Annotated in this window: 61 protein-coding genes and 1 pseudogene (2 of these 62 cut by a window edge); 30 read left to right on the top strand and 32 right to left on the bottom strand. The window is 62.9% G+C overall.

The window, feature by feature from the left end; all coding sequences use genetic code 11:
- Both B597_RS45100 and B597_RS45095 read left to right on the top strand, forming a co-directional pair.
- Window positions 1-128: the final stretch of an RNA methyltransferase gene (locus B597_RS45100; RefSeq protein WP_003292186.1), read on the top strand. It extends 340 nt beyond the left edge of the window; only the last 128 of its 468 coding nucleotides appear in the window; the start codon falls outside the window, past its left edge; its stop codon occupies window positions 126-128.
- Window positions 129-251: 123 nt separating this feature from the next.
- The gene (locus B597_RS45095; RefSeq protein ID WP_003292188.1) at window positions 252-674 is read left to right on the top strand and encodes a DUF2141 domain-containing protein; all 423 of its coding nucleotides are present in this window, start codon (window positions 252-254) and stop codon (window positions 672-674) included.
- Between the two features lie 244 nt (window positions 675-918).
- On the opposite strand, the gene B597_RS45090 is transcribed toward B597_RS45095, so the two are convergent.
- From B597_RS45090 to B597_RS45085, 3 genes are all read right to left on the bottom strand, one after another.
- Entirely contained in the window at window positions 919-1,167 is a 249-nt protein-coding gene (locus tag B597_RS45090) for an FmdB family zinc ribbon protein (protein ID WP_003292189.1), read from the bottom strand.
- Between the two features lie 331 nt (window positions 1,168-1,498).
- On the bottom strand, window positions 1,499-1,648 hold the full coding sequence (locus tag B597_RS47465; protein WP_003292191.1) for a hypothetical protein: 150 nt from the start codon (window positions 1,646-1,648) through the stop codon (window positions 1,499-1,501).
- A 185-nt stretch (window positions 1,649-1,833) separates the two neighbouring features.
- Window positions 1,834-2,235: a MerR family transcriptional regulator gene (locus B597_RS45085; RefSeq protein WP_003292192.1), complete on the bottom strand. Its 402-nt coding sequence runs from the start codon at window positions 2,233-2,235 to the stop codon at window positions 1,834-1,836.
- A 63-nt stretch (window positions 2,236-2,298) separates the two neighbouring features.
- On the opposite strand from B597_RS45085, the gene B597_RS45080 reads away from it, so the two are divergent.
- Window positions 2,299-2,946 carry a cation efflux transmembrane domain-containing protein gene (locus B597_RS45080; protein WP_024162545.1) on the top strand — a complete coding sequence of 216 codons (648 nt, stop codon included), beginning with the start codon at window positions 2,299-2,301 and terminating at the stop codon, window positions 2,944-2,946.
- Window positions 2,947-3,033: 87 nt separating this feature from the next.
- Here the strand turns inward: B597_RS45080 and B597_RS45075 are convergent, their stop codons facing one another.
- Together B597_RS45075 and B597_RS45070 are read right to left on the bottom strand one after the other, a co-directional pair.
- A complete protein-coding gene (locus tag B597_RS45075; RefSeq protein ID WP_003292194.1) occupies window positions 3,034-5,025 on the bottom strand; it encodes a metallophosphoesterase family protein in 1,992 nt (663 codons plus the stop codon).
- Window positions 5,026-5,047: 22 nt separating this feature from the next.
- Window positions 5,048-5,473 carry a transcriptional regulator gene (locus B597_RS45070; RefSeq protein WP_003292195.1) on the bottom strand — a complete coding sequence of 142 codons (426 nt, stop codon included), beginning with the start codon at window positions 5,471-5,473 and terminating at the stop codon, window positions 5,048-5,050.
- 265 nt (window positions 5,474-5,738) lie between these two features.
- Between B597_RS45070 and B597_RS45065 the strand changes: the two genes are divergently transcribed.
- Window positions 5,739-6,227 carry a hypothetical protein gene (locus B597_RS45065; protein ID WP_003292196.1) on the top strand — a complete coding sequence of 163 codons (489 nt, stop codon included), beginning with the start codon at window positions 5,739-5,741 and terminating at the stop codon, window positions 6,225-6,227.
- Between the two features lie 64 nt (window positions 6,228-6,291).
- Here the strand turns inward: B597_RS45065 and B597_RS45060 are convergent, their stop codons facing one another.
- The gene (locus tag B597_RS45060; RefSeq protein WP_003292197.1) at window positions 6,292-7,128 is read right to left on the bottom strand and encodes a CAP domain-containing protein; all 837 of its coding nucleotides are present in this window, start codon (window positions 7,126-7,128) and stop codon (window positions 6,292-6,294) included.
- Window positions 7,129-7,279: 151 nt separating this feature from the next.
- On the opposite strand from B597_RS45060, the gene B597_RS45055 reads away from it, so the two are divergent.
- The 10 genes from B597_RS45055 to glpK all read left to right on the top strand — a co-directional run bounded on the left by B597_RS45055 (window position 7,280) and on the right by glpK (window position 20,449).
- Entirely contained in the window at window positions 7,280-7,687 is a 408-nt protein-coding gene (locus tag B597_RS45055; RefSeq protein ID WP_003292198.1) for a hypothetical protein, read from the top strand.
- Window positions 7,688-7,911: 224 nt separating this feature from the next.
- Window positions 7,912-9,966 carry a TonB-dependent receptor domain-containing protein gene (locus B597_RS45050; RefSeq protein WP_003292199.1) on the top strand — a complete coding sequence of 685 codons (2,055 nt, stop codon included), beginning with the start codon at window positions 7,912-7,914 and terminating at the stop codon, window positions 9,964-9,966.
- A gap of 134 nt (window positions 9,967-10,100) precedes the next feature.
- Window positions 10,101-10,403 (top strand): hypothetical protein, encoded by a 303-nt coding sequence (locus B597_RS45045; protein ID WP_003292200.1) that lies wholly within the window; start codon window positions 10,101-10,103, stop codon window positions 10,401-10,403.
- A complete protein-coding gene (locus B597_RS45040) occupies window positions 10,400-11,965 on the top strand; it encodes a PepSY-associated TM helix domain-containing protein (RefSeq protein ID WP_024162544.1) in 1,566 nt (521 codons plus the stop codon). The genes B597_RS45045 and B597_RS45040 overlap by 4 nt, the downstream gene beginning before the upstream one ends.
- Complete coding sequence (locus tag B597_RS45035) at window positions 11,962-12,297, top strand: DUF3325 domain-containing protein (RefSeq protein WP_003292201.1); 336 nt, start codon at window positions 11,962-11,964, stop codon at window positions 12,295-12,297. Before B597_RS45040 ends, B597_RS45035 begins: the two co-directional genes overlap by 4 nt.
- 191 nt (window positions 12,298-12,488) lie before the next feature.
- Window positions 12,489-14,489, top strand: coding sequence for a peptidase U32 family protein (locus tag B597_RS45030; RefSeq protein ID WP_024162543.1), 2,001 nt, complete (start codon window positions 12,489-12,491; stop codon window positions 14,487-14,489).
- Window positions 14,490-14,652: 163 nt separating this feature from the next.
- Complete coding sequence (locus B597_RS45025; protein WP_003292203.1) at window positions 14,653-15,249, top strand: hypothetical protein; 597 nt, start codon at window positions 14,653-14,655, stop codon at window positions 15,247-15,249.
- Between the two features lie 400 nt (window positions 15,250-15,649).
- Window positions 15,650-16,438 carry an ion transporter gene (locus B597_RS45020; RefSeq protein ID WP_003292204.1) on the top strand — a complete coding sequence of 263 codons (789 nt, stop codon included), beginning with the start codon at window positions 15,650-15,652 and terminating at the stop codon, window positions 16,436-16,438.
- A gap of 98 nt (window positions 16,439-16,536) precedes the next feature.
- A complete protein-coding gene (locus tag B597_RS45015) occupies window positions 16,537-18,897 on the top strand; it encodes a helicase-related protein (RefSeq protein WP_003292205.1) in 2,361 nt (786 codons plus the stop codon).
- Window positions 18,898-18,940: 43 nt separating this feature from the next.
- Window positions 18,941-20,449, top strand: coding sequence for a glycerol kinase GlpK (gene glpK / locus B597_RS45010; RefSeq protein ID WP_003292206.1), 1,509 nt, complete (start codon window positions 18,941-18,943; stop codon window positions 20,447-20,449).
- Between the two features lie 35 nt (window positions 20,450-20,484).
- Here the strand turns inward: glpK and B597_RS45005 are convergent, their stop codons facing one another.
- Both B597_RS45005 and B597_RS45000 read right to left on the bottom strand, forming a co-directional pair.
- Window positions 20,485-20,775 (bottom strand): cell division protein ZapA, encoded by a 291-nt coding sequence (locus B597_RS45005; protein ID WP_003292207.1) that lies wholly within the window; start codon window positions 20,773-20,775, stop codon window positions 20,485-20,487.
- Complete coding sequence (locus B597_RS45000) at window positions 20,772-20,999, bottom strand: hypothetical protein (RefSeq protein ID WP_003292208.1); 228 nt, start codon at window positions 20,997-20,999, stop codon at window positions 20,772-20,774. The genes B597_RS45005 and B597_RS45000 overlap by 4 nt, the downstream gene beginning before the upstream one ends.
- On the opposite strand from B597_RS45000, the gene B597_RS44995 reads away from it, so the two are divergent.
- The 3 genes from B597_RS44995 (at window position 20,962) to B597_RS44985 (ending at window position 22,500) form a co-directional block, all read left to right on the top strand.
- Entirely contained in the window at window positions 20,962-21,447 is a 486-nt protein-coding gene (locus tag B597_RS44995) for a peptidylprolyl isomerase (RefSeq protein ID WP_330216726.1), read from the top strand. The two genes, B597_RS45000 and B597_RS44995, sit on opposite strands and share 38 nt — an antisense overlap.
- A 123-nt stretch (window positions 21,448-21,570) precedes the next feature.
- Complete coding sequence (locus tag B597_RS44990) at window positions 21,571-21,939, top strand: SpoIIAA family protein (RefSeq protein WP_024162542.1); 369 nt, start codon at window positions 21,571-21,573, stop codon at window positions 21,937-21,939.
- A gap of 96 nt (window positions 21,940-22,035) precedes the next feature.
- Window positions 22,036-22,500 (top strand): DUF3597 domain-containing protein, encoded by a 465-nt coding sequence (locus B597_RS44985; RefSeq protein ID WP_003292212.1) that lies wholly within the window; start codon window positions 22,036-22,038, stop codon window positions 22,498-22,500.
- A 43-nt stretch (window positions 22,501-22,543) separates the two neighbouring features.
- Here the strand turns inward: B597_RS44985 and B597_RS44980 are convergent, their stop codons facing one another.
- The 4 genes from B597_RS44980 to B597_RS44965 all read right to left on the bottom strand — a co-directional run bounded on the left by B597_RS44980 (window position 22,544) and on the right by B597_RS44965 (window position 25,029).
- Window positions 22,544-22,957, bottom strand: a complete 414-nt coding sequence (locus B597_RS44980; RefSeq protein WP_024162541.1) for an HPF/RaiA family ribosome-associated protein — start codon at window positions 22,955-22,957, stop codon at window positions 22,544-22,546.
- Between the two features lie 303 nt (window positions 22,958-23,260).
- On the bottom strand, window positions 23,261-23,521 hold the full coding sequence (locus B597_RS44975) for a hypothetical protein (protein ID WP_003292214.1): 261 nt from the start codon (window positions 23,519-23,521) through the stop codon (window positions 23,261-23,263).
- 192 nt (window positions 23,522-23,713) lie between these two features.
- Complete coding sequence (locus B597_RS44970) at window positions 23,714-24,532, bottom strand: inositol monophosphatase family protein (RefSeq protein WP_003292215.1); 819 nt, start codon at window positions 24,530-24,532, stop codon at window positions 23,714-23,716.
- Between the two features lie 260 nt (window positions 24,533-24,792).
- Window positions 24,793-25,029: a DUF2789 domain-containing protein gene (locus tag B597_RS44965; protein WP_003292216.1), complete on the bottom strand. Its 237-nt coding sequence runs from the start codon at window positions 25,027-25,029 to the stop codon at window positions 24,793-24,795.
- A gap of 122 nt (window positions 25,030-25,151) precedes the next feature.
- Here B597_RS44965 and B597_RS44960 point away from each other — a divergent pair, with 122 nt between their 5' ends.
- Complete coding sequence (locus B597_RS44960) at window positions 25,152-26,084, top strand: 2-hydroxyacid dehydrogenase (RefSeq protein ID WP_003292218.1); 933 nt, start codon at window positions 25,152-25,154, stop codon at window positions 26,082-26,084.
- A 33-nt stretch (window positions 26,085-26,117) separates the two neighbouring features.
- Here the strand turns inward: B597_RS44960 and B597_RS44955 are convergent, their stop codons facing one another.
- Both B597_RS44955 and dgt read right to left on the bottom strand, forming a co-directional pair.
- Complete coding sequence (locus tag B597_RS44955; protein WP_024162539.1) at window positions 26,118-27,326, bottom strand: ammonium transporter; 1,209 nt, start codon at window positions 27,324-27,326, stop codon at window positions 26,118-26,120.
- 280 nt (window positions 27,327-27,606) lie between these two features.
- Window positions 27,607-29,103, bottom strand: a complete 1,497-nt coding sequence (gene dgt, locus B597_RS44950; RefSeq protein WP_003292220.1) for a dGTPase — start codon at window positions 29,101-29,103, stop codon at window positions 27,607-27,609.
- An 86-nt stretch (window positions 29,104-29,189) separates the two neighbouring features.
- On the opposite strand from dgt, the gene B597_RS44945 reads away from it, so the two are divergent.
- From B597_RS44945 to B597_RS47880, 3 genes and pseudogenes are all read left to right on the top strand, one after another.
- A complete protein-coding gene (locus B597_RS44945; RefSeq protein WP_003292221.1) occupies window positions 29,190-29,387 on the top strand; it encodes a hypothetical protein in 198 nt (65 codons plus the stop codon).
- 8 nt (window positions 29,388-29,395) lie between these two features.
- A pseudogene (locus B597_RS47950) lies at window positions 29,396-30,086 on the top strand (MOSC domain-containing protein).
- 166 nt (window positions 30,087-30,252) lie between these two features.
- Window positions 30,253-30,387 (top strand): hypothetical protein, encoded by a 135-nt coding sequence (locus B597_RS47880; RefSeq protein WP_256380753.1) that lies wholly within the window; start codon window positions 30,253-30,255, stop codon window positions 30,385-30,387.
- 40 nt (window positions 30,388-30,427) lie between these two features.
- On the opposite strand, the gene B597_RS44935 is transcribed toward B597_RS47880, so the two are convergent.
- A complete protein-coding gene (locus tag B597_RS44935) occupies window positions 30,428-31,312 on the bottom strand; it encodes an O-acetylserine/cysteine exporter (protein WP_003292224.1) in 885 nt (294 codons plus the stop codon).
- Window positions 31,313-31,521: 209 nt separating this feature from the next.
- On the opposite strand from B597_RS44935, the gene B597_RS44930 reads away from it, so the two are divergent.
- Complete coding sequence (locus tag B597_RS44930; protein ID WP_003292225.1) at window positions 31,522-32,220, top strand: YebC/PmpR family DNA-binding transcriptional regulator; 699 nt, start codon at window positions 31,522-31,524, stop codon at window positions 32,218-32,220.
- Between the two features lie 46 nt (window positions 32,221-32,266).
- Window positions 32,267-32,611, top strand: coding sequence for a YajD family HNH nuclease (locus B597_RS44925; protein ID WP_003292226.1), 345 nt, complete (start codon window positions 32,267-32,269; stop codon window positions 32,609-32,611).
- A gap of 18 nt (window positions 32,612-32,629) precedes the next feature.
- On the opposite strand, the gene B597_RS44920 is transcribed toward B597_RS44925, so the two are convergent.
- The gene (locus tag B597_RS44920; RefSeq protein ID WP_003292227.1) at window positions 32,630-33,061 is read right to left on the bottom strand and encodes a universal stress protein; all 432 of its coding nucleotides are present in this window, start codon (window positions 33,059-33,061) and stop codon (window positions 32,630-32,632) included.
- Window positions 33,062-33,197: 136 nt separating this feature from the next.
- Between B597_RS44920 and B597_RS44915 the strand changes: the two genes are divergently transcribed.
- Complete coding sequence (locus tag B597_RS44915; protein ID WP_003292228.1) at window positions 33,198-33,638, top strand: group II truncated hemoglobin; 441 nt, start codon at window positions 33,198-33,200, stop codon at window positions 33,636-33,638.
- A gap of 370 nt (window positions 33,639-34,008) precedes the next feature.
- Here B597_RS44915 and B597_RS44910 read toward each other — a convergent pair whose 3' ends face one another.
- Both B597_RS44910 and B597_RS44905 read right to left on the bottom strand, forming a co-directional pair.
- Window positions 34,009-34,524, bottom strand: coding sequence for a hypothetical protein (locus B597_RS44910; protein WP_031323816.1), 516 nt, complete (start codon window positions 34,522-34,524; stop codon window positions 34,009-34,011).
- 260 nt (window positions 34,525-34,784) lie between these two features.
- Window positions 34,785-36,722 (bottom strand): sodium:solute symporter family protein, encoded by a 1,938-nt coding sequence (locus B597_RS44905; RefSeq protein WP_003292230.1) that lies wholly within the window; start codon window positions 36,720-36,722, stop codon window positions 34,785-34,787.
- Window positions 36,723-36,877: 155 nt separating this feature from the next.
- On the opposite strand from B597_RS44905, the gene B597_RS44900 reads away from it, so the two are divergent.
- Window positions 36,878-37,714: a GNAT family N-acetyltransferase gene (locus tag B597_RS44900; protein WP_003292231.1), complete on the top strand. Its 837-nt coding sequence runs from the start codon at window positions 36,878-36,880 to the stop codon at window positions 37,712-37,714.
- An 18-nt stretch (window positions 37,715-37,732) separates the two neighbouring features.
- Here B597_RS44900 and B597_RS47460 read toward each other — a convergent pair whose 3' ends face one another.
- The 8 genes from B597_RS47460 to ispF form a co-directional block, all read right to left on the bottom strand.
- Entirely contained in the window at window positions 37,733-37,870 is a 138-nt protein-coding gene (locus B597_RS47460; protein ID WP_024162535.1) for a hypothetical protein, read from the bottom strand.
- A gap of 550 nt (window positions 37,871-38,420) precedes the next feature.
- Window positions 38,421-39,416: an RNA polymerase sigma factor RpoS gene (gene rpoS, locus B597_RS44895; protein ID WP_003292232.1), complete on the bottom strand. Its 996-nt coding sequence runs from the start codon at window positions 39,414-39,416 to the stop codon at window positions 38,421-38,423.
- Window positions 39,417-39,514: 98 nt separating this feature from the next.
- The gene (locus B597_RS44890; protein ID WP_024162534.1) at window positions 39,515-40,327 is read right to left on the bottom strand and encodes a peptidoglycan DD-metalloendopeptidase family protein; all 813 of its coding nucleotides are present in this window, start codon (window positions 40,325-40,327) and stop codon (window positions 39,515-39,517) included.
- 67 nt (window positions 40,328-40,394) lie between these two features.
- Window positions 40,395-41,330 carry a polyprenyl-phosphate transporter gene (locus B597_RS44885; RefSeq protein ID WP_003295048.1) on the bottom strand — a complete coding sequence of 312 codons (936 nt, stop codon included), beginning with the start codon at window positions 41,328-41,330 and terminating at the stop codon, window positions 40,395-40,397.
- A gap of 19 nt (window positions 41,331-41,349) precedes the next feature.
- Window positions 41,350-41,985, bottom strand: coding sequence for a protein-L-isoaspartate(D-aspartate) O-methyltransferase (locus B597_RS44880; RefSeq protein ID WP_024162532.1), 636 nt, complete (start codon window positions 41,983-41,985; stop codon window positions 41,350-41,352).
- 38 nt (window positions 41,986-42,023) lie between these two features.
- Window positions 42,024-42,773, bottom strand: a complete 750-nt coding sequence (gene surE / locus B597_RS44875) for a 5'/3'-nucleotidase SurE (RefSeq protein ID WP_003295046.1) — start codon at window positions 42,771-42,773, stop codon at window positions 42,024-42,026.
- Window positions 42,773-43,813 carry a tRNA pseudouridine(13) synthase TruD gene (truD, locus tag B597_RS44870; protein WP_003295045.1) on the bottom strand — a complete coding sequence of 347 codons (1,041 nt, stop codon included), beginning with the start codon at window positions 43,811-43,813 and terminating at the stop codon, window positions 42,773-42,775. Before truD ends, surE begins: the two co-directional genes overlap by 1 nt.
- Window positions 43,810-44,283, bottom strand: a complete 474-nt coding sequence (gene ispF / locus B597_RS44865) for a 2-C-methyl-D-erythritol 2,4-cyclodiphosphate synthase (protein WP_003295043.1) — start codon at window positions 44,281-44,283, stop codon at window positions 43,810-43,812. Before ispF ends, truD begins: the two co-directional genes overlap by 4 nt.
- 185 nt (window positions 44,284-44,468) lie before the next feature.
- On the opposite strand from ispF, the gene B597_RS44860 reads away from it, so the two are divergent.
- Window positions 44,469-44,771: an ArsR/SmtB family transcription factor gene (locus tag B597_RS44860; protein WP_003295042.1), complete on the top strand. Its 303-nt coding sequence runs from the start codon at window positions 44,469-44,471 to the stop codon at window positions 44,769-44,771.
- 37 nt (window positions 44,772-44,808) lie between these two features.
- Window positions 44,809-45,858: an alkene reductase gene (locus B597_RS44855; protein ID WP_003295040.1), complete on the top strand. Its 1,050-nt coding sequence runs from the start codon at window positions 44,809-44,811 to the stop codon at window positions 45,856-45,858.
- Window positions 45,859-46,190: 332 nt separating this feature from the next.
- Here the strand turns inward: B597_RS44855 and fghA are convergent, their stop codons facing one another.
- Together fghA and B597_RS44845 are read right to left on the bottom strand one after the other, a co-directional pair.
- Entirely contained in the window at window positions 46,191-47,030 is an 840-nt protein-coding gene (fghA, locus tag B597_RS44850; RefSeq protein WP_003295039.1) for an S-formylglutathione hydrolase, read from the bottom strand.
- Window positions 47,031-47,116: 86 nt separating this feature from the next.
- Window positions 47,117-48,232, bottom strand: coding sequence for an S-(hydroxymethyl)glutathione dehydrogenase/class III alcohol dehydrogenase (locus B597_RS44845; protein WP_031323812.1), 1,116 nt, complete (start codon window positions 48,230-48,232; stop codon window positions 47,117-47,119).
- Window positions 48,233-48,412: 180 nt separating this feature from the next.
- On the opposite strand from B597_RS44845, the gene B597_RS44840 reads away from it, so the two are divergent.
- The 3 genes from B597_RS44840 to B597_RS44830 all read left to right on the top strand — a co-directional run bounded on the left by B597_RS44840 (window position 48,413) and on the right by B597_RS44830 (window position 51,004).
- Window positions 48,413-49,312, top strand: a complete 900-nt coding sequence (locus B597_RS44840) for a LysR family transcriptional regulator (RefSeq protein ID WP_003295038.1) — start codon at window positions 48,413-48,415, stop codon at window positions 49,310-49,312.
- Between the two features lie 133 nt (window positions 49,313-49,445).
- A complete protein-coding gene (locus tag B597_RS44835; protein ID WP_003295037.1) occupies window positions 49,446-49,760 on the top strand; it encodes an HPF/RaiA family ribosome-associated protein in 315 nt (104 codons plus the stop codon).
- 77 nt (window positions 49,761-49,837) lie between these two features.
- Window positions 49,838-51,004, top strand: coding sequence for a baeRF3 domain-containing protein (locus B597_RS44830; RefSeq protein ID WP_003295035.1), 1,167 nt, complete (start codon window positions 49,838-49,840; stop codon window positions 51,002-51,004).
- 34 nt (window positions 51,005-51,038) lie between these two features.
- Here B597_RS44830 and ispD read toward each other — a convergent pair whose 3' ends face one another.
- The 4 genes from ispD to kdsA all read right to left on the bottom strand — a co-directional run.
- A complete protein-coding gene (ispD, locus tag B597_RS44825) occupies window positions 51,039-51,755 on the bottom strand; it encodes a 2-C-methyl-D-erythritol 4-phosphate cytidylyltransferase (RefSeq protein ID WP_003295034.1) in 717 nt (238 codons plus the stop codon).
- A complete protein-coding gene (gene ftsB / locus B597_RS44820; RefSeq protein WP_003295033.1) occupies window positions 51,752-52,030 on the bottom strand; it encodes a cell division protein FtsB in 279 nt (92 codons plus the stop codon). Before ftsB ends, ispD begins: the two co-directional genes overlap by 4 nt.
- A 137-nt stretch (window positions 52,031-52,167) precedes the next feature.
- The gene (gene eno, locus B597_RS44815; protein ID WP_003295031.1) at window positions 52,168-53,457 is read right to left on the bottom strand and encodes a phosphopyruvate hydratase; all 1,290 of its coding nucleotides are present in this window, start codon (window positions 53,455-53,457) and stop codon (window positions 52,168-52,170) included.
- Window positions 53,458-53,490: 33 nt separating this feature from the next.
- Window positions 53,491-53,808, bottom strand: partial view of a 3-deoxy-8-phosphooctulonate synthase gene (gene kdsA, locus B597_RS44810; RefSeq protein ID WP_003295030.1) — the final stretch only. 528 nt of this gene lie beyond the right edge of the window; only the last 318 of its 846 coding nucleotides appear in the window; its start codon lies beyond the right edge, outside the window; it ends in the stop codon at window positions 53,491-53,493.

The following is a 53,808-nucleotide window of genomic DNA, read 5'->3' as shown; positions in this document are numbered from 1 at the left end:
GCGATTGGTGCGAAGACGTGGTCTACATCCCCACCAACGGCTGCATGAATCTCGCGGCGACGGTCAATGTGGTGCTCTACGACCGCCTGGCCAAGGGCAACAGGACCCGCTCCGGCCCGCAGTTCTGATCGCCTGGCAGGCGTGGACAACGCGTCGCGTACTGGCCGAACATGATCGTTACTTGCGTCGCTGGCGGCGAACGCGGACGAACCGCCTGGCGGCTTCTTCACCCTCGACATCGAGAGCACAGCATGAAAGCACTATCTGCGCTGGGCATCCCCCTCGCCCTGGCGGTACCCGCAGCCCATGCCCAGGAGCTGCAGATCACCCTTGCCGGGCTTGAGCATGACGACGGCCAGGTGGCCGTGGCTGTGTATGCCGATCCGAAAACCTTTCGCAAGGAGAACCAGGCCTTTGCCACGCAGAAGGCCAAGGCACGGAAGGGCGCGATGACGCTGGTGTTCAGCGAGCTGCCACCTGGGCGCTATGCGGTGCTGGCCTACCATGATGAAAACGGCAACGGCGAACTGGATCGACGCTTCGGCATGATTCCCACGGAAGGCTATGGGCTGTCCAACGATCCGAAGGTGATGGGCCCGCCGGCATTCGAGGACAGCGCCTTCGAGGTGAGCGCCGACACGCCTGCCAGAATCACGCTGCAGATGCATTACTAGCTGGTAGCCATGGGGGAAATGGGCTGGCCTTAGGCTCTGTACGAAAAGTGCCTGCGCTGGCTGATGCTTCGTTAAAAACGGGTTCGGAATGATCATTTACAGCATGTAAACTCCGCTTCCTCACCCGTTTTTGCCTCGCCTGACCTTCGCTCGACGACTTTTCGTGCAGAACCTAGCGCGTGGAAAAGGCTCCGCCGTTTTCCACGTAGCAGAAGCGCCCGTTGCGGATATCACCTGCGGTCAATCAGCGGCAATTGCCCGCGCAACCACTGCGTGCACAGGCCGGCGCCTCGGGGTTCTTCAGCACTCGACTGTTGACTACGCCGGCCGCGGTCAGCAACTGGGTCACCCGCGCCTCGTCCGGTATCGACGCATCTTCGCCCACCGCGCCAGCGGCGCGCAGTTCGCCCCAGGTCTTCGGGCGCAGCGCCATCGGGTGGCGCACTTCATAAACCTGGCCATTGGCTTCGCAACGGTAGTCGTAGGTCGGCATGCTATCTCCCTCAAGCGAACAGGTATTGGCAGCGCTGCTCCGAGCTACCGGACCGGCGCCCCTAGAGACCGGGCTTAAGGGCGACCAAAGCGAACCCGCAGACGATCCCCGCCAGGGCGATCACCCAGCCGATTCGATGCGCGCGGTTCTTTTCAGCCTGACGGACGGGGTCTACGGGCTTTTTCTTTCTCACGATTCGTCTGCCTCTGATGAAGAACACGCTGCTGCCGGCCGGCACTGTTGCCGACCGGTGCAGCGCGCCTTTTTAGGCTGGATGGATCGGATTGTCCAGTGGCTGTCTCGGCAAGCACGGCTGTATCCAGGCCGCGCGCTAGCCAAGCGGGCTCTCGCCCGCGTTCGGTGCGTCCCGGGGCTCGGGCCCTGGCTCGGCAGCATGTTCGGCCGAGTCCGGCACATCGCCGTATTCGTCGTAATCGGGTGGCGTCAGGCCATCCTCGAGCGGCTCGTCTGGGTCGGTCATGGCAGCGGTCCTCTGGCAGAAGCGAAGGTCATGGGTGACTCATCGCGTTGGAGCGCACTGGCGGGCAGGTCGTTCGTCGAAGCCTGCATCTCGCGACCGCTGGCTCAGGGCAGCAAGGCCCCGGTGATCCCGGATGGATGTGTCCATGGCAGAGGCAGCGCCGTTGTGCAGGAGCCGGGCAAGCGCTACTTGTGCCCGCCTGCCGTGAGGGCCTCGATGATCCGGCAGTCCCTGACCGAGGACTCGCTGCAGCCGGCCAGGCGCTGCAGTTCCGCTTCGAGACGCTGCAGGTCGGCGATGCGCTGGCGCACCTCGAGCAGATGGCTTTGCACCAGACGATCGACATCGGTGCAGGCATGCCCGGGCTGGTCGGCCAGTCCGACCAGGGTACGGATTTCGTCGAGGGAGAAGCCGAGCTCCCGCCCCCGCTTGATGAAGCGCAGACGCGCGGCATCCTGCTCACTGAAGGTGCGGTAGCCGGATGAGGTCCGTGACGGTGCGGCCAGCAGGCCGATGCGCTCGTAATAGCGAATGGTTTCCACGTTTACGGACGTGGCCTGGCTGAGTTTGCCAATGGTGAGCGGCATGGCTTGACCCTGTAGTTGCTACAGGGTTTAGCGTACCGCCATCGACATTCCGAGGCGATGCTCATGGCAGGAAATTGCTGCAACAGTGGTTGCGCCAGCGCAGTAGCGCGCGGGCGATATCGGCGCATTCTCTGGATCGCGCTGCTGATCAATCTGGCGATGTTCGCCGTTGAAATCGGCGCGGGCGTGCGCGCCGGGTCGGTGTCGCTGCTGGCCGACTCGCTGGACTTCTTCGGCGACGCGGCCAACTACGGCGTCAGCCTGTTCGTGCTCGGTCTCGGGGTCATGGCGCGGGCGCGGGCATCGCTGGCCAAGGCGTTGACCATGGGCCTGTTCGGCGTGTTCATCCTGGTGATCGCCGTTGGCAACTTCGTCGACGGCAGCGTGCCGCAGGCCTCGACAATGGGCGTCGTCGGCGTGATCGCACTACTGGCGAACATTGTCGTGGCCGCCATGCTCTATGCCTACCGTGAAGGCGACAGCAACATGCGCAGCGTCTGGCTGTGCAGCCGCAACGATGCGCTCGGCAACCTGGCTGTGATGCTCGCTGCGCTGGGGGTGTTCGGTACCGGCTCCGGCTGGCCGGATCTGATCGTGGCGACGATCATGGCGCTGCTCTCCATCAGCGCGGCAGTGCAGATCACCCGGCATGCAACCGCCGAACTGCGCGCCGAGCGCGTGGTGTCTGGCGACCCGGAGCGACAGGCGTGACCGCCATGGTCATGCTCGACTAGCGATCAGCCCGGGCCTAGGCGCTGTACGAAAAATGCCTGCGCTGGGTGATGCTTCGTACAGAACCTAAGTCCGCTCCGTAAGGAACGCCACCGGGCCCGACCCATCGGCATTCAGCTGCGTGATCTGCAGCGGCCTGCCCTGCTCGTCCAGCACCAGCAGACCTATCCCCGATCCGTTCCACAAGCGCTCGCCAGCCCGGCTGCGATCCGGTATGCGCGGCACCACCTCCAGGTGCCGGCGCTTGGTCAACCAGTTCAATGGCGACCAGGGCGCGTAGAGCCAGCGGTTGAGGCGGTCGAACCAGTCCAGCAGGCGCCGCGGGAATTCGTTCTTCAGGCCGCTGCTGGTGATCTGCCACAGTCTCGGCCCGCGGTCGCGCGAGCGGATATGCACCTCGTAGACGAAGGAGTAATGCACGTCGCCGGAGAGAATCACGTAGTTACCCGGGGTCCGCGAATGCCGGAAGATGTTCATCATCACGTGAGCGGCGCCACGGTGGGCCATCCAGTTCTCCGCATCCACCAGCAAGGGCTGGCCGGCCCAGCTGAACACGCGCTGCACCGCCTCGATCAGCTTGACGCCGAACATCGGTGCCGGCGAGACGATGAGCACCGATGGCTTGTCGAGAATGTTCTGCTGGAATTCGCTCAGCGCTTCCCAGTCCATCAAACCGGATGGGCGGCTGAGGTTGCGCTCGCTGCGCCAGCGTCGGGTGCGGGTGTCCAGCACCACCAGCGGCGGCTCGGTCGCCAGCTGGTAACCCCAGCCGTCGAGACGCATCAACTCGTCGATGAAACGGTTCTGTTCGGCACAATCGAGCCAGGCATCGCTCGCCGTAGCCAGCAGCCCCTGCATCTGCTCCAGCAGCCCGCCGAAGCGTTGCGGCTGGTTGCCCCAGGCCTGGCAGAGCAGGTAGGCGATCAGCGCATTGCCGATGATGCGCCGTGAAAGCGGATGGCCGTAAGCGACTTCCTCCCAGCGGGCGGAGAGGTTCCAGTCGTCGGTGATGTCGTGGTCATCGAAGATCATCAGCGACGGCACATGCGCCAGGGCCCGCGCCGCCTGTGCCAGCCCCTGACGGAAGGCCTGCAGGCAGGCCTCCTCGGCGCGGTAGCGCTCGGCGAGCTTCGGCTCGAGATCGGGACGGACCGGCGCGATCAGCGACCAGGGCGTCGGCGACCAGACGAGCAGATACATCGCCATGACTTCGGCCATGGTGATCAGGTGGTTCTGCCCGTTGGCGGTGGTGAATACCGGTTTGTCCACGCCGCCGAAAAAGCGCTCGCGCAGCGCCTCGTTGGACTTGAACGCCGGCAGGAGCTGCTCGCGGCGGTAATAGGTCGCCGGATGCGTCATCAGTGCTTCGCTGTCATCTACCACTGCGCCTTCGAGCCGCTCGCCATAAAGCCCCAGGCGCCGTACCAGGGCATGGATGGCCACCAGCATCGGCCCGGCGACATCGTCGGCATACACCTGGTCGCCGGTCATCAGCAGCAGCGCCGGGCGCTCTGCGGGATTGTCCAATGCGTTGCCCAGCAGCTCGTCCACGCACAACAGTCCATCAGTGGCGGCATGGTGCGGCTTGCGGCAGGAGCCGTGCAGCACGCGATCGAGCCGCGACTTGATGACAAAGCTCGGACGCGGCGCGCCATCGTAGAGCAGATGTGGCGCCCAGTCGGCGATGCCCTGCTCCGTTGCGCCGGCATGAATGCGCAGGTCGTATTCGATCAGGCAATCGGTGGGCAGCGCTTCGTCCGGCACGACGTCGATCAGGTGCAGCACCGCGTGCTCGCCGATGGCCAGCTGCAGACAGTTCAGCTCAGCGGGCGCCAGTCGCCGTTGCAGCCCGGCGTCCGCACTCTCGAGGACCAGCGACAGTTCCAGTGGTCGCGATCCGACCAGCCAGAACGCCAACCGGCCCGGCTCGATCCGACGTAGCAGCGGGCCGGCCAGGACCGGTGGCAGGGAATCGGCAGGAGTTTGGAAGTCGGTCAAAAATATGATTCGCAGTGAGAAACGGAAGTCATTCGACGCGCGCCCGGCGCCTTCGTGCATTCGCCAAGGCCAAGGCGCGCGCTCAGCGCATCTTCTGGCCGTCCTTGTCCGGGGACGCACCGTCGCCCGCCTTGGCAAAGGCCTTGATCACATCGCGGACGACCTTGCGCTGTTCGGGCGGCAACGCCAGGAAGGCATCGATGGCTTCACGCTCGCGATAGAAACGTGGATCTTCCCACTGCGCCCGCTGCTCGCGGATCGCCGATACCGCACGATCGCCGAAGCGCAGTGCCTGGGGCTCGACCTTCAACCATTGTGCGATGACCTGGAGCTTGTCCTGCGAAGGAATGGACTTTCCGCCCAGCCAGCGTGAAACCGCCTGAAATGTGACTGACCGGCCCCAATAGCGGGAATTGAACTCTCTTTCCAGGACAGCTGGGCGATCAGGATAGCCAGCGGCGAGCATCGCGGCACGCAGGCGTTCGGCAAATTCCAGTTTTTCGTTCATGGAGGCGGACGTTAAATTCCAGCTCCATGCCTGACTGAACATTCGATTGTATTTAAAATTGAATTCATGATTTCATTCGCAACGAGAATGCAGGAGAAGGAACGCCGGTCACCGGCAAGGACGGTTGACCGCGCGCAGTTGAATTCGTCCAAGACATGCGTTCCCGCAAGCAACGCACATCCATTACGACGCAGCGGCGCTGCCCTCGGCCAATTGAGACCATGACCTTAAAGCAGGCGCTGCAGCGAAAGGAAAAGGAAAAGGAATGCCTACCCTTCATCATGTAACGTTCGAGAGTCACGACCTTTCCGTATTGCATCGGCCAGATGGCCTCCTGCTGCTGGACGGCCCGCCGCTGGCACAGTTGCTCGGTTATCCCGACGATCTCGGCGCGCTGCATGCCCACTGCCAGATCGAGGGCTTCGTCTTCGGCAACCAGCCGCGCCCAACCATCTGGATCGACATACGCAACGTCCATCGCCTGGTATGCCACAGTGAGCTATCGCTGGCCGGACGCTTGGCGCATTGGATCAGCCATTGGCTGCTGCCGCATTTCAGCAAACGCTCGCAGCCCCATATTCGGCATGCAGCCGTTGGCGAGCACCAACTGCATGTACTGACCTGGCAAAGCGACTGCTGGATTACCCTCAACGGCGCGATGCAATTGCTCGGCAGCGCAGACCAGAGCCTGTTGCAGGCCTTGGGTGAATTACGCGACACCTCCCGCAGGCTCGATGGCAGGCAAATCCAGTGAGCCTGCTGCAGCCCATGGCTGACGATGCTTCCCAAGCAGAACGCATTGCTCCCTAGCCACAGGCTCAGGGCGCGCCGAACATCGCCGTCCAGTAGATGGCCGCATCGCTCTGAGGGTCGACCGCATAGGCAGCGCCAAGCTGGGTGAACTGCGGGTTCATCAGGTTGGCGCAATGGCCCGGGCTGGCAAGCCAGCCGTCCAGCACCTTGCGCGGGGTCGGCAGCGCCGCGGCGAGGTTCTCGCCAACCAGGCCGCCGCCATAACCGGCAAGCTCCGCGCGATCGCCCGGAGTGCGCCCGTCCTCACTCAGGTGACTGAAGAAGTTCTGGTTGGCCATTGCGCGGCTATGGGCTTCGGCCGTGCTGCCCAGCGTCGCATCCCAGCTGAGCGGCCCTGCCGCGGCAAAGTCCTGTGTGCCGCACCGACGGGCAGAGGCACGCGCCGTATTGATCTGCTCCAGCAGTTTCTGCCCTTCGGCCTGCCAATCGCCCAAGCGACCATCGAGCAGCGGCCGGGCCACCACGATGCGCCAGTCGCGCCCATTGCGGCTTACCCCGATGTCGGTGAACTGCGGGTCGAGTATCACCCGGCAGAAACTCTCACGCAGCGCCTGCATCGCCGTCGGTGCATCCCGCGGCCCGGAAAGGCTGATGGCCTGAACCGTCACCATCGGGTAGGCCGCGCGGGACAGGGCATCCTGCAAATCACCGACGCCCTCGACGGGCAGGTTCAGACGCGAATCGGCGGTGAGCGGCGGCAGCTCTTCGCTGGCCTTGCTACCGCAGCGCTGCACTTCGCCGCGGTAGGCGTTGATCGACTCGATCAGGCGGGCCTCCTCGGCGGCCGCAACGCCAGCGATGCCCAATGTCGCGAGCAGCAGGACGGACGACAGAACACGCATGACAGTTCTCCAGCGAAATCCATGACGGAACGGAGCGCACCCGGCGCGAAATGAAGCGTCATGGTGCGCGACACTGCCGCGCTTGTCATCACCGGCCAGCATAAGGCCACGGACTGTGCGCCTTGCGCAGGCTTGGCTATGATCGAATGCCATGACCAGCCAACCACCGCTTCGCCAATCCTGCCCGCCCAATACCTGCACCTGCCGGCGTGACGAGCTGCTGGGCACGCGCGGTGCCGACGTGCGCATCCTGATGCTCACCCGCCACGAGGAAAAGCGCCTGCTCGATCGTCTGGAAAACGTGCAGAACCTTGAGGAGCTCCAACGCCTGCAGCAGCGCATGTTCGAGCAGTTGGGCATCCGCATGACCATCGCGCCCGGTCACAACGAAGTGCGCAGCATGCGTGGCATCGCCATCGAGTTCGCCGATCAGGCGGGACTTTGCCGCAAGACCCGCCCCGCCATTGCCGCCGCAGTCCGCCGCAGCCTGGAAAAGCGCCCGGAAATCGCCTGGCGCCTGCTTGACGCGCACGACCTGCTGGGCGGCCTCGGGTTCTGACATCCCTTGCGCCAGACGCCAAGGCGCGCTGACGGACCTACCGAATAGCCAGCTGTCTCGAACCTGCGAACATGTCGGAATGTATAGATTGTAAATGCACTTTACTCTCGAATGAGAATGCTTAGCATTGCCATCGGCGTTGTGGCCCTTGCTATCAATGCGCCTCGCTTGCGGCCACTCAAAGGACCGTAGAAGACGTACCGCTTCTCAGGGAGAAACTGTAAATGGTGATTTTCAATCGACATCGGCTGGCTTGCGCGGTCACGGCAGCCGCATGGATGGGCACATCGGCCTTTGCCCAAGAGCCAATCGAGCTGCAACCGACCACCGTGGTCACTGCAGCTGGATTCGAGCAGAACATTGCCGATGCACCGGCCAGCATTTCGGTAATCTCCCGTGAGCAACTCGAGAAACAGTCTTATACGAACGTCGTCGACGCCCTGAAAAACATTCCCGGCGTATATGTGACCGGCGGGGGGCAGATGCAAGACATCAGCGTGCGCGGCATGTCCTCTTCGTACACCCTTTATCTGGTCGACGGCCGTCCTATTTCGGCTGGTCGTTCCGTGAATACCAACGGCAGCGATGGCGGCAAGCAAGTCGGCCTGCCGCCACTGTCGATGATCGAGCGTATCGAAGTCATCCGCGGTCCGATGTCGTCGCTTTATGGCTCCGAAGCCATGGGCGGCGTGATCAACATCATCACCCGCAAGGGTGGTAACGACTGGGCTGGGACATTTTCCACCGAATACAGCCATTCGATGAATGACCTCCAGGAAGACGAAACTTACACCAGCCTATATCTCGGCGGCGCACTGGTGCCCGATTTGCTGGGCCTGCGCCTCGACGGGGGTTTTACCCGCACCCAGGAAGCTGAGTTCGTAGGTGGCGATGACGGGGCAGCCAGCACCCCCGACGGCAAACGCAAACAGGGTGGCGCGGAACTGTACTTCACCCCGAGCGCCAGCGACCGCTTCGCTATCAGTTATGAAGCCGCTCGCCTCGATGAGGCCAAGCATCCAGGTAAAAGCATCGATTCAACCGCAGTCGCCAGTACCACCGAATATGACAAGGACATAGTCGTCCTGAGCCACGATGGCCATTACGAGAACTTCCAAGTCAACACCTATCTGCAGAAGGATGTGTCAGAGCGAGTGCAGGATCTGACAAAGAAGGAAGAGGTACTCACCTTCAATACCCAGGCCAGCTATTTTCTGGGCGATCACGTAATCACGCTTGGCGGTCGATACAAGGAAGAAGAGCTGACCCGCAAGGACAACGGCCTGTTGAGCCTTCTTCCTGAAGCCGTCGGAGAAATGGATCGCTGGATCGCCGCGGTTTATGCAGAGGTCGACTGGGGCATCACCGATGATCTGCGAGTCACCACGGGCATGCGCTACGACGATGACGAGCTCTTCGGAGGCCAGGTATCGCCGCGCGTTTATGGCGTATATACCTTCACTCCCGAGCTGACCCTGAAGGGCGGCGTGTCCACCGGCTACAGACAACCGTCACTGACCGATGCCACCGAAGGCTTTGGTGGTACCACTGGTGGCAACTGGCAGAACGTCAATCCAGCACTGCCACATGCGCGCGCTATCAGCATCGGCAACCCCGACCTTCAACCTGAGACCAGCACCAATTACGAGGTTGGTTTCAACTACACAGATTCGGCAGCAGGTGTAAGCACAAGCCTGATGCTGTTCCACACCAAATACGAAGACAAGATCGCCGAGGATCGCTTCTGCTCGACCGACGCAACCGGCGATGCCAACCGTAACAATTATGCGGCCTGGGCCTGTAACTATGGTGGCGAGCAGTGGTACTTCCTCAGTACTCGTCAGAACATCGACGAGGCTGTTATCCAGGGCGTGGAATGGACGCTGGAATACGACATTGCGCCTTCGCTGCGTCTGAGCTCTAGCTACACGTACACCGAATCGGAGCAGAAATCCGGCGACTTCAAGGGCGAGCCGCTGAACAAGCAGCCCAAGCACATGGCCAACGCTCTGCTCGACTGGCAGATTACCAATCGGCTTTCTGGCTGGGTGCAAGGCAACTACCGTAGCAAGACTTCCGACTACATCAGTCGCACCAGCATGTCGGAAGGCACCCCAGGGTATGGCTTCGTGGATGTAGGCGGCGTGTACCGGCTAAACGAAAACATCGACCTGAAGGCCGGCCTATACAACATCGCCAACAAGGAAGTCACCAATGAAGACTACGAGGTGGTGTTGGATGGACGTCGCCTGGTTGTAGGTATGACGGTCGATTTCTAAGCGACCGCGACGCGAGCGCACTGTGTAATCTTCCCAGCGTGCCGCCCGCCTCGAAACCGACCGCCCGACCGGCTTGCATGGCAACCGTCGGGCGTTTTCGTATGACTTCAGCCGTTTCCCATCGGGAGCCTGTCGTGACTCGTTCCGTATCGCAAACGCGAAAAGCCTGGCCTGACATCGCCGCACGTGTCGTGCTCGCCATCCTTGGTGGCTATGCCTTTACCTATGCCGCCACGGCGGCGCTGGCGCGGCTGTTGCCGCTGGACCGCGTCGACGCGCTGGTAACGGCCTCGTTACCAGCGTTCGCGATCTATCTTGCCGTCATCCTCTGGGCATTCGCCGCAGCCTCCGTCCGTCGCCTGGTGGCTGGCCTGAGCAGCGCCCTGCCCCTGGCGGTCATCGGCTTCTGGCCGCAACTGCTGGAGCGTCTGGGATGAAGCACAGAACCATCACGCAATCCATGGCCTGGCTGCACACCTGGTGCGGGCTGCTGCTCGGCTGGGTCCTGTTCGCCATCTTTCTTACCGGCACGCTGGCAGTATTCGACAAGGAAATCAGCTGGTGGATGCAGCCGGAGCTGACCGATCAGGCCCAGTCGCCGGCAGCCGCCGCCAACGTCGCGCAGCGCTGGCTGACGGAGCATCACCCCGAGGAGTCGAACTGGAACATCAGCCTGCCGACGCAACGCTCACCGGATCTCGGCGTGTCCGTCGGCGAGCGCCGTCGCGGTGCCGCCGGCACGCATCTTGACCCACTTACGGGCGAGACCGTCGAAGCGCGGGAAACCGTCGGTGGCAACTTCTTCTTTCATTTCCACTACACGCTGCATATGCCGCGACTGATTGGCATCTGGGTGGTCGGATTCGCGGCGATGGCCATGCTGGTGGCGTTGATCAGCGGGATCATCATCCACAAGAAGATCTTCAAGGAGTTCTTCACCTTTCGCCCGGCCAAGGGGCAGCGCTCTTGGCTCGACGGCCATAACGCCAGCGCCGTCCTGCTGTTGCCGTTCCATCTGATGATTACCTACACGGGCCTGGTGATCTTCTTCCTGGTCTACATGCCGGCGGCGGTCGACGCCTTGTACGAGGGCGATCGCCAGGCCTACTTCCGCGAGACGCAGCCGGCCCGCGCGGCCGAACAACCGACACGCGGTGGGGGGCGTGGCGGCCAGCCAACCCTGGCACCGGCCGCACCCATGCTCGCGCTGGGTGACATCGTCCGCCGCGCCGAGGCGCATTACGGCGCCGGAATGATTGGCGGCCTGGCGGTGAGCAACCCCGGCCGCGCAAATGCCCAGGTCACCGCACGACCGGTGCTGGGCAACCGCATCGAGTTGACCAAGGGCGAAGGCATGACCTTCAGCGGTGTCACCGGCGAGCTGATCCAGGCACCCGAACCGTCACGTACCAGCCAGTTGACCCAGCGGGTGATGGCCGGCCTGCACTTCGCCCAGTTCGGCGGCTATCCGATGCGCTGGCTCTATTTCATCTGTGGCCTGGTCAGTTGCGCCATGATCGCAACGGGACTGGTGCTCTATGTGGTCAAGCAGCGCAAGCAGGCCAAGGCCAATCCGCATTTCCTGCGAGTCGTCGAAAGCCTGAACGTGGCCGTGGTCGCTGGGCTTTCCCTGGCCTGTGTCGCACTGCTGTGGAGCAATCGATTGCTACCCGCGGAACTGGCCAACCGGCAAGGTTGGGAGCTGCGGCTATTCTTCGGTGTCTGGGCCCTGAGCTGGCTGCATGCCTGGCTACGCAAGCCCGTACAGGCGTGGCGTGACCAGCTGTCTACCGCCGCGATGCTGGCGCTCGGACTGCCGTTGCTGGAGCTGATGACGGTCGACGCGGCACTGGATGGCATTCGCCAGTCCGTCCTCGCAGCGGTATTCGCCATGGGTCTGCTGGCCGGCTGGACCGCCTGGAAAATCCCTGCTCTGAACGCTACGAGGAAGGCCCGCCAGTCCCTGCTCGATCACCCTGCCCCGGGAGTCTCGTCATGAACGGGTCGGCCCTGATCGCCAGCCTGCTACTGGCCTATGCCGGCATGCTCGGTATCTGCATCGGCAAGGAGCGCCACTGGAAGCAATTGGTTCATTCACGCGTGCCCGTTCGGCTGCGTCGTCTGTGCGTTCCGGCTGGCAGCTTGCTGCTCGGCCTCGGTGTCTATGCGGCGGGACGGGTCTGGCCCGGTGGCATGGCATTGGTTGGCTGGTTCGGCCTGATCTCGCTCGCCGGTTTCGCCCTGCTCTTGCTGATGCCCTACGCGCCGCGGCTGGCGGCGATGCTGCCCGTGCTGGGCGGGTTGGCCTGGCTGATCGTGACGCTGGTTTGATGCGCCAGGCGGACGATCGGCCAACCGGAAGCGGTAGAGCCAGGCGCTGCCGATAGCCGCGCCGGCTTCGCCAGCCGTCCAGGCCGTCCGCGCCTCCATTGCCGCGATCAGGCCGCTCACCCGACGGCCAGTCCCAAACCGGCGGCAAGCCATTACAATGCGCGCCTTCGATTCGTAGCCGGTCCGCGCCCATGTCCCTTCCCAAGCACCATCTCGAACTGCTCGCCCCCGCCCGCGACGCGAGCATCGCCCGTGAGGCCATCCTGCATGGCGCCGACGCCGTGTACATCGGCGGCCCCAGCTTCGGTGCGCGGCATAACGCCGAGAACAGCGTGGCGGACATCGCCGAGCTGGTGAAATTCGCCCACCTGTTCCACGCGCGGGTGTTCGTCACGCTCAACACCATCCTCCACGACGACGAGCTGGAAGCCGCGCGCTCGCTGATCTGCCAGCTGCACGAAATCGGCGTCGACGCGCTGATCGTGCAGGACATGGGCATCATGGAGCTGGACCTCCCGCCCATCGAGATCCACGCCAGCACCCAGACCGACATCCGCACCCTGGAACGGGCCAGGTTCCTCGACAAGGCCGGCTTCTCGCAGCTGGTTCTCGCCCGCGAGCTGAACCTGCAGGAAATCCGCGCGATTCACGATGAGGTGGATTCGACGCTGGAGTTCTTCATCCACGGTGCGCTGTGCGTGGCGTTTTCCGGACAGTGCAACATCAGTCATGCACAGACCGGGCGCAGCGCCAACCGCGGCGACTGCTCGCAGGCCTGCCGCCTGCCCTACACGCTGAAGGACGACCAGGGCCGCGTGGTCGCGTTCGAGAAGCACCTGCTGTCGATGAAGGACAACAACCAGAGCGCGAACCTGAGCGCGCTGGTCGACGCCGGCGTGCGTTCGTTCAAGATCGAGGGGCGCTACAAGGATGTGAGCTACGTGAAGAACATCACCGCTTACTACCGCCAGCGCCTCGACGGCATCCTCGCCGAACGCCCTGACCTGGCCCGCGCCTCCAGCGGCCGCACCGATCATTTCTTCGTGCCGGCCCCGGACAAGACCTTCCACCGCGGCAGCACCGACTACTTCGTCACCGACCGCAAGATCGACATCGGCGCCTTCGATTCGCCGACCTTTACCGGTCTCGCCGTGGGCGAAGTGCTCAAGGTCGGCAAGCACGATCTGACCGTGCAGACCCGCGAGCCGCTGTCCAATGGCGACGGTTTGAACGTGCTGATCAAGCGCGAGGTGGTGGGTTTCCGCGCCAGCGTGGTCGAGATGCTCAGGCAGTTCGAGGAAGACGGCCAGTCGTTCTGGCAATACCGCGTCGAACCCAATGAAATGCCCACCGCGATGCGTCAAGTGCGCCCGAACCATCCGCTCAACCGCAACCTGGACCACAACTGGCAGAACGCGTTGCTCAAGACGTCCGCCGAGCGCCGCGTCGGTGTGCGCTGGCTGGCCAGGCTGCGCGCCGACCAGTTGGAACTGCACGTGACCAGTGAGGAAGGCGCCTATGCCAGCGTGTCGCTGACCGGCCCGTTTGGCGAAGCGAACAAGCCCGAGCAGGTGCCCGGCCAGATCGCCGATCTGCTGAGCCAGCTGGGCACTACCATCTACCACGCCGAAGAGGTCGAGGTGGATGCGCCGCAGGCTTTTTTCATCCCCAACTCGCAGCTCAAGGCGCTGCGCCGCGAAGCCATCGAGGCGCTGGGCGAAGCGCGCGAAGCCATCCGCCCGCGCGGCGGGCGCAAGCCAGTCAGCGTGCCGCCGCCGGTCTACCCGGAGTCGCACCTGTCGTTCCTGGCCAACGTCTACAACGAAAAGGCCCGTGCCTTCTACCACCGCTACGGCGTGCAGTTGATCGACGCAGCCTACGAGGCCCACGAGGAAACCGGCGAAGTGCCGGTGATGATCACCAAGCACTGCCTGCGCTTCTCCTTCAACCTCTGCCCGAAGCAGGCCAAGGGCGTCACCGGCGTGCGCACCAAGGTCGCACCGATGCAGCTGGTGCATGGCGATGAAGTGCTGACCCTGAAGTTCGACTGCAAGCCCTGCGAGATGCATGTGATCGGCAAGATGAAGGGGCATATCCTCGACCTGCCACAGCCGGGTAGCACGGCGAGCGTGGTCGGGCATATCACCCCGGACGATCTGCTCAAGACCATTCGCCGCTCGTCGCAGGCCTGAAAAGCCGGTGCGACGCCCGGGCGGCCGTAGCTGACGGCCGCCCGGCTCATGTTCGCACACACATTCGCCGGAACCATCGCCCGCGTCGTCGCGCCCAAGATTCATGGCTGTTGCCAAACCCTCCATGAATCGCAGCCCAGGCTGCACGACACACAGGTGCCCCATGAAACAGATCCTGATCGCCGCATTCGATCGCTACGAACAAGCCCAGCAGGTCAAGCAGGAGCTGCTGCAGCAGGGTATAGCCGACGAGGACATCCAGCTGTCCGCCTCCATGAATCCGGCACAGGTCGATGGCAGCCGCGTGGAAGTCGTCGGCGAAGAGCCGGACGAGGACGCTAGCGTGGCGGACAGGATCGGCAGTTTTTTCAGCAAGGTCTTCGGTGACGGCGCGCCGGCCCACGCCGGCCGCTATCCCGAGGCTGCGCGCCAAGGTTCGACCGTGGTGACGGTATCACTGAGCGACGAGGGGCCGGTTTCGATGGTCGAGCAGGTGATGGAGCGCAACGGTGCCATCGATATCGACGAGCGCAGCGCCGGATGGGGAGAAGGCGACGCCACCCCCGTCACTGCCAGCACCGAGACGCTCACCACCGGCTACCCGGACGCCACTTCGATCAGTGTCGACGAACGTGAACTGGATGGCAGCGCAACACCGAAGCGCGGGCAGGACTGTGGCTCGATTCCCGGTCGTGCCGAGAACGCAAAGGCAGCCGGACGCGACAACACGGCGGGCCACGTGCGCATCATCCCGCGCTAGGTTCTGTACGAAAAGTCGTCGAGCGAAGGTCAGGCGAGGCAAAAACGGGTGAGGAAGCGGCGTTTACGTGCTGTAAATGAGCATTCCGAACCCGTTTTTAACGAAGCATCACCGAGCGCAGGCACTTTTCGTACAGAGCCTAGGCCAATCCGGTATCGTCGCCCTCCAGCCCCGCCTGCAGAGCGGCTGGCGATAGAAGGAGTTCTCGAGTTCCACCACCGAGAGACACCCGCCATAGCACTTCGGGTGCGTACCTGCCTGCGCAAATGACAGCCAGCTCAGCCGATACGAATAATCTCGCGCACTTCCATCCCTAACACTCCTGCCCATCGTTCCGGCCCGGTTACCTCGGTGTGCTTTAAACTTGCGCCCCACCTGCCCCACGAAACCCGGTTGACTCATGAAGCAGCGCGCCGTCACACCCTTTCAGATATTCATCCTGTTGCTATCGGTCTATGTGCTCGGTGCGCTGGTGGCCGATCTGGTGTTCGACCTGCCCGACGACGTATCGGTGCTGCTCGGCTATCTGGACAATATCGTCTGCTTCTTTTTCTTCATCGATTTCTGGATGCGCCTGCAACAGGCCGAGGACAAGCTGCGATTCATGCGCTGGGGCTGGATCGATCTGCTGGCCAGCGTTCCGGCCGGCGGCTTTCAGGCGGCGAAGCTGTTTCGCGCCTTGCAGATCCTGCGGGTGCTGCGGGCGATCAAGTCGTTGCACCTGATCTGGCGCATCCTGTTTCGCAACCGCGCCGAAGGCATCGTCGCCTCTGCCGCCACGGCGACCATGCTGCTGGTGGCGTTCGGCGCGCTCACCATGCTGCTGGTGGAGGCGCCGAACCCCGAGAGCTCGATCAACACGCCGGAAGAGGCGCTGTGGTGGGCGTTCGTTACCGTCACTACGGTCGGCTACGGTGACTTCTACCCGGTCACGACTTTGGGCCGCATCGTTGCAGTACTGCTGATGGTATCCGGGGTCGGCCTGTTCGGCAGTTTCGCCGCCTACATCGGCTCGCTGTTCGTCGCCGACCGGCGCGAGGACGACAGTCGTGACCAGTTGGCCGATCGTGAAGCACTGCAACGACTGCTCCTGCAGGTGGAAACCCTGACCGAGGAAGTACGCGGCCTGAAGCTGCAACTGGAGGACAATCGCCGAAGCGACGATGATGCGCTGCAGCGAGGAGGTTGAAGTCGCCAAGCCCTGGCCGTCGGCCAGGAGCACGGCCAGCCGAGCGCTCGGCGGCTTCGAGAGTCCAAATGAAACACTGATCAGCAAAGGCGTCGATCATGGCCAAGGCCGGAGGCAAGCAGTTCAAATCCGTCAGGCTCGAGCGTCTGGCGCGCTTCATCGAGTGGGCGACGGCGCGGCATCCGGATTTCGTCGCGAAGAAGCATCATCAGGAAAAATGGTTCACGCCTTACATCGGTTACCCCATCGTCGGACTGGGGCGTGCAGCCAAGGCGTTCTGGCTGGGGCTGCATGAGCAGGCGGTGGACGACCTGCTGGCCGAGCCCGCGGCCGACGAGTTGCTCGACCGGGTGGTCAGCCGCGACATTGGCGAGATCCACTGCAGTGTCGACGTGTTCGGCAGCGAAAAGACCTTCAGCCTGGGCTCGCCGGCCCAACTGCTGGAGCCGGACTGGGCGATGCGCCTGGACGATAGCCCGCACCGCGCCGACTTCAGCGGCAGCCTGGAGCGCACGGTGCAGGCCTATGTGCGCGGCCGCCTGCAGCTGCTCGAACGGTCCTTCGCGGAAATGGACGAGGACGATCGCCAGCGCTGCCTGGCGCGCGTCCGTCCGGAACTGTCACGGGTCGATGAATTCCTGCCGCACGCCATCGCCACCCTCAACGAGATTCGCCACGAGCTGCGCTACAGCGTGCCGCTGCGCCATGGCCATCTCGAACTGGAGCTGCAGCGGCGTATTCCGGCCGGTCAGGATCATGTGCTCAGCGCCGCGGAAGTCGAGGCGTGGAAAGGCGCGGATCGCGACGAACTGCAGGCCACCTTCGCCCGCATGCTTGAACTGGCCGGTGATTTCGACCTGCTACAGCTCGGTCACAAACGCCTCACCGAACTGCTCACCCTCGAACCCGGCCGCATGCGCAAGGCCATCCGCGCCGCCCGCCGCGAGCATGAGGAGAGAATGGCGTTCGCCGTGCTGCTGGAAAACGACCCGCGTTTCGTCCACTACCACCAACTCTATCCCGCGCGCCGGCTGACACGGCGCTGGACCGCCCTGCTCGGCCCCACCAACAGCGGCAAGACGCATCGTTCCATCGAGGCGATGGCCGCCGCCGAGCATGGCATCTACCTGTCGCCGCTGCGCCTGATGGCGCTGGAGAACCAGGAACGCATCGAGGCGATGGGCGTGCCCTGCTCGCTGGTGACCGGCGAGGAGGAAATCATCCGCGAAGGGGCCACGCATTTCTGCTGCACGGTTGAGGAGTTCGCTCGCTTCCGCCATCAGCACTGGGACGTGGTAGTGGTCGACGAGGTACAGATGATGGCCGACCCCCAGCGCGGCTGGGCCTGGGTCGATGCGCTGGTCAGCGCGCACACTCAGGCGCTGATGATGACTGGCCCGGCGCTGATCGAGCCTTCGCTGCGTACGCTCTGCGAACTCTGCGAAGACAGGCTGGTCGTGCAGCGCACCAAGCGTCTGTCACCGGTGGAGGTGGCGCGCCGGGCGACGACGCTGGAGCGCCTGGAACCCGGCTCGTTGCTGGTGGCGTTCAGTCGCAAACTGGTACTGGAGCTCAAGGGCATGCTCGAAAGCGCCGGCAAGAGCGTCTCGGTGGTCTACGGTGCGCTCTCGCCAGAGGTACGCCGCGAACAGGCACGACGCTTCCGTGAAGGCGAAGCGGACATCATGGTCGCCACCGATGCGGTGGGCATGGGCCTCAACCTGCCGGCGCACACGCTGTGCTTCTACAGCGACGAGAAGTACGACGGCATCCAGAATCGCCAGCTCAAGGTGCAGGAAGTCAAGCAGATCGGCGGCCGCGCGGGGCGTTTCGGCCACCACGACAGCGGCGAGATCACCGCCCTCGATGCGCAGACGCTAAAGTCCATCCGTCAGCTGTTCAATAGCCCCGACGCGCCGGTCGACCTGAGCCAGTTCCAGGTGCGCCCGTCCATCGACCATCTCACCGCAATCTCAGAGCTGATGGGCGAGCCCAGCCTGCTGCGCGCCTGGCTGACGTTCAACCGCAACATCAATTACGGCGAGGCGTTCATTTCGGTGCTGCCGGATGAACTGGCCGAGTGGATCGAGCTGATCGACGACCCGAAGATTCCGCTCCGACTGCGCTGGACCTTCGCCTGCACGCCGATCCGTGGCGGCTTCGACAGCCCCGCCAGCCAGCATGCGCAGCGCTGGATCAAACGCGTCGCCGAAGGTCACGCCATCCCGATGCCGCGCCTGCTGCTCGGCTCCGACCTGGCCAGCCTGGAGAGCACCCTGCATGTGGTGGAAACCTACCTGCACCTCTCCCGCGCCCTGCCCGAGCACTTTGCCGAACACGACCAGGGCGAAGACGCGCGCAAGCTGCTCAACGACGCCATCACCCGCGAGCTCTCGCGCCAGCGCAAGCCACGGGCTGCGCGGCGCGGCGGAGGCCGCAAGGCAGGCCGGCGGCGCTGAGCCGCGGTCCGATGTCAGCAAAGTTCGCCAAGGAGCCATCGCCATGAGCACTCGGAACAAGCAGTTCATCGTCGCCCTCGACCAGGGCACCACCAGCTCCCGTGCCATCGTGCTGGATCGCGACGGCAACGTGGTGAGCATCGCCCAGCGCGAATTCGCGCAGATCTACCCGCAGCCGAGCTGGGTCGAGCACGACCCCATGGAAATCTGGGCCACCCAGAGCGGCGTGTTCGTCGAGGCCCTGGCGCAGGCCAGCATCACCAACGAGCAGGTAGCGGCCATCGGCATCACCAACCAGCGCGAAACAGCCATCGTCTGGGACAGGAACAGCGGTCGGCCGATCTACAACGCCATCGTCTGGCAGAGCCGCCAGAGCACGCCGATCTGCGACCAGCTCAAGCGCGACGGCATGGAAGAACACATCCGCAAGACTACCGGCCTGGTGATCGATCCCTATTTCTCGGGCACCAAGATCAAGTGGATCCTTGACCATGTCGAAGGCAGCCGTGAACGCGCCCGCCGCGGCGAGTTGCTGTTCGGTACCGTCGACTGCTGGCTGATCTGGAAGATGACCCAGGGCAAGGCTCACGTCACCGACTACACCAACGCCTCGCGCACGCTGCTGTTCGACATCCACAAGCTGGACTGGGACCCGGTGATGCTCGACGCGTTGGACATCCCGCACCAGATGCTGCCGCAGGTGCGCTCGTCCTCCGAGGTTTATGGTCACGCCTATCTGGGCTCCGGGCAGAGCACCGGCATCCCCATCGCCGGTATCGCCGGCGACCAGCAGGCGGCGCTGTTCGGCCAGATGTGCGTGGAGCCGGGCCAGGCCAAGAACACCTACGGCACCGGTTGCTTCCTGCTGATGAATACCGGGACCAAGGTGGTGCAATCCGAGCATGGCCTGTTGACCACCATCGCCTGCGGGCCGCGTGGCGAAGTGAACTATGCGCTGGAAGGCGCGATCTTCAATGGCGGCTCGACCGTGCAGTGGCTGCGCGACGAGCTCAAGATGCTCAACGAATCGCTGGACTCCGAATACTTTGCCAGCAAGGTAGCGGACAGCAACGGCGTCTACCTGGTCCCGGCCTTCACCGGCCTAGGTGCACCCTACTGGGACCCGCGCGCCCGCGGCGCGCTGTTCGGCCTGACCCGCGGGGTCAAGGTCGACCACCTGATCCGCGCGGCGCTTGAATCGATCGCCTACCAGACCCGCGACGTGCTCGACGCCATGCAAAAGGATTCGGGAGAGCGCTTGCGTGCCCTGCGCGTGGACGGCGGCGCGGTCGCCAACAATTTCCTCATGCAGTTCCAGGCCGACCTGCTCGGCACCCGGGTCGAGCGCCCGCAGATGAAGGAAACCACCGCACTTGGCGCCGCCTATCTGGCCGGGCTGGCCACCGGCTTCTGGAGCGACCTCGACGAACTGCGCGGCAAGAGCAGCATTGAGCGGGTATTCGAACCGGCGTGCGACAGCGCGCGACGCGAGGCACTCTACAAGGGCTGGAAAAAAGCCGTAGAGCGCACGCGCAACTGGGCTGACGACTGACCCTCAGCGCTCCCGGCCAGCAGCTGGGCGAGGCCTCATCCACCCTGCGCCTTGAGCTGCTGGCTGATGCGCTCGACACTGGCCGCGATACGCCGCTCGGCGTCGTGCAGCTGCTCATTCTGGCGCAATAGCGGAACGCAGAGATTCAGCGCAGTCAGCACCAGCAGCTTGTCGCCGGTGGCACTGGGAAACTGCCGCTGGCTGTCGGCGAGATGTCGCTGCAGCAGCGCCGCGGCCTCCTGCAACAGGGCATCCTGGCTGGGTGGGGCCCGGAACGAATATTCGCGTCCGAACACCTTCAGTACCTGAACCCCGCCAGCGGTCATGCGGCGCTGCTGCTGGTTGCGCGCTCCAGCAACGACTGGAGCCGAGCCAGGGTCGCGCCCTGCCTGTCCTCTTGCTCCAGCGCGGCCAGTTGCAGGTTGTCGTTTTCCTCACGCGCCTGCTGCAGTTGCTGCTCGAGCAAGGTGCAATGTTCACTCAACTGCTGGTTGCGCTGCAGCAGATCGTTGATGACGGTTTCGAGTTGGGCGAGTGTGGTCTCAAGCATGGAAGGCTCCGGACAGTTTAAAAAGGGCGCGAGAGTACCCGAAAGCAGCGCCCGCATGGGCTTTCCGTTGCAACTTCAGGTCGCTTATTTGCCGGGATTTCGCCTCGGTCGCCAAGGCCGGCGGTTTGCGGTAGCCTCGGCAGCCTATCTGAAGAGGAGTGTACCCATGGCACGAGCCACCGCCCGCCACATCCTGGTTTCCACCGAAGCCAAGTGCAATGAACTGAAAGCCGCCATCGAAGGTGGTGCCGATTTCGCCCAGGTCGCCAAGGAAAATTCCAGCTGCCCGTCCAGCCGTGACGGCGGCAACCTCGGCTCCTTCGGTCCGGGCCAGATGGTCCGCGAATTCGACACCGTGGTGTTCAGCGCGCCGCTCAACGAGGTGCAAGGCCCGGTGAAGACCCAGTTCGGCTACCACCTGCTGGAAGTCACCAGCCGCGAAGACTGATCGCAGCGCACCCTGCCGCAAAAGCGGGGATGCGACCCTGCATCCCCTCCCCGGCGGCCCTTCCCTCGCGCTCCGCGGATTTCGACCTATCCTCAAGAGCAGACTCCATGCGAGGGAAAGCTCATGTTCCGAGTGACACGCGTCGCCCCCGACCGTATCGATGTCAACGTGGCCGGCCGGCTGGACAGCGCCGCCATGCGTGCGGCGCTGGACGATCTGCTGTTCAAGTCGGAAGGCATCAATCACGGCCGGATGCTCTATCGCATCGACGACTTCGACCTGCCGACCCTGGGGGCAATCGCCGTAGAGCTGTCCCGGCTACCGCAGTTGTTTCGTTTCGTCCGTCGCTTCGATCGCTGCGCCGTGATCGCCGGCAAGGACTGGTTGCGCAGGATCAGTGAAGTCGAAGGCGCGCTGATTCCCGGCCTGACCATCAAGGCATTCGATCTGCATCAGGAAAGCGAGGCATTGGCCTGGCTGGATCGCTGCTGAGCAGGTGCCATCGGTCATTGTCCGACCTGCGGAAACGAATGGGTTACCCCGGGACGCTGTCGAATGCTCACATCAACAGCACGGAGGAACCGCTCCATGGGACTTTTCGACACGATCAAGGCGAAGCTCGGTCTGGGTGACGTATCCAACGAAGCGCAGAGCAAAGCCGAAGTGCCACCTGCCGACCCGAGGACATCGAGCGCCGAGGGCATAACGCTGGACAATGACAGCCCCTCGACGACCATCAACGCAACGACTGCGCCGCACATGGACCTGAACAGCCCTTCGGCAACGGACAACGGAGTGAATGTGGTCGCGCAACTGGAGGGCAAGGCAGCCCAGCATCCGGAGGCGCTCAACTGGCGCACGTCGATCGTCGATCTGCTGAAGCTGTTGGGACTCGATAGCAGCCTAGAGGCCCGCCGGCAGCTGGCCACAGAACTGGGTTGCCCGCCGGAACAAATGGCGGATTCGGCTCAGATGAACATGTGGCTGCACCGGGAGGTGATGAAGCGCCTGGCGGAACACGACGGAAGTATTCCGCCGGAACTGCTGGGCTGAGATGCAAAGGGCCTTCCCTATGGAAGGCCCTTTGCCGGTAGTGTCATGAATTGCGAACCAGCTCGTCCGCCAGGAAATCCTCTTCGAGCAGCGCGTCGCGGTCCTCAGCGCCCCCCATGACCATCTGCGGCTGGGCCGCCGAGCGCTTGCTGCGCAGCTTGCCGAACTGATGAGCGAGCGCATTGTTCAGCTTGTCGACGGCGCCATCGAGCGCCAGCTCCAGTGATTCGGCCTTGTGCGTAACGGAAACCGGCTGCAGTCCCTTCGGTCGTGCTTCGATCTGGCAGCGCTTGTCGTGCGCGCCGGCCTTGTCACCGTTTTCGTCATTGAGATGAACAACGACCCGAGTCAGCTCCTCATCGAACCGGTCCAGTCTGCTGGCGACACTGGCACTTACCCAATCGGCCAGACGGGCACTGCCTTCGATGTGGTTATCGCTGTGAACCTGGATTTGCATAAGTCGTCCTTACTTCCGCTTATGAACACCACCGTTGCCAGTGGCTTGCTGATAGCTATGCCACCGTTTCGCTTATTAAGCAACGAGCAAAACGTCACCGACTCACTTCTTGATGGAGGGAATTTTCGCTTTGCTATCCGAAACTTAGTCGGATCGACGCCAATGTCGGCGTGAACTCCGACAGATCGCAGCGAAAAAATTTGCGGCGCTGGCTCACCGAACGCGAGCCCTGGGACGGCGATTCGGCTCGGCGGAACAACGCGCCAGGGCGTAAATGCCAGGCGCGTCGATCGGTTGCCAGCGTCAGGCTGCCTTCTGGAACAGCTGTCGCCCGTGGTCGAGCTGCTGGTCCACCAGCCATTTGCCATGGGCGATGGACAGGCGCTGCGCCTTTTCCAGCTGATCCATGAAGGCATGCTCGAGCGGCAGCGGCATGCGGCGGGTCGTGTGTCCGCCTGGTTCGGTAATCCGGCAGCCGCCCGCCCAGGGTGTCGGGGTTCCGGGATACTCCATCACCTCGGCGGTGATGACGTGATCGCGGTAGGTGCACTGCATCATGGTCATGATCGTTACCTCGCTATGTGCGGGCGCCATCAGAGCACGCAGGTCGGCTAGGGCCTGATGGACTGCCGCTTTCCCTCCTCTGAAACGGGCCGTTGCCAGACTGGTTGCCGGCCCCATCGCGTCAGAACGGTATAGCACAGGCTGCGCGGCTCGTACCGATCAAGCCACCGCAGGGCGACGAACGCAGACGACTCAGGCGTCCAGTGATGGCCCGATCAGTTCGGCCAGTTGGCGATACACCCCGGGCGCCGCTACCAGGTAGGGATTACCCCGGAGCAGCCCATCGTTGCGGAAGAAATCATTGCGCACCCCACCCGCCTCGGCCACCAGAACCAGCCCTGCCAGGCAATCCCAGCTCTTGAGCTCGGTCTCGTAATAGCCGATCAGCCGCCCGGCGGCGACATAGGCCGTCATCAAAGCGCCGGAGCCGTTACGGATGAACATGCCACCCTCTGCCAGCAGCTTCTGCAGAAACGGAATGAAGTGCTCCTTGCCGCGGGGATGAAAGGTGCCCACGCCCGTCAGCCCCTCGCTTACATGAGTCGCCGTGCTGACCTTGAGCGGCGTGTCGTTGACATAGGCGCCCCGGCCCTGGCAACCGTGGAACAGCTCATCATGGTTCGGATCGGCAATGGCGCCGATACAGGGCTGGCCGTCGACCAGCAGGCCTATGGATACGCACCAGTTATGCAGGCCGTTGACGAAGCAGGCCGTGCCATCGATGGGATCGATCACCCACACGCAGCGTGCCCGGAGGTCGGCCGAGCCACTTTCCTCGCCGAGAAAACCGTCCTCGGGAAAGCATTCGGCAAGGCGCCCGCGGATGAACGCCTCGATCTGCTTGTCGGCAACGCTGACCACATCCTGCCGATCGCTGCCCTTGTGCTCGACGGTCAGCGCTTCACGCTGCCGGTAGAAATTCATGCCCAGCTGTGCAGCCTCCAGCGCCAGGCTTCGGGCACAGGCATAGCGTGCATCGAGATCGAGATCGTGGTGAATCGGCGCGTTCATGAGGGGTCCTCGAAACAAATGCGGGCATTCTAGTGGCCTGTGCGGTTGGTTACCTCAAGTTCGGATGATCAGGATGTACGAGACAAGATGCAGCGCGGCTGAGCGCGCCACCGCCCGAGCAGAACGTTCTATCGCAGGCGCCGGCCAGTCTGGCGCGGAGCAGATGAAGCACATGCCGCTGCACAAGCCGTACTGAGCGATCTGGCGGGCAACGGCGGCCAGGGTCACGGCCGACCTGCGCGCCGCCGCCAGCTGGAGTCTCAGCGTTCGTGCAGCCGGACGTTGAGCTCGTCGACGATCGGTGCCCACTCGGCGTCCTCCGACCACTCATCGCGCAGCAACGCGCGCTGAGACTCGTTCCAGAACGGCGCATCGGCCAGGCGCACGTCCTCCGGTAACGGCGAGTGCTTGGCGATGAAGGCGTCGATGCTGGCCGGGTCGGATGCCAGGCCCAGTTGGTCGAACAGGGTGCCGAGGTCTTTGTTGGGTAGTTCCATGGTGCTCTCCCTACGTATGAACAGGCTGACAGCACGCCTTGCACGTGCTTCGATAGTGAATGATCAGAGGCCGCGCAGCTGTGTACAGTTCCGTGGCGCACGGCGACGGAGGAACGACCGGCATGGACATACTGCTCTGTGGCAGCTTCGACGAGGACGAGCGCGACGCCTGGCTCGCAGAGCTGCGAGATGCCGTGCCCGACGCCCGCTGGCACCTGTCCGCCACGGCTGAAACGGCCGGGCAGATCACCGCGGCAGTGGTGGCCAACCCACCCCAGGGTTCGTTGCTGGGACTGCCCAATCTGCGCCTGATCCAGTCGCTCTGGGCCGGCGTGGATCGGCTGCTGAGCGACCCGGACCTGCCGGATGTGCCGGTAGCACGCATGGTCGACCCGGCCATGAGTGCCGCCATGGCCGAAACCGCACTCTGGGCGACGTTGTCGCTGCATCGGCATTTCTACGACTATGCCCGTCAGCAGCGCAGCCATGATTGGAAGCCGCTGCCGCAACGACGAGCCGACGAGCTTGAAGTGACGTTGCTGGGCATGGGCCAGATGGGCCGTGCCTGCGCCAACGCATTGCGCGCGCCGGGCTATCGGGTGACCGGCTGGAACCTGCACGGTGGCGCCACGCCAGGCGTGCCGCTGGAGCACGGCCTGGAGGCTCTGTGGCCGCTGCTCGCACGCAGCGACATCGTCATCAACCTGCTGCCATTGACCGTGCACACAGCCGACTTGCTGGACCAGCACTTTTTCAACGCCCTGCGACCCGGTGCCGGCCTGGTCAACCTGGCGCGCGGCGGGCATGTCGTCGAGGCGGACTTGCTACAAGCGCTCGACAGCGGCCAGCTTGGCCACGCCGTGCTCGATGTGTTCCGCAGCGAACCGCTGCCGGTTGAGCACCGACTCTGGAGCCACCCGCGAGTCACCGTACTGCCCCACGTGGCAGCCATGACGGATATGCGCAGTGCAGCACGAATCGTCGCGCGAAACCTGCAGGCACTGCGTGACGGCCAACCCTTGAGTGACCTGGTGGAACGCAGCCGCGGCTACTGAGCCACGGCTGCGCCGTTGCCATGACCGGCCGGCTCAATCGTGGCTGAGCGCACCGATGCGGTGAATCGACAGGTCGGCGCCGTTGTACTCCTCCTCCTGACTCAGGCGTATGCCCAGCGAAACCTTGAGCAGGCCATAGACGCCAAAACCTCCGACCAGCGCCACCAGCATGCCGGCCGCGCTGCCAAGCACCTGGCTGGTCAGGCTGACACCGCCGAGCCCGCCCAGCGCCGCCTGGCCGAAGATGCCGCAAGCGACACCGCCCCAGATGCCACACAGGCCATGCAACGGCCAGACGCCCAGCACGTCGTCTATCTTCCAGCGATTCTGAGTGGCCGTGAACGTCCAGACGAACAGCGCCCCCGCGACAGCTCCCGTGGCCAACGCCCCAACAGGGTGCATCAGGTCGGAGCCGGCACACACCGCAACCAGCCCGGCCAACGGACCGTTGTGGAGAAAGCCCGGGTCGTTGCGACCGACCAGCCAGGCCGCAGCGGTCCCACCGACCATCGCCATCAGCGAGTTGACGGCCACCAGGCCGCTGATGCCTTCGATACTCTGGGCGCTCATCACGTTGAAACCGAACCAGCCGACGATGAGAATCCACGACCCCAGCGCCAGGAAGGGGATGTTCGACGGGGCGAAAGCCACCAGCCGTCCATCACGGTAGCGACCGTTGCGGCGACCGAGCAGGATCACCGCACCGAAGGCCAGCCAGCCGCCCATGGCGTGCACCACGACGGAGCCGGCGAAATCATGGAAAGGCGCACCGAACTGGTGCTCCAGCCAGGCCTGGAAACCGAAGTTGCCGTTCCATATCAGACCTTCGAAGAACGGGTAAACGAAGGCGACGATCAGCAGGGTCGCACACAACTGCGGACCGAACCGCGCCCGTTCGGCGATGCCACCGGAGATGATCGCCGGAATGGCTGCAGCGAAGGTGAGCAGGAAGAAGAACTTCACCAGTGCGTAGCCATGATCGGCGACCAGTTGATCGGCCGGCTGCATGAAGGTCACGCCATAGGCAATCCAGTAGCCGACGAAGAAATACGCCAGCGTGGACACCGCGAAGTCGGTGATGATCTTCGACAAGGCATTGACCTGATTCTTCAGCCGCACAGTGCCGACCTCCAGAAAGGCGAACCCGGCATGCATGGCCAGGACCATCACCGCGCCCATCAGGAGAAAAAGGGTGTTGGAGCCATGGACGAGGGTTTCCACAGCGCTATTGAGGTTTTCCATGGGTTTACTACAGCCTCACGGGTCGAACGCACCAAAACGGTAACCCACTCATGGCAAATGCACCGAGATGCATCACTTCGCCATGAGTAATCACCACCGCCTGCAGCCGGAGTCCGCTGACAGCCAAATGCTGAACAGCGCTGAAACCTTATATATCAAGAGGTTACAGAAGCGACCGGATTCTCGCCGTGCGCCATTACGGGGCTCACACGGCGACTGCTGCACCAAGCCATAGCAAGGCCTGTACCAAACGCGATCACCAGGATGTTGCGGTGCGCGATCAGAGGGCAGAAAGCGTGCGGAATTCGTCCTGGGCCAATTGGTCGGTCAGGCCACTGATGTAGTCCTGAAGCATGCGGTTGCGGTAGTAGAACTCCCAGAGAGGGTCATTCGCCTGTGCCGAGGCGTGATCCTCGAGCGCTTCGTGATAGGCCTTGAGCAATTGGTTGGGCAGGCGACGCGCCAGCATTTGCAGATGAGGCTCGCTGCGGCAGGTCCCGAGCGTCAGCGCCTCGAAGACCGTGGCCGGCACGCGCAGCAGCGGTGCATAGAATTCCAGCAATCCCTGCAGGATGCGGTAGCCCTGCAGCTGCAGCGTCTCCACCTCGCGGTGGCAGAACACCCGGTCCATCGCCACGTCCTTGAAGGTCTGCACGATGGCATTGGGCAGGCTGTTGTCTTCCAGCAGCGCGCGATCCAGCGTGCCGTGGTAGACCGCCTCGATGTTGTCGATGAACTGCCGCGCGGCATGCTGCACCAGCGGATGAACCATGTTCACGCGCAGCCAGATGAAGAATTCGCCGGCCTTGTTGATCGGCTCTTTGTGCGCCCGCTCCAGCGCATAGTTGAGCATGCTGCGAAAGCTGCGCTCGGGCCCCGGCACCGGCGCATCGACCGCCCCATGCAGCGCGAACTTTTCCAGCAGCAGCTGCGCCAGCTGCTCGATGCTGAAGATGCCCTTCTCCACCGAGTCCTCGATGTCGGCCAGGCAGTAGGCGATGTCATCGGCCGCCTCCATCACATAAGCCAGCGGATGTCGCGTGCCCGGGCGCATGTCGAGGGCGCCCTGCAGGGCGCATACGAATGACTCCTCGGACAGGTAGAAGCCCGGCTTTTTCTGCAGGTAGGCCCCCGGCGTGCCCTTCGCAGCCCTGGCCTGGTAGGCCGGACGCACGTACTTGAGCAGGCCGGCCGTCTGCGTATAGGTCAGGTTCAGACGTTGCAGCGAAACCACCAGGCGAATCGCCTGGGCGTTGCCCTCGAACTGCTTGAGATCATCGAGCATCCGCGTGCGCAGCTCTGACACGCCCTGCCCTGGCGGTACGGCGGCCGCAAACAGGGCGTCAAGATTGCGCCCGAACCACTCGCCGATGGCATACTCGCCGAAATGACCGAACGGTGGATTGCCGATGTCGTGCATCAGACAGGTCATCTCGACCAGGCTTTCCAGTGCACCTTCCAGGCCATCCAGACCATAGTCCGCCGATCGCTCGCCCAGCTGTTTGTACAGCGTGCGGACGATGAAGCGGCCGGTCTGCTGCACTTCCAGTGAGTGTGTCAGACGGCTGCGCACGGCAGCATTGCGCTCCAGCGGAAATACCTGGGTCTTCTGCTGCAGGCGGCGCACTGCAGCGGAATTGATGATCCGCCCGCGATCACTTTCCAGCTGGTCAATGACCGCGCCCAGGTCGCCGTCACTGGCCCGCAGGCAAGCCTGTACCTTGCCATAGGGCCGTTGACGGGAGATCTTGTGCTTGAAATTCACGGACACCGGCATGCATCGTTCTCGTGACGCGAAAAGAGCCATCGAGCCTAACGCGCACGCCCGGGGTTTACCATGGTCCGCCATCATCGGAGAACATCGTGAGTCGTGCCGACTTTCATCAACTCAATGCCGAACGCGCCACGGCCGAAGCCCTGCGGCTGCTCGGCCAGCGTGCCGAACTCGGCCCGCGCTGGCTGACCTGGGTCGCCAGCGAGTTGTATCGGCTCAGCCCGCCGCCATACGCCGCGATGGTTCGGCGCGAACTGCAGCGCCTGACCCTGGCGCAGCAATCTTGATCGACGCGCTGCACGCGACCTGGGCGGTCAGCGGCCCGCTGCTGTGCCGGCAGTTCTCGCCACTGCCGGATAGCGGCAAGGCCAGCGCAATGGACAAGCAGCCGAGCGAAACACCGCTCTGGCTGAGCAGGGACGGACTGCGCGGCGACCGGATCGCCGACCGACGCTTTCACGGCGGCCCGGATCGCAGCCTGTGCCATTACCCTACCCAGCATTACGCCCATTGGCTGCGCCGCTTCCCGCAGCTGCGCGGGCGGCTCGGCATTGGCGCCTTTGGCGAGAACCTGGGTAGCCAGTCGCTGGATGAAGAGCAGCTTTGCATCGGCGATCGCCTGCGCTGGGGCGATGCGCTGATCGAAGTGAGTCAGCCACGCTCGCCCTGCATCCGGCTGGACAACCGCCACGGTATCCGCGGGCTGGCGCGCGAGCTGTCGGCGAGCGGTCGTACCGGCTGGCTCTACACGGACCATGGAAGAAGGCACCGTGCGACCTGGCGACGCGCTGCTGTTGCTCGAGCGACCGCATCCGGAGATCAGCGTGGCACACCTGTGGCGCTGCTTTCTCGACCCGGCACTGGCCGCCGACGAACTGCTGCAACTGGCCGCGTTGCCGGGCCTCGCCTTCGAGTATCGGCAGCGCTTTCGCCAGCGCTACGACATCCATAGCAACCGACGAAACCAGGGCAACCTGTTCGACTGAGCTTGCGCAAAAGCATGCGTGCAAAGCTGCACGGCAATGCCATACTGCAGCGGTCAAGGCAGACACCGGGCCGCAGGAGCTACCAGCACCGTGCGCTCACGCGCCGCTGGCGGCAGGGCCTGTAAACATCAGGAATTGTCCTACCACGCAATCAGAGGTGAACACCATGAGCAAGGGAATGGACGCGAAGAAAAGCGGCAAGAAAAAGCCACTGAAGACAGCACAAGAAAAACGCATGGCCAAGCGTGACAAGAAGAGCGGCTCCACCACGCTACTGGGTGCCCACGCCGCGACTCATTGACGCGACGGCTGTCCCTACGCCCGGCCCAATGCCGGGCGTTTCAGGCTCTGGCCAAGCGCAACCGGCCGAAAAGCCAGCCACCGGCCACGTTCACCGCCAGACCGATCATGACCAGCAGCGCACCCGCCAGTTGCAGCGAACCCAGGCGCTCACCCAGCAACAGGCTGGCCGAGGTAAGCCCGACCACGGGTACCAGCAGCGAAAACGGCGCCACCTGGCTGGCCGGATAGCGCGACAACAGCCGGCTCCACAAGCCATAGCCGAGAATCGTCGCACCGAATGCGAGGTAAACCAGCACCAGCACCGTCTGCCAACCGATACCACGCAGTGCCGCCTCGATCACCACCGGACCCTCCAGCCATAGCGACAGCGCCAGAAATGGCAGCGGCGGCACCAGGCTACCCCATACCACCAGCCCGACCAGATTCACCTTGCCGACCTTGCGCGTGACGATATTGCCCAGCGCCCACATCGACGCCGCACAGATGGTCAGCAAAAAACCGCTCAGGGTCATGCCCAGCCCACTTTGCGCACCAATCAATGCCAGCCCGCATGCCGCGATCACCAGCCCCAGCAAATTGGCCGCGCGCAGCCGCTCGCCCAGAAAAAGCGCCGCGAAGAACAGCGTGAAGAAGGCCTGCGACTGCAGCACCAACGACGCCAGCCCTGCCGGCATACCGTGCTTCATCGCAGTGAAGAGGAAGGCGAACTGTCCCAGCGAGATGGTCAGCCCATAAGCCAGCATCCAGCGCAACGGCACCTGCGGACGGCGGATGAAGAACACCGCAGGCACCGCCGCCAGCATGAAGCGCAGGGCACCGAGCAGCATGGGCGGCACGTCGTGCAGACCGACCATGATCACCACGAAGTTCATTCCCCAGACGACGATGACCACCAGCGCGAGCAACAGATCCCGAGGCGACATGGCGACGCACCCTCCCAGCGAAAAACCCATTAGAGCCGCGGCACATGGCAACGGCTCCATACAGTGACCGGGTAATTGAGCGGCACAGTCGCCGCACGCGCGCCCGTCGATCGGACCAGGCGCCACATGGCCGGCCGTGCCGCGCGACGAAACCTGGCTCGACGCTATAGAATCCGCGCCTGGTTCCCTTACATCAGACGAGAACGACCATGGGCGCACAGTGGAAAGCGAAACATAAGGAAGCGGCGGCAAACGCCAAGGGCAGGGTCTTCGGCAAGCTGTCGAAGGAAATCATGATCGCCGCCCGCAGCGGTGCCGACCCTGACATGAATCCGCGCCTGCGCCTGGTCGTCGAACAGGCCAAGAAGGCCTCGATGCCCAAGGAGACCCTGGAGCGAGCCATCAAGAAAGGCGCCGGCCTGAGCGGCGAGGTGGTTCATTACGAACGCACCCTCTATGAAGGCTTCGCCCCGCATCAGGTGCCGCTGATCGTAGAGTGCCTGACCGACAACGTGAACCGCACCGTGGCCGAGATTCGCGTACTGTTCCGCAAGGGTCAGCTGGGCTCTTCCGGGTCGGTGAGTTGGGACTTCGACCACGTCGGCATGATCGAGGCGGCACCCGAGGGTGACGCCGACGCCGAGATGGCTGCGATCGAAGCCGGCGCCCAGGATTTCGAAGCGGCCGAGGAAGGCGCCACGCTGTTCATCACCGAGCCGACCGATCTGGACGCGGTGTGCAAGGCGCTGCCGGAATACGGCTTCACGGTGCAGTCGGCACAACTGGGCTATCGTCCGAAGAACCCGGTCAGCCTGTCCGCCTCGGAACTCGAAGAGGTCGAGGCCTTCCTCGAGGCCATCGACGCACACGATGACGTGCAGAACGTCTATGTCGGTCTGGCCGGTTGATAGGCCGGCCTGACCCAAGCGCAATGTTATCCGACGGACATCCAACATGAGCACGAGCAAACCCGCCACACCCTACAGCCAGCGCGAACAAGGCTATCGGGAAAAGGCGCTGAAGATGTATCCCTGGGTCTGCGGGCGATGCGCGCGGGAGTTTTCCGGCAAGCGCCTGAGTGAGCTGACGGTCCACCACAAGGACCACAATCACGACAACAACCCCGAAGATGGCTCGAACTGGGAGTTGCTTTGCCTGTACTGCCACGACAACGAGCATTCGCGCTATACGGACAACCAGTACCAGGCCGAAGCCCGGCCTGGCAGCGATCTGGGCCCGAAGGAAACCTTCAAGGCCTTCGCTAATCTGGGCGACCTGCTCAAGGGCAAGCAGAGCTGAGCGGACAATCAGCCGCACTCATTTGACCAGTAGAACCGGGACCGATACCTCGTGGATCACCCGGTTCGCCACCGACCCCAGCACCAGCCCGGTGAAACTGCCCAGACCGCGCGTCCCCATGACCACCGTGTCGCAGCCCAGCCGCTTGACCGCATCGCTCACCTGCTCGGCGACGTTGCCCTGCAGTGCATGGGTCTCGCAACTCAGCCCTCCAGCCTGCAACACAGCCACCGCCTCGTCGAGAACAGAGCGCGCCTGACTCATCAGCCCGCTGTTGAGCTCGTCTATCATCGCTGCGGTCACATATTCGCCGTAGATGATCGGCTCTTGCTGGACGTTGACCACATGGATCTGCGGAGTCATGCCGGTATCCCGTGCAAGATCGATGACGTATTGCAGGGCCCGTTTGGAATTGTCCGAACCGTCATATGCAATCAGAAGCTTGCGCATGTCCTTTCTCCGCCGATGTGTGGATTTTCAGCGTAGACCAGGCTCGCCGGCGCTGCAGCTACGGCATGCACTTGTATTGATCTGGCACAAGCGCGCATCATCCGGCGCCCATTCGAAAGCCAGAAAGGCGAGCCAGATGCATGTCGATCAATCTCCTGCCTTCGGCGTCGGCGACGCCTCGTTCCAAGCCGCTGGCGGCGAACAGGGCTTGCAACGGCTGGTAGCGGACTTCTACCAGATCATGAACGAAGCACCGCAGGCTGCTGCGGTACGCGCCATGTACCCCCAGGAACTGGACGCGGCCTGCGACAGGCTCTCCAGCTTTCTGAGCGGCTGGCTGGGCGGCCCCAGACGTTACGCCGAGAAATACGGCAGCATCAGCATTCCGCACTTTCATACACGCTGGTCGATTGGCGAAGCCGAGCGCGAGGCCTGGCTCTACTGCATGGAGCAAGCCATCGGCCGGCAAGCCTATTTCCCGCAATTCGCCGAATACCTGCTGCAGCAATTGCGCGTTCCTGCCGAACGCATCCGCCAGGTGCAAGCACATTGTCCGGCACACGGCAGGCCGATCTGAACGGCCGATCACGGCGATCTGCCCACCGTGGTCGGCGTGATAGACAGCCGGCGGGCAATCGTCCGGCTTCTGATGTGTCGATGATGACGCCGCGAATGCGCCAACTCAAAAACGCTGCAAGCAAGTTCACGCGCCGGTGTTGACCAGCACATTGCAATACACGCTTTTAATTGGCCAGCATCTGTGGAACAACCCAGATCGACGGAAGTTCGGAAGATCATGCGAAGACAGCGGCTCCGACGCTGCACTAAATGCCACGGCAAACACGCCCGGCATCGACCGGAAATAACGCTTCAGCACAACAAGCGAAACGATAACAAACGAAACGACAAAACAAGCGCGATGCCATCCAGGCATCGCGCCGCCTCGATCAATAATTGAAACCGATACCGATGCTATAAAGGAATACGCCGTCATCATAACGGTCCTGCGCGTCGCTCCCGCTCTTGAACAGGAACTGATATTCCGCCATTGCGGTGATGAAGGTCTTGTCCTGAATCCAGTATTTGAAACCGACCTCAGGCCCTGCCATGAAGGTCTCGTCCACCTGGTCGCCGTACACCCCGCCGATGCTGGCGCCTATGAAGGGGCGCGCCTTGCCCGTGCCGAAGTGGTAGTCATAGAACATGCGTGTCGAGCCATCGAACTTGACGCTTTCGCCTTCGGAGTCGCGCGCATTGACCGTTTGTCTAACACCCCACAGCGAAGACTCGCTGAGGTACTGGCCCCAACTACCCTGAACCGAGAACACGGTATCGTCGAAGTCCTTGTCACTGCTTCCCGCGCCACCCAGGGTAATCTCCCGATCACCAGTCATTGGCGCCGCACCGGCAATAGCTGGAAGCATTGCGACAACCATAAGGGAAGTTTTAAAAAGTCGATTCATGACGGCACCTCTTGATCATGCTTGTTTAAATTACGCAAACACCGATTAGCAATGCGTAACACTGAGACAAGCATGCAAACGCGACACTCGCCCAGACAAAACGACGAATGACCGTTATTACATGAAAAACCTCAGGAAAGCGCCTCAATAAGATGATTCATATGAGGTTATGCCATTGCCCGATATTAACTAGCCATTAGCGGCAATCGTCGAAGCCATGATGTGATGGCGGTTTTCTGTAGCACAGCTATTAGCCCCGCTCAGTTGGCGGGATCGATTCGATCCACAGATAGCGCCAGCTCATGTTCGTCATGTTGGTCATCGAAACAACGACTGAATGCCAGGTAAATCCACACCGGCATCAGCGCGAGGCCGATTACGATGCAAGCCCATGCAAGTACGGAACTGCCCTGTGGCCCTGGAAACAGTAGCCGTCCCACCCCGATCAATAGCGTGTACAAAGACAACGCCGTGACCGCTACGGCGAACAACCTGGTACCTAGCGCTCTGAGTGGCTCTCGTCGGCTTACCCCACAGCGAAGGGCGGTTTTTCCCCAGAAGCCGAACGGTCGTACGCGACGATAGAAGCGGTCGAGTGTCTGCTCGTCCGTAGCCGGAGTTACGTAGCTGATCAGGATCGCAGCACTGCTGGTGACGAGCGACATGATGCCCAGACGAATCCACTCACGTTCCGGGTCGGTACCAAGACAATAGAGCAACAGCGGTGCAGTGATCAGTGAAACCACCATTGCCGCCAGTTCCGAATAGAGGTTGATACGCTCCCACAACCAGCGCAGAACCAGCACAAAGCCCATTCCCGCACCGAACAGCAGCGATATGAACCATGCCTTCTGAATCGAACCCAGATTGGCCATGATGCTCATCGCGAGCAGCAGTATCAGGACGCTGGACAGCCGCGCCACCAGTACGAGTTCCTTGTCCCTGGGTTTTCGCTTGAGCAGCTTCGGCGCCACGACGCTTGCGTAGATATCGTTGCTCCAGTACGACGCGCCCCAGTTCAGATGCGTGTCGACGGTAGAGGTCAGCGCCGCCAGCAGTCCCACCAGCATCAAGCCACGGAACCCCGGCGGCAGCAGTTCGTCGATCCCACTGACGAACAAGGCCTCGCGTGCGGCGGTAAATCCGCCACTGCCCATCTCCTCCGGGCCGAACGGGTAGAGCACCAGCAACCCGATGGCGATCACCAGCCAGAACAGGCTACGCAGGAATATCTGCAGCCAGGTGAACAGCAGCCCCGCGATGCGAGCCTCCCGATCGGTCGGACAGGCCATGCTGCGCTGGGCCAGGTAGCCGGTTCCGTCGGAGTTCATCTGGAACAGCCACTGCAAGCCGATGACCATCAGCAATGGCAACAATGCCTCACCCGCACTGTCGGGCGGCGCGAAGGAAAGTAGCCTGGCGGCCTGCTCGCTGCCGTACAGTTCAACGACACGGTCTGCCAGGCCGCCCAGCCCACCCGCGGCATCGACCACGAACCAGGCGTAGGCCAATGTTCCCAGCATGGCCACACTGAACTGCATCACGTCGGTCTGCACCACCGCCCGCAAACCGCCGGTGATCGAGTACATCGCGGTGAACAGCAGAATCAGCAGGATCGAGATGAGGTTGTTGGCACTGGCCGTCAGCGGATCCAGCCCACTCATGCTCTCGCCCAGCCGTATGCCTGCAGCCTCGACGACAGCCCGGATCAGCCCATGGACACCGCCCGGCAGCCAGTCATGCCAGGGCAGGAAGACCTCGGCGATGCGAATGGCGGCGACCAGCACCATGGCCAAGACCACACAGTTGATCACCGTGCCGTAGTAGATCGCCTTGAACAGCCGCAGCGGTACGACGGCAGGCCCGCTGTAGCGCACGCGCGTCAGCTCGGCATCGGTAAGCACGCCGGCACGGCGCCAGCCGGATGCAAACACCCAGGCCAGCAGCAGGAACGCCAGACCGTATATCCACAGGCGCCAGAGCGCGAACACCCCGGCAGTGGCGACGAGGCCGCTGACCAGCAGCGGCGTATCGGCCGCGAACTGGGTGGCTGCCATCGAAACGCCAGCGCGCCAGCCCTTGATAGTCCGGCCGGCGAGAAAGTATTCATGCAGGCTCAGTGACGCCCTGGCGCGGGCACGCATCCCCGCCGCAAGGCCATAGAAGACGAACGCGAGCACGATCAGTAAGTCCAGCATGTCGTCATTCGCCGTCGTTGGGGCATTAAGGGTGAGATACCCAACTGTGGTGGAAAGATGCAGCACACGGATGAACGGCCCCAGTTGCCGGGTCGGACTTTGGCGAGGGCGCGCCACGCGCTAGACTGGCGACCTCGACAACGCCCCGGACGGCCATGCCCGCACTTGAGTACCTGCAGCTCCCCCTGCCCCTGAAGCCCCTGCTGGTGAGGTTCTATCGAACCCACAACAACCGCAACCGCATCCGCCCCGAGGCCAGATGCTGGATTGCCAGACGCGGCGATATCGTTGCCGGCCTGTGCCTGACGCCTGTCGCGCATGGCCACTTCCTGACAGGGCTACTGGTAAGTCCATCGGAACGAGGAAAGGGGATTGGCCAGCAGCTGATACGCCGGGCGCTGAGCTGTGCGCAGGGTCCGGTCTGGCTATTCTGCAAGCCAGACCTGCTGAACTTCTACAACCGCCTTGGCTTTACCGGGGCTGAAAAGCTGCCGGATACGCTGGCTGACCGCCTGGCGCGCTATAAACGAAGCAAAACACTGATCGCCCTGGTTCACGGACCACAGGATGAAGCCATGCCCCAAAAAACCCTGACCATCGCTATCGCCTGCCTGTTCGACGAGCTCGGGCGCATTCTGGTGGTACGCAAGCGCGCGACGCGCTTCTTCATGCTCCCCGGCGGCAAAGCGGAGCCTGGCGAAATGCCCCTGCAGACGCTCAGGCGGGAACTGGAGGAAGAGCTGCATCTGTTTCTGGAAGACCGCGACTTCGAAGCGCTGGGGCAGTTTCAGGCGCTGGCGGCCAACGAGCCTGACCACTTGGTGAAGGCCGACGTGTTCATCGGACGCCTACCGCATGCAGTCAGCGTCCAGGCAGAGATCGAAGAGATGGGCTGGCTGGCTATGGCTCCCTGCCAGCGTGACGACATCGCGCCGCTGCTACGTGCGCATGTGCTGCCCGCATTGCTGAAGCGTGCGGCAGAGCGCGCGTAGTCGGCGTCGGTAGCTGTTTCAGGGGGAAATAGGATCGCTGGCGGGGAAGGTTTCCTCGATCGCCTCGTCAAGCTGGTCCTCGTCCGCTTCTTCCGGGCGGCGGGCTACGTCGTCCCGTTCCTCAGGCGACTGGTCTTGCTGCTGCTCACCGTTCATATGGTGCCTCCGCTTATGGACTGTTCAGCCTTAGGCCGCGCGCGGGCAACTCGGTTCAGCGCTCTTTTTCACAGGCAAAAAAAGGGGCGGGATTCGATCCCGCCCGCCTCCTTCCCTGTTCCCTGTATCCGTTCTCATCGTCCTGATGACATCGCTTCCAGCGACGATCCCTAACCTTCATCCTGAAGGCTGTGCTAATCCTTGAGCACGGGGGCGATATTAATGATCGCCAGCCAGGTAACAACTGCGGCAGGACGCCACGCGAGCCGCCGGACAATATCAGCGAGAAAATAAAAGCTATTTAAAATCAACGAGTTAGAAATAAAACAAGGGATAGATAGCGGGTGATCACTGTTGTCACCTGAGTTTTGCTTACAGAACTTGTAAGCAAAAGCCTACAAGCGACTGAGCAGAATGGGAAATTCAGCTCGGCCGACTTAAGCCAATGGAGCCAGACAACTGGCCGGCGCATTGTCGAAGTCGCGAAAGCCTGGGAAGCATCAAGGGAAGAACTGCGCCGGACTGGTATCCACTCCGACGCAGCTTTCGATCACTGGAACAACGCGTCGCTAGACAGTCCGTTACGCTCGAGTATCTCGCGAAGACGACGCAGCGCCTCGACCTGAATCTGTCGAACCCGTTCCCGGGTCAGACCGATCTCCTGCCCTACTTCCTCCAGCGTGGATGCTTCATGCCCGCGCAGGCCAAAGCGGCGAATGACGACTTCACGCTGTTTTTCGGAAAGGTCGGACAACCATTGGTCGATACTGGCCGACAGATCGTCATCCAGTAGCAATTCGCATGGGTCTGTCGGCCGATCGTCGGTCAGCGTATCGAGAAGTGTCTTGTCCGTATCGGGACCGAGCGAGACGTCCACCGAGGTGACACGCTCATTCAGGCCGAGCATTCGCTTGACCTCGCCAACGGGCTTCTCGAGCAGATTGGCGATCTCCTCGGGGCTGGGCTCGTGATCGAGCTTCTGCGTCAGCTCGCGCGCCGCACGCAGGTAAACATTCAGCTCCTTGACCACGTGAATCGGCAAGCGAATCGTACGGGTCTGGTTCATGATCGCGCGCTCGATGGTCTGCCGAATCCACCAGGTCGCATAAGTGGAAAAACGGAAACCGCGCTCGGGGTCGAATTTCTCCACCGCGCGAATCAACCCCAGGTTGCCCTCCTCGACCAGATCGAGCAGCGACAGACCGCGGTTGACGTATCGCCGCGCGATCTTCACCACCAGCCGAAGGTTGCTTTCGATCATGCGCTTGCGCCCCGCCGGATCGCCTTTCTGCGCAAGGCGGGCGAAATGCACTTCTTCGTCAGGAGTCAGGAGAGGGGAAAAGCCGATTTCGTTGAGGTACAGCTGGGTCGCATCGAGCGCCCGGTTGTAATCGATGAACTTGTGCTGTTTGCTGGATGCGGCCTTGGTTCTGCCTGCACTGGCAGCCTTGGTCACTTTGCCCTTCTGGTCGAAGTGGATCGGCGTTTCCATGAGCAGAACCGCATCGTCGACGTCAAACTCCAGCGCTTGGTCTTTAAGTGCCATTATTCTTGTCCTGTTCCGAGTTCGACAACAGGCCCAAGCGACGCGGGTCCCTGGCTACGCTCAAGCCTAACCTAGTGCTGGAACAGGCAGGCGACAGGTCAACGTCTCGGCAGATATTGCAGCGGATCGATGGGTTTACCCTGGCGACGAATTTCGAAATGCAGCTTCACCCGGTCGGTTCCCGTAGACCCCATCTCGGCAATACCTTGCCCAGCCTTGACTTGTTGGCCCTCCCGCACCAGCAGCCTGCGGTTGTGTCCGTAGGCGCTTACATAGGTATCGCTATGCTTGATGATCACAAGTTCGCCGTAACCCCGTAATCCACTACCGGCGTACACCACAGTCCCATCAGAAGCAGCCAGAACAGGCTGTCCTAATTCCCCAGCGATATCAATTCCTTTATTCAAACTACCGTTTGAGGAAAAACGACCGATGACCGTGCCGTTCGCAGGCCATGCCCAGCCGCTTGCGGAGCGGGTAACGGGCGTCACCGGAGTACGCGCTGGCTGGCTGGTCGGCGGAGCTGGCTGCGCGGTGATCGCAGGCTGACGGGGCACCGGCGTGGCGACTACGACCGGCGTCGATGGCGCCGGTCTGGGTGCGGCCTGCGGCGCCGGACGGGGCGTGGCGGCGGCCACCCGAGTTGCCGCGCCACTGAACCGAATCTTCTGTCCAGGGTAGATGACATGTGGCGGCTGGATACCATTGACGCGTGCCAGCTCGCGCCAATCCCAGCCGAAGCGGAAGGCGATCGACCAGAGCGTGTCGCCGCGGCGAACGACGTACTGGCCGCTGGTGACGCGGTCACGCTGATTGCGATCGACGACCTGCACACTGCCACCAGGAGCCGAGGAGACACAGCCGACCAGCGTACCGGCGATCAGCGCTACGCCGAGCATCGAACGAACCATGGGGTCGCGAATCCACCGCCGTACTGCTGTGAGCCTCAATGCCCGCTCCCTTTCATAGACAACTGCGTCAGACGCTTTCGGTCATGGGCTGACGCCGACCGGCGAACCACTCGAGCGCCAACACCAGCACGATACCGCCGACCGCCAGCAGCACAGCCAAGAGCAGCTGCGGATCCTGGCCGGTGAGATCACCATAGGCTCCCGGAAGCAGGTTCTGCTGCAGTACCGGAACATTCTCGCCGCTGGAACTGGTACGCCAGGTAAGCGTTTCCTTCCAGGGCCAGACCTTGTTCAGCGAGCCGAGCATCAGACCGGTCAGAAACGCCAGGGTCATGTCGCGCCAATGCTTGAGCAGCCAGCTGAGGAACTTGGCGAAGCTCAGCAACCCGACCAGGCATCCGCCAGCGAACGTCATCATCACACCGATATCGAGGCTCTTCACGGCACCCAGCACCACCGGATACAGCCCCAGCAGCACGAGAATGAAGCTGCCGGAAATACCCGGAAGGATCATCGCGCAGATGGCAATCGCCCCCGCAAGAAACAGGCTCAGGCTACCGCTGCCCCATTGCACGGGGGCCGCTACGGTTATCCAGTAGGCGAAGCCGATCCCCAGGCAGAAACTCAGCAGCCGCGAAAGGTTGCGCCGCTGGATTTCCTTGCCCACCAGATGCACCGACACCAGGATAAGACCGAAGAAAAACGACCAGACGGGGATCGGGTACTCCTCCAGCAGAAACGTGATCAACCTGGCCAGGCTGAGAATGCTGGTGAGAACGCCAGCAAAGAGAACCAGCAGGAAACCGGCGTTGGCGGTCTTCCAGGCTTCACCGACGCGCCCTCGCAGCAACGGGCCGACGGCATAGGGCACCGCGCTGATGGAGCGCAGCAACTCGTCGTAGATGCCGGTGATGAACGCTACGGTACCGCCCGAGACACCGGGCACCACATCCGCCGCGCCCATGGCCATGCCTTTGGCGTACAACAATAAAGCGTTTTTCATGCTTTCTTCCGCTGAATGATCAAATCACGGGGCCATTGAGCAGCGGCACGAAACGCACAGTGTCCAGAAGATGACGCGAAAAGCCGTTCTCCTCTCGAATGATCAGCATGAGCTGCTGGACTTCGCCGGCACCTACCGGAATCACCAGACGCCCACCGGGCGCCAGCTGGTCGAGCAGAGCCTGCGGCACATCGGTTGCCGCTGCGGTGACGATGATGCCGTTGTATGGCGCCAGCGCAGGCCAGCCCTCCCAACCATCGCCCCAGCGAAAGACAACATTGCGTAGCTTGAGTTCGACCAGGCGCTCCTTGGCGCGGTCCTGCAAGGCCTGAATGCGCTCGACGGAGAACACTCGTTCGACCAGTTGCGCCAGCACGGCGGTCTGGTAACCGGAGCCGGTACCGATCTCCAGTACCTTGTCCAGAGGGCCATCGGCCAGCAGCAGCTCGCTCATGCGCGCGACCATGAACGGCTGCGAAATGGTCTGGTTATGACCGATGGGAAGCGCCGTGTCTTCGTAGGCGCGGTGCGCCAGGGCCTCGTCGACGAACAGGTGACGCGGGGTACGGCGAATCACCTCCAGCACCTGGGCGTTGGACAGCCCTTCTTCGTAGAGGCGCTGGATCAGCCGATCCCGCGTGCGCTGCGATGTCATTCCCGATCCATGGAGCAGGCTGTCTTGTCCGCGATGAGTCACAGCACTTTCTCCAGCCAGCTCTCGAGGCCGTGAAAGGCCTCATGGAAGGTTCGATCCAGCTGCAGCGGGGTGATGGAAACGTAGCCCTGCATGACGGCATGAAAGTCGGTACCCGGGCCGCCGTCTTCCACGTCGCCGGCGACGGAAATCCAGTAGCCCTCCTTGCCACGCGGGTTGGCCTGCTTGACCGGAGGCTTGGCCCGACTGCGATGTCCCAGGCGAGTAAGCTGGATGCCACGGATATGATCGAGCGGCAGATTGGGCACATTGACGCTGAGTACGGTTCGCGGCGGCAGCTCGAGTTGGTCGTGCTTTTCTACCAGCGAGCGGGCAATGAAAGCGGCTGCCGGCAGGTTGTCCGTCGAGCGTGACACCAGGGAAAAGGCAAATGCCGGTCGCCCGGTGAAGCGTCCTTCGATGGCCGCGGCGACCGTACCCGAATAGAGCACGTCGTCACCCAGGTTGGCGCCGAGATTGATCCCCGAAACCACCATGTCCGGCGTTTGCTCGAGCAACCCGTTGAGCCCCAGGTGCACGCAATCGGTGGGTGAGCCGTTCAAGCCGATGAAGCCATTCGGCATGCTTACAGGATGAAGCGGGCGATCCAGGGTGAGCGCGCTGCTGGCTCCGCTCATGTCCTGGATCGGGGCGACCACCTTGCACTCGGCATAATCGGCCAGCGCGTCATAAAGCGCGGCGAGCCCAGGTGCATACACCCCGTCGTCGTTGGCGATCAGAATACGCATCAGATGTCCGTCTGCCCTGCCAGGTTGACCACCTCGCGCACCATGGCGGTAGCGAAGCATCCGGTCGGCAGGACGAATTCCAGTTGCAGAATGTCAGGTCCGGGATAATGCCACGACAAACCGCCGATGGGGAGGCGAAGAATTCGCCGTTCGTGCTTCATTCCAGCTTGTGCCAACCAATTGGCGATACCGGGCTCAGTTGCAGCGACCGCATCCTCCAGCGCCTGAACGTCGTCATTGGCGGGCGAGCCGCCCGCCCCCCACAGCGGCCCCGACGGATGCAGGTCGAGAATCGCCAGGCGCGGGTCGCTGCATTCCGTTTCACCCGCCAAAAAGAAGCTGCGACTGTCGGTAAAGGCCAGCAGATCGCCCACGCGCGCCCGTTGCCAGCTGCCATCGCCGACCCGCTCGGCCAGCACGCGATTGAACAGGTAGCTGCGCCCGGCAGAGAGCAGGCGTGAGCGCAGGTTGCGCTGCGCCGGCAACTCGCCTTTGGCGGCGAAGTCTCGCGCACCGTGCAGGTTGCCGCCGTCGTAGCCGAAACGCTGCAGCCCGAAGTAGTTCGGTACACCCTGCTCCTTGATCCGCTGCAATCGAGCATCGAGCAGCGCGTGATCGCCGCGCAGCTCGGTCAGGCGCAGCCGGAAGCCGTTGGCCGAGTGCGCCCCGCGCTGCAGCTTGCGCTGGTGGCGGGTACGCTTGAGGATCGCCAGGCTGCCGTCCTCCGCCGCAGCCAGCTCCGGGTCGGCCTTGCCCGGCAGGTGCAGGCTGAACCATTGCCGGGTCAGGGCCTGGCGGTCCTTCAGACCGGCATAGCTGATCATCTTCAAAGGTACGCCGGCGGCACGGGCTATGCGCCGGGCGGCTTCCTCTGTATTCAGGTTGCGTTTTTCCACCCACAGCCACAGGTGCTCGCCTTCGCCCGAGAGCGGAATGTCGAGCACCTCGTCGACCTGGAAATCCTCGGCTACCGCCTTGAGTACCGCGCTGCCGCAAGGATCACCATGGGCACGCGGGCCAAGCAACTGGTCTTCGGTCATGCGCGAACCAGCAAGGCAACGGCGTGCACGGCGATCCCCTCCTCGCGCCCGGTGAAGCCGAGCTTCTCGGTGGTGGTCGCCTTGACGTTGACCTGATCCAGCTGCACCTGCAGGTCCGCAGCGATCAATGCGCGCATGTTGTCGATGTGCGGGGCCATCTTCGGCGCCTGGGCAACGATGGTGGCGTCGACATTGCCGACCTGCCAGCCCTTGGCCTGTACCTGCGCCAGTACATGGCGCAGCAGCACGCGACTGTCGGCGCCCTTGAACTGCGGGTCGGTGTCCGGGAAATGCTTGCCGATATCGCCCAGCGCCGCGGCGCCCAACAGTGCATCGCTCAGGGCATGCAGCAGCACATCACCGTCGGAATGCGCCAGCAGCCCGTATCTGTGTGGAATCCGCACGCCGCCGAGCGTGATGTGATCGCCTTCGCCGAAGCGGTGCACGTCGTAACCGTGGCCGATACGCATAGATGCAAAACCCTGGAAAATCTCGAGGCGACGATTCTACAGGAGCCGACAGCCGCTTGAGCGGATCACCTCGATGCGGCCGATCATCGACACCGACGATAAGCACCATCAGCCGAATCGATCCAATATCGCAAATCCCCGATATATAGTTCGTCGTGTTCCGATATACACACCGGGGACTTTCCATGCCGGACGATTTCGACGACATCATCAAGGCACTCGCCCATCCGCTGCGCCGCGACATCCTGCGCTGGCTCAGGGAACCGCAGCGCCACTTCGCCGAGCAGCACCACTCGCTGGAAACCGGTGTCTGTGCCGGGCAGATCGACCAGCGCGCCGGCCTGTCGCAATCGACCGTATCGGCCCATCTGGCGACGCTGCAGAAGGCCGAACTGGTAACCAGCCAGAAAGTCGGCCAGTGGCACTTCTTCAAGCGCAACGACGAAGTCATCCAGACCTTCATCGAGCGGCTCGGCCAAGACCTCTGAATATTTCCCGAACCACCTGCACAGGAGCGGTATCGCTATGCCCACACTCTTCGACCCGATCAAGATCGGCGACCTGGAACTGACAAACCGCATCATCATGGCGCCGCTGACCCGCTGCCGCGCCGAGCCCGGCCGTGTGCCCGGCGACCTGATCGCCGAATACTACGCCCAGCGTGCCGATGCCGGCCTGATCATCAGCGAAGCCACCTCGGTGACCCCGATGGGCGTCGGCTACCCGGACACTCCCGGCATCTGGTCCGCCGAGCAGGTTCAGGGCTGGAAGAAGGTCACCGACGCGGTGCATGCCAAGGGCGGCAAGATCGTCCTGCAACTCTGGCACGTCGGCCGCATCTCCGACCCGATCTATCTGGACGGCCAGCTGCCGGTCGCCCCGAGCGCCATCAAGCCGGCCGGACATGTCAGCCTGGTCCGTCCGATGAAGGACTACGAGACCCCTCGCGCGCTGGAGACCGATGAGCTTCCCGGCATCATCGAGGCCTACCGCAAGGGTGCCGAGAATGCCAAGGAAGCCGGCTTCGACGGCGTGGAGATCCACGGTGCCAACGGCTACCTGCTCGACCAGTTTCTGCAGGACAGCACCAACACACGCACCGATGCCTACGGCGGCTCGCTGGAAAACCGTGCACGACTGCTGCTGGAAGTGACCGATGCAGCCATCTCGGTATGGGGCGCCGGCCGCGTCGGCGTACACCTGGCGCCGCGCGCCGATTCCCATGACATGGGCGACTCAAACCGCGCCGAAACCTTCGGCCATGTGGCCCGCGAGCTCGGCAAGCGCGGCGTCGCCTTCATCTGCACCCGCGAGAAAGCCGGCGAGGACAGCCTCGGCCCGCAGTTGAAGCAGATCTTCGGTGGCGTCTACATCGCCAACGAGCGCTTCACCAAGCAGCAGGCCAACGCCTGGCTGGCCGAAGGCAAGGCCGATGCGGTCGCATTCGGCATCCCCTACATCGCCAATCCGGACCTGGTCACGCGCCTGCGCCAGGACGCCCCCCTGAACGAGCCCAAGCCCGAACTGTTCTATGCCCAGGGCCCGGCTGGCTTTACCGATTATCCATCGCTCTAGCTCCTGGCGATGGAAAGGCCCGACCGGGAAATCCGGTCGGGCCTTTTTTGTTTGGCCATGCACCGTTACGTCGGGTGGAAAACCGCGAAGCGTTTTCCACGCGACCCGGCGCGTCATGCAAACGCCCCGGCGGCAACGTCGCCGACCGGAGCAAACGCGTGGATGAGGCTTCGCCGTCATCCACCCTACGCCTTCAGCGCCTCGGCATGCGGTTTCGTAGGATGGAAAACCGCGAAGCGTTTTCCACGCGGCCCGACGCGCCATGCAAACGCCCCGGCGGCAACGGCGCCGACCGGAGCAAACGCGTGAATGAGGCCTCGCCGTCGTCCACCCTACGCCTTCAGCGCCTTGGCATGATGACGCAGGTGGTCGTCGATGAAGCTGGCGATGAAGTAGTAGCTGTGGTCATAGCCGGGCTGGATACGCAGGGTCAGCGGGTGGCCGGCCGCCCTGGCTGCCGCCTCCAGCGCTTCGGGTTTCAGCTGGCTGACCATGAAGTCGTCGCGATCGCCCTGATCCACCAGGATCGGTAGTTTCTCGCCGGCTTCGCCGATCAGCGCGCAGGCATCCCATTCGCGCCAGCGCGAGCGATCCTGGCCCAGGTAGTTGCCGAAGGCCTTCTCGCCCCACGGGCAGTTGAGCGGATTGCTGATGGGTGCAAAGGCCGACAGCGATTGGTAACGGCCAGGGTTCTTGAGCGCACAGATCAAGGCGCCATGGCCACCCATGGAGTGGCCGCTGATGCCGCGACGATCGGAAACCGGGAAGTTGGCCTCGATCAGGGTTGGCAGCTCTTCGACCACATAGTCATACATCCGATAGTGCTGCGCCCACGGCTGCTCGGTGGCGTTGAGGTAGAAACCGGCACCGAGGCCGAAATCCCAGGCACCATCGGGATCGTCCGGCACACCGGCACCGCGCGGACTGGTATCCGGCGCGACGATGATCAGGCCGAGCTCGGCGGCGAGGCGTTGCGCAGCGGCCTTCTGCATGAAGTTCTCGTCCGTGCAGGTCAGCCCGGACAGCCAGTACAGCACCGGCAGTTTCTCGCCCTGCTCCGCCTGGGGCGGCAGGTATACGGCGAATACCATGTCACAGTTCAGACTGCTGGATCGATGGCGGTAACGCTTGTGCCAGCCGCCGAAGCTTTTCTGGCAGGAAAGGTTTTCCATGAAATCTCCAGAAGCCGAGGAAACGCTGGAGGCTGAACGAAGACGCGAATCGTCCCGCCTTCAGCCTCCGGCGCTCTCATCGGCTTTTAAAAATGGATGACGGTCCGGATGCTCTTGCCTTCGTGCATCAGATCGAACGCCTCGTTGATCTCGTCCAGCGGCAGGTTGTGGGTGATGAAGGTGTCCAGCGGGATTTCGCCGCTTTGCGACTTCTCCACATAGCTCGGCAGCTCGGTACGACCCTTTACGCCGCCGAACGCCGAACCTCGCCAGACGCGGCCGGTGACCAACTGGAACGGGCGCGTGCTGATTTCCTGGCCGGCGCCAGCGACACCGATGATGGTCGACTCGCCCCAGCCCTTGTGACAGCACTCGAGCGCTGCACGCATCAGTTGCACGTTGCCGACACACTCGAAGGAGTAGTCGACGCCGCCATCGGTCATCTCGACGATGACTTCCTGGATCGGCTTGTCATGCTCCTTCGGATTGACGAAGTCGGTGGCACCCAGCTCTTCGGCGATGGCGAACTTGCTCGGGTTGATGTCGACGGCAATGATCCGGCTGGCCTTGGCCATCTTGGCGCCGATGATCGCCGCCAGGCCGATACCGCCCAGCCCGAAGATCGCTACGCTAGCGCCTTCTTCGACCTTGGCGGTGTTGAGCACTGCGCCGATACCGGTAGTGACGCCGCAACCCAGCAGGCAGACCTTTTCCAAGGGTGCTTCTTTAGGAATCTTCGCCACCGAGACTTCCGGCAGCACGGTGTATTCGGAGAAGGTCGAGCAGCCCATGTAGTGGTAGATCGGCTCGCCCTGATAGCTGAAGCGCGTGGTGCCATCGGGCATCAGGCCCTTGCCCTGAGTAGCCCGTACGGAGCTGCACAGGTTGGTCTTGCCGGATTTGCAGAACTTGCACTCGCGACATTCGGCGGTATAGAGCGGAATCACATGATCGCCAACCGCGACCGAAGTGACACCCTCGCCCACCGCCTCGACGATTCCGCCGCCCTCATGACCGAGGATGCACGGGAAGACGCCTTCGGAATCCTCGCCCGAGAGCGTATAGGCGTCGGTGTGGCAGACACCGGTGGCGACGATGCGGATCAGGACTTCGCCAGCCTTGGGCGGCGCGACGTCCACTTCCACGATCTGCAGGGGCTGATTGGGGCCGAAGGCAACGGCGGCACGCGACTTGATGGACATGGACATCACTCTCGATGTGATTGGAAAGCAGAGAGTGTAATTCACGTCCAGGCAGGGATTAATTGACGATCCTGGAAAACATTGTTGCTATACGGGGATAATCCTACTGCCTGAGGCTCGATTCGCCCTGTTTCGGTGAGCCCATGCCGCGCGCTCAGTCCCTTGCATGCTGGAGAACCGATGAATCGCTGGGAAGGCCTCGATGAGTTCGTTGCCGTGGTCGAATGCGGCAGCTTCATGCGTGCCGCCGAGCGGCTGCGCGTATCGTCTTCGCACGTCAGCCGCCAGGTCGCTCGCCTCGAAGAGCGATTGCAGGCGCGCCTGCTCTATCGCACCACCCGCCGCGTCTCGCTGACCGAAGCCGGACACACCTTCTTTGCCCGCTGTCAGCGGCTGATCGAGGAGCGCGACGAAGCCTTCCTGGCCATCAGCGATCTGCACAGCGCGCCGACCGGTCTGCTGCGCATGACTGCCGCGGTCGCGTACGGCGAACGCTTCATCGTGCCGCTGGTCAACGAATTCATGGCCCGGCATCCGCAGCTGCGCGTCGATATCGAACTGTCCAACCGCACCCTCGACCTGGTGCAGGAAGGTTATGACCTGGCCATCCGCCTTGGAAAGCTCAGCGAGTCGCGCCTGGTTGCCACCCGCATCGCACCGCGGGCGATGTTCCTGTGCGCCGCCCCGGGCTACCTGGAGCGCTATGGGAGACCGCATACGCTTTCGGAACTGGCGCGACATAACTGCCTGATCGGAACGAGCGACGTCTGGGCCTTTCAGGTCGATGGTCGCGAGCAGCACTTCAAGCCCAGTGGAAACTGGCGCTGCAATAGCGGCGAAGCAGTGCTGGATGCAGCGTTGCGAGGATTCGGCCTGTGTCAGCTTCCCGATTACTACGTGCAGGATCCCCTGCGCCGCGGAGAACTGATCTCCTTGCTGGACGCCAACCAGCCACCGGATACGGCCGTCTGGGCCGTTTACCCGCAGCGACGCTATTCGCTGCCCCGGGTCCGCCTGCTGGTCGAGGCATTGAAAGCCGGCCTGGCACGCCGGAGCGAGTACGCGGGCGTCGTGAGCTGAGGCTTGGAACCGCGCGTCCGGGCAGGACAATGTGGCGGAACCCGCCCCACGCTGCCACGTCGTACCTTGTGTAGCTGTAACGCGCCCCTGCCCCGAATCGGTTGCGTACAGCACTTCACTCAGGAGGACAGCCATGCAGGTTCTGGTGAACAGCAACCACAGCATCAGCGTTACCAAGGAGCTCGAAGAACGAATCAAGGCAACGGTTGAAGCCGAACTGGAACGCTTCGACGACCACCTGACGCGCATCGAAGTGCATCTCAACGACGAAAACAGCAACAAGAGCGGGCCGCACGACAAGCGCTGCCAGATGGAGGCGCGCGCCAAGGGTCGCGACCCGGTCTCGGCCACCCACAAGGCCGAAACCCTTGAACTGGCGATCAACGGCGCGGCGCAGAAGCTGAGCCACGCACTGGACCACGCGCTGAACAAGCTAAACCGCCACTGACCTCACTATCGATGGCCAGTGAACGTGCCATCGACCACCTCTGCGAGGGACCGAACCACTGCAACTGGAGGCCACGCATGAACCGACTGCTCGATCGCGCAACCCTGACGAAACTGCTGAGCCACCGTGATGGGCCCTGCCTGTCCCTCTACCAGCCCACCCATCGCAGCTTTCCGGAGCGTCAGCAGGACCCGATCCGCTTCAAGCAGCTGGTCCGGCAGCTGGAAGACGCGCTCAAGCGGCAAGGCCACGCCGAGCAGGTGCCTGCCCTGCTCGAACCGTTCCACGCCCTGATCGACAACAGCGATTTCTGGAATCACAGCCTCGACGGCCTGGCCGCGTTTGGCGCACCGGGCTACTTCGAGGTTTATCGTCTGCAGCGCAGCGTGCCGGAGATGGCCGTCGCCAATGAGCGCATGCACCTGAAACCCCTGGTGCGCATTGCACAATCGGCTGATCGCTACCAGATTCTCTGCCTGTCGCGCGATTCGGTGCGCCTGTTCGAAGGCAATCGCGACGCCCTGGACGAGGTGAGGCTTCACGAAGCGGTTCCGCGAACCCTTGCCGATGCACTGGGCAACGATCTGACGGACAAGGGCCAGAGCGGCTTTCCCCAGGGCTACAGCCGCGCCAGCGAACGTGGCGACCCCATGCAGGTAGAAGCCGGCGGCAGCGGCAAGCAGGCCGAGATCGACCGTGATCGTGACCGCTATTTCCGCGAGGTCGACCGAGCCATCAGCGAGCATCACTCGAGGCCCTCGGGTCTGCCCCTGATCCTCGCCGCGCTGCCGGAACAACAACCTCACTACCGCCGCCTCAGCCATAACGAATGCCTGTTACCCGAGGGCATCGAGACCGGGCACGCTGCGCTCGGCATCGAGGAACTGCGCCGGAAAAGCTGGATGGTCATGCAGCCGCGCTATCTCAAGCGACTCGAGGGGCTGCTCAGCCAGTTCGGCGCCTCCCATGGCCAGGGACTCGCCTCCGACCAGCTGGAGGACATCGGCCAGGCGACTCGCCAGGGTCGAGTCGCCACGCTGCTGGTCGAAGCCGAGCGGCAGATCCCCGGCCACGTCGACAAGACTCAACGAACGGCGGTCTCGGCAGACGAGCAGGAGGTGAACACGCCCGATGTACTGGACGAGCTGACCATCTGGACACTGGAGCAAGGTGGCGAAGTCGTCGTGGTACCGACCGAACGCATGCCGACCGGCAGTGGCGCAGCCGCGATCTACCGCTTCTAGAGGCGAATGGCGGGCAGCCCGGAGCTGCCTGCTTTCAATGCTGCTGGCCGGCGTTCCAGCGCTGTTCCAGCCAGGCAAGGTCTTCCGGCCGAGTCACCTTGAGGTTGTCGGCACGGCCTTCCACTACCCGTGGTGAGTGACCGGCCCATTCCAGCGCCGACGCTTCGTCGGTCACCGCGACACCGCCTTCGAGCGCAGCTGCGAGCGAATCGCGCAACATTCCCAGGCGAAACATCTGCGGCGTGAACGCCTGCCAGATGACGCTGCGATCCACCGTTTCCGTTACCCGACCGTCAGACCCCACGCGCTTGAGGGTGTCCCGGGCGGGTACCGCCAGCAGACCGCCGACCGGGTCCTCGGCCAACTCGGCCAGCAGCCTGTCCAGATCTTCTCGTGCCAGATTGGGCCTGGCCGCATCATGCACAAGGACCCAATCACCGTCAGCGGCACCCAGTTCAGCAAGCGTTTGCAGCCCGTTGAGTACCGAATCACAACGTTCGCGACCACCCGGCGCGCGACGAACGCGCGCGTCGCCTGCGCAGGCGAGCGTTGCCCAGTAGGAGTCATCAGGTGCCACGCAGACCACCAGCCCTGCCAGGGCTGGGTGATCCAGAAAACAATCGAGGGTGTGTTCGAGTATGCAGCGGCCGGCCAACCGCAGATACTGCTTGGGACGATCAGCGCGCATGCGGCTGCCGATGCCTGCTGCCGGAATGACGACCCAGAACGCTGGAAGCTCGCTTCGGCTCATTCGACGAACTGATAGAGGGTTTCGCCCTCTTTGACCATACCGAGCTCCTGACGGGCACGTTCCTCGACGGTTTCCATACCCTGCTTGAGCTCAAGGACTTCCGCTTCGAGAATCCGATTACGCTCCAGCAGCCGCTCGTTCTCGCCCTGTTGCTCGGCAATCTGCTTGTTCAGCCCGCTGACCTGCGCGAGGCTGCCTTCGCCCACCCACAGGCGGTACTGCAGACCACCAAGGAGCAGTATCAGCACAACGAACAACCAGTAGGGGCGACGCATGGAAGGCATGAAAACGGCTTCGGCTTTGTTCAGATGATGAGCTGCCACCCGCGGGTGCGAAGACACCTGGCGCGAGTACAGATGCCGATTGAAACAAAAAAGGGCGACTTGCGCCGCCCTTTTTTAGATGCCGCGGATCAGCCGCGGAATTCGGCGCGGCCGTTGTAGGACGCCTTGCCGGCCAGTTGCTCTTCGATACGCAGCAGCTGGTTGTACTTCGACACGCGGTCGGAGCGGCACAGCGAACCGGTCTTGATCTGACCGGCGGCGGTGCCTACGGCCAGGTCGGCGATGGTGCAATCCTCGGTTTCGCCGGAGCGGTGCGAGATCACTGCGGTATAACCGGCCGCCTTGGCCATCTGGATGGCTTCCAGGGTCTCGGTCAGCGAGCCGATCTGGTTGAACTTGATCAGGATCGAGTTGGCGATGCCCTTGTCGATGCCTTCCTTGAGGATCTTGGTGTTGGTGACGAACAGATCGTCACCGACCAGCTGGACCTTCTCGCCGATCTTGTCGGTCAGTGCCTTCCAGCCCGCCCAATCCGATTCATCCATGCCGTCTTCGATGGAGATGATCGGATAACGCTGAGTCAGACCGGCCAGGTAGTCGGCGAAGCCCTCTGCATCGAACACCTTGCCTTCACCAGCCAGGTCGTACTTGCCGTCCTTGTAGAACTCACTGGAAGCGCAGTCCAGTGCCAGGGTCACGTCGGTGCCCAGCTTGTAGCCGGCCTTCTCGACTGCCTCGGCGATGGCGCCCAGCGCATCCTCGTTGGAAGCCAGGTTCGGCGCGAAGCCACCCTCGTCGCCCACTGCGGTATTCAGCCCGCGGGCCTTGAGCACGGCCTTGAGGTGATGGAAGATCTCGGCGCCCATGCGCAGCGCATCGGCAAAGGTCTTCGCGCCAACCGGCTGGACCATGAACTCCTGGATGTCGACGTTGTTGTCGGCATGTTCGCCGCCGTTGATGATGTTCATCATCGGCACCGGCATCGAATACTGGCCCGGCGTGCCGTTCAGATCGGCGATGTGCGCATACAGCGGCACGCCCTTGGCCTGCGCCGCCGCCTTGGCGGCAGCCAGGGACACGGCGAGGATGGCATTGGCGCCCAGCTTGGCCTTGTTCTCGGTGGCGTCCAGCTCGATCATCGCCTGGTCCAGCGCCTTCTGGTCGACCGGGTCCTTGCCCAGCAGCAGATCACGGATCGGTCCGTTGATGTTGGCTACGGCGTTCAGTACGCCCTTGCCCAGGTAACGGCTCTTGTCGCCGTCGCGCAGCTCGAGCGCCTCACGCGAACCGGTGGAGGCGCCAGACGGTGCGCAGGCGCTACCGACGATGCCGTTGTCCAGAATCACATCGGCTTCCACAGTCGGGTTGCCGCGTGAATCGAGCACCTCACGTCCCTTGATATCGACGATTTTTGCCATTGTTATTAACACTCCGTAGATAGCTGCAAGGCTTCAAGCAGTTTCGATTGGCGGGAAATTCTTGATCAGGTCATCCAGCTGCTTGAGCTGGGTGAGGAAAGGCTCGAGCTTGTCCAGGCGCAATGCGCAGGGACCGTCGCACTTGGCCTTTTCCGGGTCCGGATGGGCTTCGAGGAACAACCCGGCAAGCCCCTGGGAGAGACCTGCCTTGGCCAGGTCGGTGACCTGGGCGCGGCGACCGCCGGCCGAGTCGGCACGACCGCCCGGCATCTGCAGGGCGTGGGTGACATCGAAGAAAACCGGGTATTCGAACTGCTTCATGATGCCGAAGCCGAGCATGTCGACCACCAG

Origin of the sequence: Stutzerimonas stutzeri KOS6, from assembly GCF_000307775.2 — a bacterium.
Lineage (GTDB): Bacteria > Pseudomonadota > Gammaproteobacteria > Pseudomonadales > Pseudomonadaceae > Stutzerimonas > Stutzerimonas stutzeri_B.
Note: the sequence above shows the minus strand (reverse complement) of the source record. Positions and strands in the feature narration are given on the sequence as shown.

What these genes read in the sequence shown, in the direction of transcription:
- rpoS (WP_003292232.1), bottom strand. Translation starts at nt 39,416, where the DNA reads ATGGCACTTAAAGACCAAGCGCTGGAGTTTGACGTCGACGATGCGGTT.
- surE (WP_003295046.1), bottom strand. Translation starts at nt 42,773, where the DNA reads ATGCGTATTCTGATCGCCAACGACGACGGGGTGTATGCACCTGGGCTC.
- B597_RS44900 (WP_003292231.1), top strand. Translation starts at nt 36,878, where the DNA reads ATGCCCGCACTTGAGTACCTGCAGCTCCCCCTGCCCCTGAAGCCCCTG.
- dgt (WP_003292220.1), bottom strand. Translation starts at nt 29,103, where the DNA reads ATGCCGGTGTCCGTGAATTTCAAGCACAAGATCTCCCGTCAACGGCCC.
- B597_RS44970 (WP_003292215.1), bottom strand. Translation starts at nt 24,532, where the DNA reads ATGAACGCGCCGATTCACCACGATCTCGATCTCGATGCACGCTATGCC.
- B597_RS44915 (WP_003292228.1), top strand. Translation starts at nt 33,198, where the DNA reads ATGCATGTCGATCAATCTCCTGCCTTCGGCGTCGGCGACGCCTCGTTC.
- B597_RS47465 (WP_003292191.1), bottom strand. Translation starts at nt 1,648, where the DNA reads ATGACCGACCCAGACGAGCCGCTCGAGGATGGCCTGACGCCACCCGAT.
- B597_RS44840 (WP_003295038.1), top strand. Translation starts at nt 48,413, where the DNA reads ATGAATCGCTGGGAAGGCCTCGATGAGTTCGTTGCCGTGGTCGAATGC.
- B597_RS45050 (WP_003292199.1), top strand. Translation starts at nt 7,912, where the DNA reads ATGGTGATTTTCAATCGACATCGGCTGGCTTGCGCGGTCACGGCAGCC.
- B597_RS44830 (WP_003295035.1), top strand. Translation starts at nt 49,838, where the DNA reads ATGAACCGACTGCTCGATCGCGCAACCCTGACGAAACTGCTGAGCCAC.
- fghA (WP_003295039.1), bottom strand. Translation starts at nt 47,030, where the DNA reads ATGGAAAACCTTTCCTGCCAGAAAAGCTTCGGCGGCTGGCACAAGCGT.
- B597_RS45005 (WP_003292207.1), bottom strand. Translation starts at nt 20,775, where the DNA reads ATGACCGCTGGCGGGGTTCAGGTACTGAAGGTGTTCGGACGCGAATAT.
- ftsB (WP_003295033.1), bottom strand. Translation starts at nt 52,030, where the DNA reads ATGCGTCGCCCCTACTGGTTGTTCGTTGTGCTGATACTGCTCCTTGGT.
- B597_RS44890 (WP_024162534.1), bottom strand. Translation starts at nt 40,327, where the DNA reads ATGGTTCGTTCGATGCTCGGCGTAGCGCTGATCGCCGGTACGCTGGTC.
- ispF (WP_003295043.1), bottom strand. Translation starts at nt 44,283, where the DNA reads ATGCGTATCGGCCACGGTTACGACGTGCACCGCTTCGGCGAAGGCGAT.
- B597_RS45020 (WP_003292204.1), top strand. Translation starts at nt 15,650, where the DNA reads ATGAAGCAGCGCGCCGTCACACCCTTTCAGATATTCATCCTGTTGCTA.
- B597_RS45055 (WP_003292198.1), top strand. Translation starts at nt 7,280, where the DNA reads ATGACCAGCCAACCACCGCTTCGCCAATCCTGCCCGCCCAATACCTGC.
- B597_RS44935 (WP_003292224.1), bottom strand. Translation starts at nt 31,312, where the DNA reads ATGTCGCCTCGGGATCTGTTGCTCGCGCTGGTGGTCATCGTCGTCTGG.
- B597_RS44835 (WP_003295037.1), top strand. Translation starts at nt 49,446, where the DNA reads ATGCAGGTTCTGGTGAACAGCAACCACAGCATCAGCGTTACCAAGGAG.
- B597_RS45035 (WP_003292201.1), top strand. Translation starts at nt 11,962, where the DNA reads ATGAACGGGTCGGCCCTGATCGCCAGCCTGCTACTGGCCTATGCCGGC.
- B597_RS44980 (WP_024162541.1), bottom strand. Translation starts at nt 22,957, where the DNA reads ATGCAAATCCAGGTTCACAGCGATAACCACATCGAAGGCAGTGCCCGT.
- B597_RS44925 (WP_003292226.1), top strand. Translation starts at nt 32,267, where the DNA reads ATGAGCACGAGCAAACCCGCCACACCCTACAGCCAGCGCGAACAAGGC.
- B597_RS44960 (WP_003292218.1), top strand. Translation starts at nt 25,152, where the DNA reads ATGGACATACTGCTCTGTGGCAGCTTCGACGAGGACGAGCGCGACGCC.
- B597_RS44910 (WP_031323816.1), bottom strand. Translation starts at nt 34,524, where the DNA reads ATGAATCGACTTTTTAAAACTTCCCTTATGGTTGTCGCAATGCTTCCA.
- B597_RS44920 (WP_003292227.1), bottom strand. Translation starts at nt 33,061, where the DNA reads ATGCGCAAGCTTCTGATTGCATATGACGGTTCGGACAATTCCAAACGG.
- B597_RS45060 (WP_003292197.1), bottom strand. Translation starts at nt 7,128, where the DNA reads ATGCGTGTTCTGTCGTCCGTCCTGCTGCTCGCGACATTGGGCATCGCT.
- B597_RS47460 (WP_024162535.1), bottom strand. Translation starts at nt 37,870, where the DNA reads ATGAACGGTGAGCAGCAGCAAGACCAGTCGCCTGAGGAACGGGACGAC.
- B597_RS44930 (WP_003292225.1), top strand. Translation starts at nt 31,522, where the DNA reads ATGGGCGCACAGTGGAAAGCGAAACATAAGGAAGCGGCGGCAAACGCC.
- B597_RS44880 (WP_024162532.1), bottom strand. Translation starts at nt 41,985, where the DNA reads ATGACATCGCAGCGCACGCGGGATCGGCTGATCCAGCGCCTCTACGAA.
- B597_RS44905 (WP_003292230.1), bottom strand. Translation starts at nt 36,722, where the DNA reads ATGCTGGACTTACTGATCGTGCTCGCGTTCGTCTTCTATGGCCTTGCG.
- B597_RS45000 (WP_003292208.1), bottom strand. Translation starts at nt 20,999, where the DNA reads ATGCTTGAGACCACACTCGCCCAACTCGAAACCGTCATCAACGATCTG.
- B597_RS45025 (WP_003292203.1), top strand. Translation starts at nt 14,653, where the DNA reads ATGAAACAGATCCTGATCGCCGCATTCGATCGCTACGAACAAGCCCAG.
- B597_RS45080 (WP_024162545.1), top strand. Translation starts at nt 2,299, where the DNA reads ATGGCAGGAAATTGCTGCAACAGTGGTTGCGCCAGCGCAGTAGCGCGC.
- B597_RS44975 (WP_003292214.1), bottom strand. Translation starts at nt 23,521, where the DNA reads ATGACCATGATGCAGTGCACCTACCGCGATCACGTCATCACCGCCGAG.
- B597_RS45040 (WP_024162544.1), top strand. Translation starts at nt 10,400, where the DNA reads ATGAAGCACAGAACCATCACGCAATCCATGGCCTGGCTGCACACCTGG.
- truD (WP_003295045.1), bottom strand. Translation starts at nt 43,813, where the DNA reads ATGACCGAAGACCAGTTGCTTGGCCCGCGTGCCCATGGTGATCCTTGC.
- B597_RS45030 (WP_024162543.1), top strand. Translation starts at nt 12,489, where the DNA reads ATGTCCCTTCCCAAGCACCATCTCGAACTGCTCGCCCCCGCCCGCGAC.
- B597_RS45090 (WP_003292189.1), bottom strand. Translation starts at nt 1,167, where the DNA reads ATGCCGACCTACGACTACCGTTGCGAAGCCAATGGCCAGGTTTATGAA.
- B597_RS45085 (WP_003292192.1), bottom strand. Translation starts at nt 2,235, where the DNA reads ATGCCGCTCACCATTGGCAAACTCAGCCAGGCCACGTCCGTAAACGTG.
- B597_RS45095 (WP_003292188.1), top strand. Translation starts at nt 252, where the DNA reads ATGAAAGCACTATCTGCGCTGGGCATCCCCCTCGCCCTGGCGGTACCC.
- B597_RS44885 (WP_003295048.1), bottom strand. Translation starts at nt 41,330, where the DNA reads ATGAAAAACGCTTTATTGTTGTACGCCAAAGGCATGGCCATGGGCGCG.
- B597_RS44995 (WP_330216726.1), top strand. Translation starts at nt 20,962, where the DNA reads ATGACGGTTTCGAGTTGGGCGAGTGTGGTCTCAAGCATGGAAGGCTCC.
- B597_RS47880 (WP_256380753.1), top strand. Translation starts at nt 30,253, where the DNA reads ATGAGCAAGGGAATGGACGCGAAGAAAAGCGGCAAGAAAAAGCCACTG.
- ispD (WP_003295034.1), bottom strand. Translation starts at nt 51,755, where the DNA reads ATGAGCCGAAGCGAGCTTCCAGCGTTCTGGGTCGTCATTCCGGCAGCA.
- B597_RS44860 (WP_003295042.1), top strand. Translation starts at nt 44,469, where the DNA reads ATGCCGGACGATTTCGACGACATCATCAAGGCACTCGCCCATCCGCTG.
- B597_RS45065 (WP_003292196.1), top strand. Translation starts at nt 5,739, where the DNA reads ATGCCTACCCTTCATCATGTAACGTTCGAGAGTCACGACCTTTCCGTA.
- eno (WP_003295031.1), bottom strand. Translation starts at nt 53,457, where the DNA reads ATGGCAAAAATCGTCGATATCAAGGGACGTGAGGTGCTCGATTCACGC.
- glpK (WP_003292206.1), top strand. Translation starts at nt 18,941, where the DNA reads ATGAGCACTCGGAACAAGCAGTTCATCGTCGCCCTCGACCAGGGCACC.
- B597_RS44965 (WP_003292216.1), bottom strand. Translation starts at nt 25,029, where the DNA reads ATGGAACTACCCAACAAAGACCTCGGCACCCTGTTCGACCAACTGGGC.
- B597_RS44855 (WP_003295040.1), top strand. Translation starts at nt 44,809, where the DNA reads ATGCCCACACTCTTCGACCCGATCAAGATCGGCGACCTGGAACTGACA.
- B597_RS44990 (WP_024162542.1), top strand. Translation starts at nt 21,571, where the DNA reads ATGTTCCGAGTGACACGCGTCGCCCCCGACCGTATCGATGTCAACGTG.
- B597_RS44955 (WP_024162539.1), bottom strand. Translation starts at nt 27,326, where the DNA reads ATGGAAAACCTCAATAGCGCTGTGGAAACCCTCGTCCATGGCTCCAAC.
- B597_RS45075 (WP_003292194.1), bottom strand. Translation starts at nt 5,025, where the DNA reads ATGCACGAAGGCGCCGGGCGCGCGTCGAATGACTTCCGTTTCTCACTG.
- B597_RS44845 (WP_031323812.1), bottom strand. Translation starts at nt 48,232, where the DNA reads ATGTCCATCAAGTCGCGTGCCGCCGTTGCCTTCGGCCCCAATCAGCCC.
- B597_RS44985 (WP_003292212.1), top strand. Translation starts at nt 22,036, where the DNA reads ATGGGACTTTTCGACACGATCAAGGCGAAGCTCGGTCTGGGTGACGTA.
- B597_RS45070 (WP_003292195.1), bottom strand. Translation starts at nt 5,473, where the DNA reads ATGAACGAAAAACTGGAATTTGCCGAACGCCTGCGTGCCGCGATGCTC.
- B597_RS45015 (WP_003292205.1), top strand. Translation starts at nt 16,537, where the DNA reads ATGGCCAAGGCCGGAGGCAAGCAGTTCAAATCCGTCAGGCTCGAGCGT.